This is a genomic window from Chelatococcus asaccharovorans (assembly GCF_003201475.1).
GTDB classification, from domain to species: Bacteria; Pseudomonadota; Alphaproteobacteria; order Rhizobiales; family Beijerinckiaceae; genus Chelatococcus; species Chelatococcus asaccharovorans.
This window is the reverse complement of sequence record NZ_QJJK01000013.1, coordinates 1-56,563: the sequence shown is the minus strand read 5'-3', so window position 1 is coordinate 56,563 and position 56,563 is coordinate 1. Positions and strand designations below refer to the sequence as shown.

Genomic DNA, 56,563 nt, shown 5'->3' with positions numbered 1-56,563 from the left:
GAGGCCAAGGTCGTCCAGCTCGCGGTCAGCGAAACCTATGTCCAGACACCCGGTTCGCTGGCCGGCATGCTCGCCGGCACGAGGTTGTCATGAGGCTCCGCCTTTCGGATCTTTCCGCCTGCTTCGAGGGCGTCATCCCCTCGATCATCGCCACCGCCTCGGCCGATGGCATGCCTAACATCTCCTATCTCTCCCATGTGGTGCGCGTCGACGATGACCATGTCGCGCTCTCGAACCAGTTCTTCGCCAAGACGGCAGCGAATGTACGCGCCAATCCCCACGTCACGCTGATCCTCGTCGATGGCTTCACGGGCGACCAGTTCCTGCTCGACATCGGGTTCGTCCGTTCAGTCGATACCGGCCCCCTGTTCGAGAAGATCGCGCGCCAGCTCAAGGCGAGCAGCGCGCAGGTCGGCATGGCGGACATCATGCGGCTGCGCAGCGCCGATATCTTTCGCGTGCATGGAATAGAGAAGGTTCCTTGCCCCGTGGAAACGGCGCCGGCCGCGGCCGCCCGCGATCCCGTCAGTCTTCCCGCTTTGTCGGAGGCGATCAAGGCCATTGAGCGGCAGGCAGAGGCGGAAGACATCATCGACAGTCTGCTCGGCGGCGTGCAGCGCGTGCTCGGCTACGACCACGCGCTCGTTCTTATCTACGACAGGCATCGCGGCTGTCTCATCACGACCGGCAGCATCGGCTACCCGCAATCGGGATTGGGATCGGAGGTTGCCGGCAGCGATGGGCTGATCGGCGCGTCGGTGACGAGCGGCCAGACGATCAAAGTCAATGACATGAGCCGGGTGCGCCGGTTCGGCGAGGCGATCGGCCGTGAGGCGGAGGCCACGGAAGACATGACGCGTCGTGTGGCCTTCCCGCAGTTGGCTACGGCGCTGAGCCAGATCGCCGTTCCCATGACAGCCCACGGCACGGTCTCAGGTGTCCTGTTCATCGAAAGCCAGGAGAGGCTGGCCTTCCGTGAAGACGACGAGGCGGTTCTCGAAATCCTGGCCGGCCAAGCCGCCAGCGCGCTGCGCGCAAACGAGTTGGAGGCCGCTGCGGCCGAACCACGACGTGCGCCAGAGCAATCCGTCCCTGCCGCAGCCGGGCGGGAGATCCACATCGTCCATCACCGCTTCGACGACAGCATATTCGTCGACGGCACCTATATCGTGAAGGGCGTTGCCGGCACGCTGCTGCGCCTGATGCTTGAATGGCACCTGAGCGAGGGCCGAAGCGAGTTCACGAACCGGGAGATGCGGCTCGCGGCGGGCGCCCGGATGCCGGAGATCAAGGACAATCTGGAAACCCGCCTCTTGCTGCTGCGGCGCCGGCTCGCGGAAAAGAAGGCCCCCGTCCAGATCGTTCGCATCGGGAGAGGCCGCGTGCGCCTGGAGGCGGTCGGACCGATCGTTCTCGACGCCGCAGGGGAATAGGTGCGCCGAGCCCGCATTGCGCCCGTTGCCTGTGCGGGCGGCCTCTGACCCGTTGATCCAATGGTTCTTTCCGTAAGGGTTCCCCCCGCATGCCCTCCCGCATGATGGGTTACGGCGTCCGCGTGGCCTGAGAGTGAATGAAAATTTTCATGTTGAATTTATAATAATAATCCAATACATTGCGCGGTAAGAGAAGCCTTCCAGCAAGGGGAACACGATGGGAAAGTTTCTGGCAGCCATGGCCATTGCGCTGGCCACGACCCTGTCCGCGCAGGCCCAAACAAAAGAGCTCGTGGTCGCTGCCTTCGGCGGCGCCTATACGGACGCCTTGAAGAAGAACATCGCCCGGTTCGAAAAGGATAATGATGTCAAGGTGACATTCGTTCCCGCGTCTGGTGCCGATGGTCTTGCGAAGGCGATGGCCAAGGAAATTGACGTTGTTCACGCCGATATGGCCTGGGCATACCGCGGCGAAGCGCAGGGTGCATTCGAGAAGCTCGATCCTAATATTGTCACCAATCTCGATAAGCTTTATCCGAAGGCGCGCTTTTCAGAGTATGGCGTCATTACGAATTTCGGAGAATATGGCATCGCCTATAATCCGAAGGAGGTGTCACCCGCGCCGTCATCCTGGCTCGATCTGTGGGACGCAAAATACGACGGTGCGGTGAGTACGGCGGGCTTTGATGCGGCGAATATCGAGCTTCTGGTGCTGATGGCCAAGCTCAATGGCGGTAACGAAGACAATATTGATCCCGGCTTCAAGAAGATGGCCGAACTCGGCAAGCACATCACCGTCTTCTACAGCCAACACCCGCAGTTGCTCGACCTCTTCCGCAATAATGAGGTCGTCATCGCGCGTTGGCTGCGCGGGCGGGTCGACTGGGCCAACAAGCAGGGTGTCAGTCTTGGCTTCGCGGTCCCCAAGGAAGGCGCCATCGGGCTCGTCTCGACGGTGCATGTCGTCAAAGGGCGCCCGAATACGGAGCTCGCGCAGAAATTCGTCAACCATCTTCTCAGCGTGGACAGCCAGACGGCCTACGCATCGGATCTCGGCTATACACCCGCGCGCGCCGGGCTCGATCTCAAGGGCGTCAAGGTTCCGTACGGGGAGGAGGTGGTCGGGTCGCTTCTGATCGCCGACTGGAAGAAGATCGTTCCCAAGATGGACGCCTGGAAAGAGCGTTGGGAAAAGGAAGTCGTCGCGCGCTGACGACCGGATCGATGCGCCCGGCATAAGCGCCCGTGCCGGGTCTGGATGAGTAGCAAGGAACCGTCGCCGATGGGGCAGATTAGCGTCAACCGCGTCTCGAAGAGCTGGGGGAGCTTCGTCGCCCTCGACAGCATCGATCTTGACGTACGCGAAGGAGAATTTCTCTCCGTTCTCGGTCCGAGCGGCTGTGGCAAGAGCACGCTTCTGCGGATCATTGCCGGGCTCGAGGCGCCCAGCGGCGGAGAGATCCACCTCGCCGGGCGCAACGTCACGCGGGATCCGGTCTGGAAACGGCGGATCGGCTTCGTCTTCCAGAATTTCGCATTGTGGCCCCATCTCAGCGTCTTCCGCAATGTCTCGATGGGGCTCGAGTTGCGGCGCACGCCGGCCGCCGAGCTGCGCAAGCGGGTCAACGACGCACTCGCCATGGTTCAACTCGAAGCGCTCGCCGATCGCCTGCCCTCCCAGCTTTCGGGCGGGCAGCAACAGCGCGTGGCGCTGGCACGCGCCATCGTGCTGAAGCCTGAGGTGCTGTTGCTGGACGAACCGCTCAGTGCGCTCGACAAGAATTTGCGTCAGGATATGCAGGTGGAGCTCAAGACCCTGCAGCAGACGCTGGGGCTGACAACAGTCTTCGTGACGCATGATCAGGAAGAGGCGCTGTCGCTGTCTGATCGTGTTGTCGTGATGAACAAGGGCGTCATCGAGCAACTCGATACGCCCGACGCCATCTACAACCGTCCCGTTTCCGAATATGTCGCGCGTTTTGTCGGCGAGGCGTTCTTTTTCCGCGGACGGGTCGAGGAACGCGGGGCGACCCAGGGCATGCGCCTGGCTGAGGATATGGTGATCCCGGTCGAAGGCGCCGGGCAGCGTGCGGGCCGGGACGGCGTGGCCTTCGTGCGCCCGGAATGGGTCACGCTCGATACACCCCAGCCGCATGGCGACGTTGAGCTCCCGCGCGGCGTCGTCGACCGCCTGATGTTCTTCGGCCAGTCGAGCGACTATCTCGTTACGCTCGGCAACCGCCAGATGCGCGTGAAGCGGCGCCCGGACGCGCCGAAGTTCCGGGCCGGCGACACGGTGATCCTGCGTTGCCAGGCCCGCCTGCTGCCAAACGCGGCATCTGCGCCATGAAGACATCCGCCCTTGTCCTTCCGGCGGTCGTCATTCTCGGCGCCTTTTTCGTCGTCCCACTGATCTGGGTGGTCATTCTGAGTTTTCTCGGCGCAGGGCCGACCGGCGAGGTGCAGCACGCCTTCACGCTGGGCAACTACGTCCGCTTTCTCACCGACAGTTATTACGTCAACGATCTTCTTCTGCGCACCATCCGGCTCGCGGCGATTGCGACCGTGTTTTCGGTGGTGATCGGCTATCTCGGCGCCTTCGTGATCGCACGGGCCGCGCCGACGACGCAGACCTGGATGATCCTGCTCGTCATGCTGCCGCTCTGGGTGAACCTCGTGGTGCGCACGCTGAGCCTGATGGTGGTTCTCGGCCGCAACGGTCCGGTCAACCAGATCCTGGTCGGGCTCGGTATCACCGCGCGTCCGCTGCCGCTCCTCTACAACGAGACGGCCGTCGTCATCGGCATGGTGCAGGTGGCGGTGCCGTTCGTCGTTCTGTCGGTATTCGGTGTCCTCCAGGCCATCCCGCGTCAGCTCGAACAGGCGGCGATGACGGTGGGTGCCACGCCGCTTGCCGCCTTCCGCCGTGTGACCTTGCCGCTCAGCGTGCCGGGGATTCTCGCCGGCAGCGTGCTGGCCTTCGGCATCAACGTGGAATCCTTCGTCGTGCCGATCCTGCTCGGCGGCGGCCGGGTGCGCTTCATGAGCGTAGCCGCCTACGAGACGGCGACGGTGTCGAACAATCTGCCCTTTGCCGCGACCATCGGCGTCATCCTCCTGATCGTCACCATGGTGATGCTGGGAGTCTATCAATGGGCGGTGCGATCCGCGGGCCGTCCGGCGACGGCCATTCAAGCCGCTTGAGGAGAGCGCCATGCAGAAAACGCTTCTCGGCAGCAGTCTCTGGTATGGGGGGGCCGCGCTGTTCTTCGCCTTTCTCTTGGCGCCGCTGGCCATCCTGATTGTCGTCTCCTTCAATCCTGTCGCGATGGTCTTTCCGCCGCAAGGCTTTACGCTGAAATGGTATGCGACGATTCTCGACAAACCGGATTTCCTGCAGGCCGCCTGGGCCAGCACCATCCTCGGAGTCGCCACCGCGCTTCTCAGCACCGGCCTCGGCGTTCTCGCCGCCATCGGCTTGCAGCGTCAGCGTGGCGCGGCGAGAGCCTTTGTCTCATCGCTCCTGATGTCGCCCCTGTTCATTCCCGCTGTCATCGTGGCGCTCGCCCTGTTCCAGATCATCTTCATGATGGGGCTGGTGAACACCATCTGGACGCTGCTCGCGGCGCATGTGGTGGTCACGCTGCCCTATCCTTTGCGCAATGTGATGGCGCAAATGGAAGGCTTCGACGTGCGGCTCGAGGAAGCGGCCCTCACTGTCGGCGCGACGCCCCGGCAGGCGCTCTGGCGCGTCACACTGCCCCTGCTCAAGGCCAGCATCATTCCGTCGCTGATCATCGTTTTCGTGTTGTCCTGGAACAACTATACGGTATCGATCTTCCTTGCGAACAAGAACTGGACGACGCTGCCGCTGCAGTTGCGCGCCTATCTGCAATACGAATACGAGCCGTTCGTTGCGGCGATGTCGACGATATTGATCGTGGCCTCGATCGTGCTGCTGCTCATCGTCGACAGGACGGTCGGATTAGGGGCCGTGCGCAAGCGCGATTGATCAACTCATGAAGACCTTGCGCCGTTTCGAGGAACGATCGACCGCGTCGAGCCGCTTCTGGGCATCGCCCTTCATGCTGGTGCAAAGGGCATCGAGCAGTACGGAGACGAGTATCGCCGAGCCGGCGTAGGAATCGAACAGCAGGCGGTTGCTGACCCGCGATGTGAGCAGGATGTCGGCGAGGCCATCGTGGTTGTTGAAGCTCGCGTCCGTGACGAGCGCGATGCGCATGCCGGCGTGGCGCGCGCATTCGATCGCGCGGATCGTCTCGCGCGGATGGAGCGGCATCATGAAGACGAGCATGGTTCGCCCACCGGCCGCGGCGCATTGCTCGACCTGGTCCTCGACGAAGGATCCGCCGCCGGCGAGCAGCCTGACATCTGGATGCACCTTCGCGGCGAAATAGGCGAACTGGGTGGCAAGGCCCGCCGAAGCGCGCAGGCCGAGCACGGCGAGCGGCTTTGATTTCGCCAGAGCCTCGCCGAAACGCTCAATGAGGCCAGTGTCGGCCAGGGATTGTGCGAGTTCGGTCAGATTGCTGGCCTCGGCCAGCACGGCCGTCTGGTAGCGGTTGGCTTCGCACGGCTCCGGGGCGGTACCTTCTCCGGAATGATTGGCGCGCAGGAAACGCCGCATTTCCAGATAGCCGTCGAAGCCGAGCGCAACAGCGAAGCGCGTCACCGACGGTTGGCTGACATCGGCCAGTTCAGCCAGTTCCATGCTTGAGAGAAAACCGAGCTGGGCGCTGTTCTCGATCATGCACTGGGCGATGCGGCGCTGGCCGGGCGTCAGCCTTTGGCCGGCCGTGCGCCGATCAAGCTCCGCCCGCAAAGACTGTCGATCCGCCGGCTGGGCGTTGGCGCCCAAGGCCGCGCCGTCTTCTGTTGTCTTGCTCGCCGCCACGTCTGTCACCCCGATGCGCACTGGCCAATCTCAAGTCTGTATTATTATATTCAGGCAACGGGTGCGCGCATAAATTTTTGCGCATGGGAAAGGCCAGAGCCGGCGATGCCGGACCCTGGCCTGCGAAGGTGAGGGCAGCGCGTTGTCTCAGGCCGCCGCGACGACCTTGGAGAACGCCTGGATTTCAGCCGGTTTGCGGTGCGGAAAGGCGACGCCGAGGTTCCACGGAAAGATGAAATGGATCCAGCGATGCATGCGGACAACGTATGTCATCATCGCGCCGGTCAGCTCGACATAGTCATCCTTTGTCGTCAGCCTATCCAGTGCGTCCGAATACATCTGTCCGACCTGATGCATATTCGTGAGGCCGAGATCGGTCATGAACTCGAATACGTTGAAGGTACCGGTCAGGAATTCGCGGGTCATGCGGTTCAGCGTCGCGAGCTCCATATCCTCATATTGCGAGATCTTCAGGAAGCGGTACATCACATCGGCGCCGACGAGCATCATATAGGCTTCGAGATGGACCAGAACCGAGAAGGACTGCTCGCCGCTTCCTGCCCCGCTGTCGATCACGCCCCAGCGGATCTTCTGGATCTCCTCGGGCTCATCGAACCAGACGCGGTCGATCTCCTTCTCGATGATGGCCTTGGCCTCCCGCCAGTCTCCGGTGAACCTCGTGATCGCGGACATTATGCGGCCCTCCGGACATTGATCTCGACGATGTTGCGACGCGGCTGGGCCACGGTCTGCTCATACACCTGCGTGCCGAGCTCATGGAGTTTCGGCAGGTCCTCGCCGAATACTTCGGCAAATTTGTTGACGTTGGCGCTTTCGGTGATCTTGCCGTAGGTCAGGCAGATCGACTGGCCGGGCGCATAGAGGTAGACCGCGCCGGGATGGCGCTGGACCATGTTGTTGCGGCCGAGATGGACGATGCGTGTCGGCATCCAGATCGCTTCGCCGGAGACGACGACATGGCCGAGCACGCTCTTCAAGGGCAACTGGGCCAGCACCTGCGCGACGACATCGGGGTTCTCTTCGGCAAGAAGTCTGGCCCGGAAGGACAGGCCGACGCTGGGCGCGTCGAATTGCAGGATTGCGGATGACGACATTGAGCCTCCTCGGATGGTCTGAATAGGAATATCGGAGTCTCGCTTTTATGTATAAAACCATTCATTATGTCAATGAATGAAAATTAACATTCCAGATGGTCGCCGCACAGGGTCGACGGGCAGGGCGCTGCAGACGGGCCTCCGGCAAGGCGCGGGGGGGCGTGATGGATGATTATGGTGCTCGGGCGGCCCTCGCCAGACGGGCGCCCGTTCGGGGGCAACAGGTGCTGGAGGACGTCGTTGCGGCGCAGGCGCCTGCGTCAAGTCCGTCTGTTGCGGACGCGCTCGCTCAAGCGGGGACGAGCCAATTCCATCGCCGTGACGCGCTTCCGACGATGTTCATCATGCAGGATGTGCTCTACCGAACGGACGTTGAGGTAAACCGGACCGTGCCGGCGTCGACGACGCAGGCCAGGTCTCCGCGATGGATCATGTAATTGACATGGGCATGGGCCTCGCTGAACGCGAAGCTCCACTGGTGAGGATCGAGCGGACGCGTGAACAGGACCGGAACGAGATCGGCCACCGAACAGGGTTTGATCGCGCAGGCGGCTGCAATGAGCGCGCATCGCTCGGCGTGATGGTCCACGATTTGCTCGCCACGCGTCCCGAGCCCGACGAAGGGCAGCTCATGGCCCGGCAGCACGAGCGTTTCCGGATGGATATCCGCGCCGAGTGTGCGCAACGTCCTGATATAGAGACCTAATGGATCTCCGTCCGGATCGAGCGCGGACACGCTGACATTCGGTGTGATCCGCGCGATGACCTGGTCGGCCGCCAGCAGGAGACGCTCGTCGCGGCAGTACAGCATCAGCTGCTCGGGGGCATGACCTTCGCCGCCGAGCACCTCGAACATGCGGCTCCCGATGTGCAGGACATCTCCCGCGACATGGCGACGGAAGGCCGGCGGCAGGCTTTCGACCATCCTGAGATAGGAATGACCTTGTGTCACGACCAGATCGACCACATCGCGATCCATCCCATGGCGCAGATAGAAGTCGCGGTAGAATTGCGCATCGAGCGAAAGCGGATCGAGCGCGATGTTGCGCGCCATGAGATAGGTCGTCTGGCTGCACAGCAGCGGTATGTCGAAACGCTCCACCAGCCAGCCGGCCAGACCGATATGGTCGGGATGGAAATGCGTGACGAAGAGCCGGGTCAGTTTTTGCCCGGCGAGCGGCCCGGCCATCAAGGCTTCCCAGGCTTGGCGCGAGACAGCGTCTGCAATGCCGGCGTCGATGACCGCCCACCCGTCTCCATCGTGGATCAGGTAAATATTGACGTGGTTCAGGCGAAAGGGCAGCGGCAGGCGCAGCCACAAGACGCCCGGTGCGATCTCGATCATTTCCCCCGGGGCGGGTGGCACCGGAAACGGAACGGCGAGGCCTTCGTATGGGGAGGAATGGGTCAAAGCTATTGCTCAAACGCTGTTATCGGGATCGCGGTCTGAGGTCAGATACTCCTTTGTTATCACCGGCCGCAACAGGTTCCCGCGCCGGCGGTCATCCTTCGGCGTCAGAGGAAGGGTCAGTCAATTCCAGCTTCGGGAATTCATTTTCATTGCGTTTTCGAACCTCTGCCCCATGATCCTGGCTTGTCTGCAGCGGACTTGCTTCGCTCCCATGGAGAGGAGTCAAGTCATCTGGAGAGGAGCCAAGTCATCGGCCTGGAGGGGATCACACGATTCCAGCCTCGCCGGATTGGCTCAAGCGTCTGGAGACCGTGCATGCTGTATCTGCTTGCCCTTTTGATCGGCGTCATCGCCGGGCTCCGGGCCATGACCGCCCCGGCCGCGATCGCCTGGGCCGCCTATCTCGGCTGGCTGAACCTCTCCACCACCCCGCTGGCCTTCATGGGCTACGCCTGGACGCCGTGGATCTTCACGGTGCTCGCCCTCCTCGAGCTCGTCGCAGACCAGTTGCCCACCACCCCCAGCCGCACCGTACCGGTGCAGTTCGGTACGCGCATTATCAGCGGCGCCCTGTGCGGTGCCTGCCTCGGCGTGGCCGGTGGCAATCTCGCCATCGGTGCCATCTGCGGCGCTGTTGGCGCCGTGGTCGGCACGCTCGGCGGACGATCAGTCCGCGGCAGTCTTGCGGCCTCCTTTGGCAAGGACCCGCCGGCCGCCCTCATCGAGGATGCCGTTGCGATCATCGGCGCCCTCGTCATCGTCATGGTGCTGTGATGGCGCGCGCGTTCGACGCCATCATCATCGGCGCCGGCCAGGCTGGCCCGTCCATGGCCGGGCGGCTCACCGCCGCCGGCATGACGGTGGCCGTGATCGAGCGGCTGCATTTCGGCGGCACCTGCGTGAACACCGGCTGCAAACCGACCAAGACGCTGGTGGCCAGCGCTTATGCCGCGCGCATGGCGCAGCGCGCCGCCGACTATGGCGTGGTGCTGAAAGGCGAACCCGGCATCGACATGGTGCGGGTGCAGGCGCGCGCGGAGACGATCATCCAGGATGGGCGGGCCGGCATCGCGCGCTGGCTTGCGGGCATGGACGGCTGCTCCGTCTTCCGCGGCCATGCGCGCTTCACCGGTCCGCACGCCGTGGAGGTCAACGGCGAGATCCTGACTGCCGATCGCATCTTCATCAATGTCGGCGGGCGCGCTGCGATACCCGACATGCCGGGCATCGACGCGGTGCCCTATCTCACCAACAGCGATATGGTCGCGCTGAAAGCCGTGCCCGAGCATCTGGTGATTGTCGGCGGCTCCTATATCGGTCTCGAATTCGCGCAGATGTTCCGGCGTTTCGGCGCCGACGTCACCGTGGTCGAGAAGGGACCGCGGCTTGTCGGCCGGGAGGATGAGGACGTCTCGGCCACCATCCGCGAGATACTGGAGGCGGAAGGCGTCCATATCCGCACGGATGCCGAATGCATTCGCTTCGCCAGCCATGCGCGCGGCGTTGCCGTGGGTGTCGACTGCACAGAGGGCGCGCCCGAGGTCATCGGCTCGCATGTCCTGGTTGCCGTGGGGCGGCAGCCGAACACCGATGATCTTGGCCTGGAACAGGCGACGATCAAGACCGACCCGCGCGGCTACATCACGGTCGACGACCATCTCGAGACCAGCGTGCCGGGCGTCTATGCGCTGGGCGACTGCAACGGTCGCGGTGCCTTCACCCACACCGCCTACAACGATTTCGAGATCGTCGCCGCCAACCTGCTCGACGGGCAGGATTGGAAAGTGAGCGAGCGCGTGCCCGCCTATGCGCTCTATGTCGATCCGCCGCTCGGCCGCGTGGGCATGACGGAGGGCCAGGCCCGCGCCACCGGCCGGCCGCTGCTGATCGGCAAGCGACCGATGACGCGGGTCGGACGTGCGGTGGAAAAGGGTGAGACCTTCGGCTTCATGAAGGCCATCGTCGACGCCGAGAGCAAGCGCATCCTGGGCGCCGCAATCCTCGGCACCGGGGGCGACGAGGCGATCCACGGCCTCATCGACATCGTCAATGCGGACGTGCCCTACACCGTCTTCCAGCGCGCCGTGCCGATTCACCCGACGGTATCGGAATTGATTCCGACCCTTCTCGCGGAGATGCAGCCGGCGACGTGAGGGATCGCCTATAACGCTGGCGAACGTGGGGCGGGCAGGTTGCCGCGCCGCCGCAGCATGGCGCGCAGCGTCAGGGCCAGCAGGCCCGCAGCGCAGACGACGCCCGCCAGCACCTCGAAGCCGGCCGTGAATCGGTCCGTATGCTGCTTGATGAAGCCGACCGTATAGGGTCCGACGAAGCCGCCCAGATTGCCGATGGAGTTGATCAGGGCGATGCCTCCCGCGGCCGCCGTGCCGCGCAGGAAAAGCGGGGGCACCGCCCAGAACGGTCCGAGTGCCGCATAGATGCCGACCGAGGCACAGGTCACCGCCGCGATGGCGAGGACATGCGAGGGGGCGTGCACGCTTGCCACCAATCCCACGGCGCCGAGAAAGGCCGCTCCTGCCACATGCAACACCCGCTCGCCGCTGTGGTCGCTGTGGCGGCCCCAGACGAGCATGGCGAGCGCGCTGAGCGCATAGGGCAGGATGAGGATGAGCCCGACCTGGCGGGTCTCGTAGCCCATGGCGTGGATGATCTGCGGCAGCCACAGGCCGATGCCGTAGAGCCCCACAACCAACCCGAAATAGATGAGACTGAGCATCAGCACGCGCGCGTCACCCAGCGCCGGCCACAGGCTGTGACGGGTCGTTCTGCCGCTGCCCGCGTGGTCGGCGGTGAGCCGCGCCGCGATGATCCGCCGTTCATCCGCGTCCAGCCAGCGCGCATCGGCAGGGCCGTTCGGCAGCAGGATCAGCACCACGAGGCCGAGCAGGGTAGCGGGCAGCCCCTCCAGGATGAACAGCCACTGCCAGCCGGCCAATCCGAAAAGGCCGTGGGTCTCCATGATCAGCGCCGAGAGCGGCGAGCCGACCGCGCTGGCGATGGGCACCGCCGCCATGAACAGGGCGATGTAACGCGCCCGCATGGCGAGCGGGAACCAGTAGCCGAGATAAAGGATCATCCCCGGCAGGAAGCCGGCTTCGGCCGCGCCCAGCAGGAAGCGCAGGATAAAAAAGGAGGTGGGGCCGGTCGCGAAGGCCGTCGCGGCGGAGATGAGGCCCCAGGTGATCATGATGCGGCAGATCCACAGCCGCGCGCCCACCTTTTCCAGCACCAGATTGGATGGCACCTCGAACAGGAAATAGCCGATGAAGAAGATTCCGGCGCCCCAGCCATAGATCTCCGGGGAAAAGCCGAGATCGGCATTCATGGTGAGGGCGGCGAATCCCACATTCACCCGGTCAAGGAAGCTGACCAGATAAAGCAGCATCATGAAGGGGATGAGCCGGCGCGCCACCTTCGCGAAAGTTCGCCGTTCTTTCGCGGTCATTCCCGTTGTTGCGTCCATGATCCGCCCTCCCGGCCCCCCAAAGTCCTTCGCCCCGAATCCTTCGCTTCCGAGAATTTCGCCTCGAGTCCACTGCGACGTTCATGGCTGCGGCGTGCGGGGCCGTCAACGCTCCGCGGCAAGCGCTGCGAGCCTGGTCCTGGCAGCCGGGAACGCTGAATGTCGAGAGAACCTAAGGCTTTGCCTTGCCCTTGTGCTTGCGGGCAGGGGCCTGATCTGCGGGTGCCGCCTTGCCGCGGTGCGCCGGCTTCCTTGGCGGCTTTCCGCCTTTTCCGCCTGTGCCGTCCCTGCCACCCATATCGCCCTTGCCGCCCATCCCGCCCTTGCCGCCCATCCCGCCCTTGCCGCCCTTGCCGAACTTCGGCTGGCCCGGCCGCGCAATGTCCCGCGATCCTCTGGCCGACGACGATCCGCCGGCCGGCGTGATGACGACACCTTTCTCGATCGTGCCCGCACGCGCGATCTGCTCCGCGAAGCCGGCCGCCTTCTCGGAAGAGATTTCGAAGCGCGTTTCCAGGTCGTCGATCCTGATCGAGCCGACGTCACGCTTCGTCACGCCGCCGGCTCGGCAGATCATCGGCAGCAGCCACTTGGGGTCGGCCCGCTGCCTGCGGCCGAGGGAGAGCGTGAACCAGACGCCGCCCTCCATGTCCGGTCCGCGCGGCTCGCGCGCCGGCATCGGGCCGCGCCTGTCCTCACTCCCCCTGTCGCGCCTCGGCTTTCCGGCCTGCATGTCGGCGACCGGCAGCGGAGAGAGGTCCTCCGGCACGGGGCGGGCTGCGCGTTGCTGGCGCAGGAAGGCGGCCGCGATGCGTTCCGGGGGCACCTCCGCGAGCAATTCCGCCACGAACGCCGCTTCGCTTTCGTCAGGCGGCGCGGCGGAGAGCGCAGCGTCGAGGATTTGCCGGTGGTAGCGGGCCTCGATCTCGGCAATGCCCGGCGCGGCGCGTAGGGTGGCGGTCAGCCTGGCCAGAGCCAGAACGCGCAGGGCAGCGCTGCGTCGGTTTTCGGGAACGATGAGGACGCAGACCCCCTTGCGCCCGGCGCGGCCCGTCCGGCCGGAGCGGTGGAGCAAGGTCGCGGGGTTGCTCGGCACATCCGCGTGAATCACGAGGTCGAGGTTCGGCAGATCGATGCCGCGCGCCGCGACGTCGGTCGCCACGCAGACATGGGCGCGCCCGTCGCGCATCGACTGCAGCGCGTTGGAACGCTCTGATTGCGCCATCTCGCCAGACAGCGAGACGACCGAGAAGCCGCGATTGGCGAGCCGCGCGGTCAGATGGCGCACCGCCTCGCGCGTGTGGCAGAACACCAGCGCGCTTGCGCTTTCGGATTCGAGCAGCGTGTTGATGACGGCATGCTCGCGCTCGTCGCGCCGCACCAGCACCAATTGGTAGTCGATGTCGGCGTGCTGCTCGGTGGCGGCGGTCGCCGCGATGCGCACGGCGTCCTTCTGGAAGGTCTTGGCCAGTTCAGCGATGCCGCGCGGCACCGTCGCCGAGAACAGCAGCGTCCGGCGCTGCTCCGGCGCTGCGCCCAGGATGAATTCGAGGTCGTCGCGGAAGCCGAGGTCGAGCATTTCGTCGGCCTCGTCGAGCACGACCACGCGGAGCGCGCTGAGGTCCAGCACGCCCTTCGTGATGTGGTCGCGCAGGCGCCCCGGCGTGCCGACGACGAGATGGGCGCCGCGCTCCAGCGCGCGGCGTTCCATGCGCATATCCATGCCGCCGACGCAGGTGGCGGTGCGCATCCGCGTCGTGCCGTAAAGCCAGTCGAGTTCACGCTGCACCTGAATCGCGAGTTCGCGCGTCGGCGCGATGATCAGGCCGAGAGGCTGCCCCGCGGGCGCGAAATGGTCCGCCTGTCCAAGCAACGTCGATGCGATCGCAATGCCGAAGGCCACGGTTTTCCCGGATCCGGTCTGCGCCGACACCAGGAGATCGGCATGGCCGTGGCCCCCCGTCGCCATCTCCAGCTGGACCGGCGTCAGCTGGCTGTAGCCGCGCGCCGCGAGGGCGGAGGCCAGGGCAGGATGGATGGTATCCGGCAAGGATGCCTGATCGTCGATAGTCGTCATGATAGCGGCCTTTCAGTCGACGCCGCATAGCACGGCAACCTCACAGGCACCTAATGCCCGCTGATGGGCGCGACGACGACAGCCGGTCGTCGGCTGGACAAACGTCTCTCGAAGGCGGCCAAGGCGACGCCCCACATTGGCCAAGGTATCCGCCGGGTTCAGCCCATGGCGAATTCCTGCTTGCGGTTTGCCCAGCCGCAGATGCGCTGCTCGATGACGGCGAAAACCGCGTAGAGAAGGATGCCGAGAAGCGCGAGCGCGAGGAGCCCGGCAAAGGCCAGCGGCACGTCGAAGCTCGCCGTCGCCATCATCATCACCGTGCCGATGCCGCGATTGGCGGCGACGGTCTCGGACAGCACCGTTCCCACGAAGGCGAGGGTCACCGCGACTTTCAGCGACGCAAAGAAGTAGGGCATGGTGCGCGGCAGGCTCACGTTCCAGAACACCTGCGAGCGGTTGGCTCCCAGGGCCTTCAGCACGTCCTCCATCTCCGGTTCGGTCGTGGCCAGGCCGGTCGCGACATTCACGACGATCGGGAAGATGCAGGTGGTGAGCGCGGTGAGGATGGCCGGCAGCGTGCCGGAACCGAACCAGAGAACGAAGATCGGCACCACCGCCACTTTCGGAATGGAGGAAAACCCCACCAGCAAGGGATAGGCCACGTTATAGGCGGTGCGCGAGACGCCGACGATGGCGCCGAGCGCCACGCCGATCACCATGCCCAGGAGGAAGCCGACCATCGTGGTGAGAAGCGTCTGCAGGATATGCGGCCAGAGCGCCGGCATCTGTACGATAAGGGTCGAGATAACCGTGCTCGGCGGTGGAAGCACGATCGGGCTGATCCCGAACAGAACGCAGGATACCTCCCAGGCGAGGAAGAGAAGAACGATAAAGCTTGCGGATTTGACGTGATCCAAAGAGCGTTGGGACAGCGTCATTGAGCCGGCTCCTTCGCTTGTCGCGCTTCGACGATCAGTCGCCGGAGATCATTCGTCAGATCGGTAAATTCAGGCTGGAACGTCGTTTCCAGGGTCCTTGGGCGAGCGAGATCGACCTGCCTGTCCTCGGTCACACGCCCCGGGCGGGCGCTCATCACGAGAATGCGGCTGGCGAGAAACGCAGCCTCCCGCAAGTCGTGGGTCACCAGGAACACCGTGGGCCGGGTCTCCATCCAGAGCTCCTGGAGGATCGACCACAACTCCTCCCGGGTGAACTGGTCGAGCGCGCCGAAGGGTTCGTCGAGCATCAGCAGTTTCGGAGAATGCACGAGCGCGCGGCACAGATTGGCCCGCTGCAGCATGCCGCCTGACAATTCCCATGGCCGCCGGTCGCCGAAGCCGGTGAGGCCGACCTTTGCGAGCAGGCCCTCCGCGCGGTCATAGAAGACCGTGCGCTTGTCCCGCCGGAAGGTGGCGGCGTAAGGCTGCACGATCTTGAGCGGCAGCATGATGTTCTCGCGGATCGTCAGCCAGGGCAGCATGGTCGGGTTCTGGAAAGCCATGCCGATGCCGATGCGCTCGGCGCCCACCTCGCGGCCGGCGACGAAGACATGGCCTTCCGTCGGCCGCAGCAGGCCGGCGACAAGCTTCAGGATCGTCGACTTCCCGCAGCCGGACGGTCCCACCATGGCGACGAAATCGCCGGGATGGACGGTGAGGTTGGTTCGGTCGAGCGCCAGGAACGCATTGCTGCCTTTGCCGAAGCGCACATTCACGTTCTCGAGTTGGGCGATCCGGCTCGTCGGCATGGCTGACGTGAGGCCCGCTTCCATCACGCCACGTCCATGTTGCCGATGTGGCGTGCAAAAGCGGCGACCGCCGCCCTTGCGACCTCGAGATCCTGCTCGCCGGTTCCTGACCCCACGCCTATGCCGCCGACGATCTGGCCGTCCACCTTGAGAGGCAGGCCGCCAAGCAGATTGGTCATCCGCCCGCTCGTCGCGGCAGCGAGGGCCGACGCCTTCTCGGGAGGCATGTGTCCCGTTGGTTCGCCCGTGGTGGCGGCGGTCATTGCCTTGCGCGTCGCGCTCTCGACCGAGAGGACACGGGCGCCGTCCATGCGCACGAAGGCGAGCAGGTTGCACCCCTCGTCGACGATCGCGATACATTGCGGCGCGCCCATCGCGGTCGCAGTGGCAAGCGCAGCCTGCATCACCGCCAGGGCGCCGTCATGGGTCAGTTTGAGCGCGGGACGAACAATATTCACCGGTGAAACTCCTTCTCCAGGCTGGTCGCGAGCGTCAGACATGGCGCACATACCCCCCATCCACACGATAGATGCTGCCCGTGACGTAGGACGCCGCCTGGCTGCAGAGGAAAGCCGCGACGGCCGCCACCTCCTCCGGCGTGCCATATCGGCCCATGGGAATCTGCGCCCAGGAGCGCTGCCGGATCGTCTCGACATCCACCTGTTCGCGTTCGGCCGTGGCCGCGTCTGTCAGGTGCACGCGCTCCGTGCCGATGCGGCCGGGCATCAGGATGTTCACGGTCACACCGTCGCCGGCGACCTCCGGCGCGAGGGATTTGGACCAGGCGATCAACCCGGCGCGCAGGGTATTGGAGATGCCGAGCACGGGGATCGGCTGCACCGCGCCGGTGCTGACCACGGTGATGATGCGGCCCCAGCGGTTTTGGCGCATGGCCGGCAGGAAGAGATCGGTCAGGCGGATCACTGCCAAAGACATGCTTCGGAAGCTCTCCTCCCAGTCAGCCGGATCGCGGCCGAGCGCGCTGCCATAGGGAGGGCCGCCGGTGTTGTTCACCAGGATGTCGATCTCGCCGACGGCCGCGGCGAAGGCGGGAAGAGATGCCGTATCGGACAGGTCGAGACGGACCTGAGCCGCCCCGAGTTCCACCGCCGCATTGGCCAATGCCGTCTCGTCCCGCGCCGCGATGGCGAGCTTTGCCCCCTCCGCCGCAAGGGCCCGGGCGATCGACAGTCCCATGCCGCGATTGCCGCCGAGGACCAGCGCACGCTTCCCCGTAATCCCTAGATCCATGCCCTGATCTCCCGTGTGTTCCAGGCGGAGGAGGTCTGCTGCGTCAGGAACCGTCCCCTTCCGGGCGTGCCAGTCAACGTTCCGCCCTGGACGATGACTTCGCCGCGACTGATCACCGTCTCTGGCCAACCCTCGATAGCGAGGCCTTCGAACGGCGTGTAGTCGACGTTGTGGTGCAGCAGGTCGTTGGTGATGGTCGTGCGCCGCTCCGGATCCCACACCACGATGTCCGCATCGCTGCCGATCGCGATCGTTCCCTTGCGCGGATAGAGCCCGTAAAGCTTGGCATTGTTGGTCGCGGTCAGCGCCACGAAGCGGGGCAGATCGATCCGCCCCTTCACAACCCCTTCGCTGAACAGGATCGGCAGGCGCGTCTCGAGCCCCGGGATGCCGTTGGCGATACCCCTGAAGGAGGGATTGGGCCCGGCCTTCAGCTTTCCCTCCGCATCGAAGCGATAGGGCGCGTGGTCCGAATTGACGATGTCGACGGTTCCGTCCTCGATGCCGCGCCACAGCGCGGCCTGCGCCGCCGTGTCCCGTGGCGGCGGGCTGCACATCACCTTTGCCCCCAGCATATCCGGCTGATCGAGGTCCTGCGCGGTCAGGAGGAGATATTGCGGACAGGTCTCGGCCAGGACGGTGTGACCGCGCGTTCTTGCGCGGCGGATTTCCTCCAGCGGATCGCCGCCGCTGACATGGACGACGACAAGCGGGACGCCGGCGATCTCCGCGAGCGTCACGGCCCTGTGCGTCGCTTCCCGCTCCACCGGCAGCGGACGGGACTGGGCGTGGGCCACCGGGGTTGTGCGCCCGGAGCGTTCCAGCCGGTCCGCGAGCCAGCCGATGATCTCGTGATTTTCGGCATGGATCAGCATGATCGCTTTCTCCTGCCGGGCGATCTCGAAGACGTCGAGGATCTGCCGGTCGCTGAGCTGCATGGCCTCATAGGTCATGTAGACCTTGAGGCTCGTGTGCCCGCGGCGGATCAGCGCCGGCAGTTCCTGTCCGAGCACCGCAGGCGTCGGGTCGCTGATGATGAGATGGAAGGCGTAGTCGCCGACAGTCTGTCCTGCCGCCCGTTCGTGATAGTCGGCGACGGCGGCCGTGAGCGACTGGCCGCGATGCTGCACGCAGAACGGCACGATGGTGGTGGTCCCGCCGAAAGCCGCGCTGATGCTGCCCGAGCGGAAACCGTCGGCCATCCGCGCGCCCTTGGAGGCAAGGCCCGGCGCCTGTGACTGGTCGAGATGGCAATGGGCATCGATGCCGCCGGGAAGCACGATCTTTCCCGTGGCATCGATGACCCGGCGGCCATCGACGATCCTGTCCGCAATCGCGACGACGCGTTCGTTGCGGATGCCGATATCCGCCTTGAACACGTCGGCTCCCGTGGCGACTGTGCCGCCCCGGATGACGAGATCGAAGCTCATGCGGGCAGCTTCCGGACGGCCGCGGCGGGGAGGAAGGACGGATCGAACACCTCGTCCGGCTTGGGCACGGAGGACAGGCCGAACCCGGCGGCCACGGCTTCGAGGCTCTTCGCCAGCCGGCCGGCATCGACTGTGCCGAGGCCGTTGGCGCGCGATTCCGCGGTCGTCATCTGGTTCTTGATGAGCCAGAGGAGCTTCTGTTCCTCCAGATCGGCATTGATCAGCGGAGCATGGGCTTTGAGCGCGGCGATCGCCGCCTTGGGATCCTTGGCGGCGGCCTGCCAGCCCCGTGCGCTCGCCTCCACAAGCGCCCGGGCGGCCGGCGCATTCTGCGTGCGGAACTTGTCGGACAGGATGATGCCGTTGCCATAAAGGTCAAGCCCGGCATCGGAATAATACAGGAAGCGGATATCTCCAGGTTTGATACCCGCCTTCATCAGTCCGAAATACATGGTGGAATCGAAGCCCAGAATGGCGTCGGCGTCGCCGCCGGCAAGAACGGCTTCACGCAACTGCAGGCCGACCATGTTCCATTTCACGGCCGCGGGATCGATCTCCACGGCCTTGGCGTAGGTTTTGAACAGCCGATACGCGCCGTCGGGTGCGGCCGCGCCGATGGTCTTGCCGACGAGATCGGCGGGTTTGGCGATGCCGGATTTGGTGAGCGTCGCGACGCAGAGCGGGCTGCGGAAATAGACCATATAGACGTTGCGGATGGCGGCGCTGGCGTTCCTGGCATTGAACTCCGCCATCGTATTGATGTCGGCGATACCGGCGTCATAGACGCCAGAGCCGACCCGCGACACCGCCTCGCCGGAGCCGGCGCCGGTGTCGAACTGGCAATCGAGCCCCGCTTCCTTGTACCAGCCGTTCTGCTGGGCGAGAAAAAAGGCGGCGTTGGAGCCGTCAAACGGTGCCGCAAGAGAGAATTTGACAGGAGCGGCGGCGCTCGAAGACCCCGCTTTCAGCACGAGGGGTGCAGCAATGGCCGTCGTGATGAAGCCGCGCCGGCTCATGGTCAGGTTTGTCATGATCGTCCTCTTGCGTTGATGCCTGAGGAGGAGAGAGCAACCCGCGTGCCAATCTGCGAACTTGAATGAAAACAATGATGTGCTATGGATTGCGCACAATTCGTTGTGCAAGGTTTGGACGAGGGTGAGCAACAATGCAGCGGGACAAGCGCCTTGTCGGCGTGATGAACGACCGCAACCGCCCGCAGGTCGAAGATGCCGAGGATGCCTATGAGCACCTGTTTTCGGCGATCGTGGACCAGCGCCTGCTGCCCGGCACCAAGTTGACGGAAATGGCCCTCGTCGAGGCGTTCGGCGTCGGCCGACGTACAGTTGCGACGGCGTTGCAACGCCTGACCTGGGAGAAGCTGGTCGTCTTTTTCCCGAAGCGGGGCGCGTTTGTTGCGGCACCGGATGCGGAGGAGGCGCGGCAGGTGTTTGCCGCCCGCATCGCCGTGGAGGCGGGGACAACGGAAGCCGTGGCCCGGGCGGCCGATCCCGCGGCGATCGCGCAGCTACAGGAGAATATCGACCAGGAGAACCGGCTGCGCGAGCAGGGCCACATCCGTGAAGCCATCCACCTCTCAGGAGGATTTCATGTGCTGATGGCGGAACTGTCGGGAAACCGGATCCTGGCCGAGCAGGTGCGCCTGCTGGTTGCTCGCACCAGCCTCATCGTCAACCTGTTCGACAATCAGGCGGGCCTGGCGGGCTGGCATGACCACCATGATGATCTCATTCGCCATTGCGCCAACGGCGACGTTGCGGCTGCCGTCAGTCTGATGCGCGACCATATCATCGAGCTCCAGGATTCCCTGATACTCGATCGGCGGCGGCCTGTTGCCTTCGACATGCTCGGCGTGTTTGGAAAACCGGAGTTCCCACTTTAGCTCTGCATTCGTCAGATCGACGTCGACGCCATCGGGCGGTCGCCATCGGGCAGTCGCCATCGGGCAGTCGCTAGGGGTGAGGCGGATTGCCGGTCGATGGCGCGTTGAACGCGCGCGGCGAATGGATCGTTAGGGGAATACTGAAGGCAATACTCGCCCGTCGCACGGTTTTCGCTCCATGCATCCCGTCGTTGCGGCGATGACACGGGCCATGACACGGGCCAGCACGTCGCGCCGGCTGCATCTCCGCTGCCGAGCGTCTGCCGGCCGGATCGCGATGGACGATCGGATCGGCGCAAAAGCGACAGTCGGCGCAAAGACCGGAACGTCGCCTTCATAGGCGACGGGGTCGGGGACCTCGGCCGTTGGTGTGGACGCGTCCGGCCGAGCCGCCGCCGATGAGATCGTCGAACGGCATGGGGCAATCCAAGATACAACTCCTCCCGGACAAGGGGCCGATTTATTACATCATTGATCATTAATTTACAACGTTGACATTTTCGCCGTTCAGCGCATCATGTGCGGAGAGGGTCCTTGCCGGGCCAATGGAGCCGATCCCTGTGACAGACTTTGCCAACGACGCGACAACCGGAGACGCGGTCGCCCTCAGCGGTCGTCTTGCGATAGCCGTCTATGAGCAGATCGAGCGGCTCATCCGTCGCGGCGAGTTTCCCAAGGGGGTCAAGCTGCCGCCGGAATCCGAGCTCGCACGGCGCTTTGGGGTATCCAGGCCCGTCGTCAGGGAGGCCTTGGCGCGGCTGCGGGAGGAGGGGATCGTCAGATCCCAGCAGGGCTCCGGGACTTTCGTCATCCGGGGGATGCTTCCAAGCGCGGCTGCTCTGCCGCAGATCAAAACGCTTGCCGATCTGTTGCGCTATTACGAATACCGCATCGATGTCGAGGCCGCGACGGCCGGGCTCGCCGCCGAGCGGCGCACGGCCGACGATATCGCGGAGATCAGCAAGGTCCTGGCTGGTGCGGAAGAGATGCTGCGACAGGGCGAGCATCAGCTGCTGGCCGACGCGAATTTCGCATTTCACCGGGCCGTCGCGCAGGCGACGCGCAATCCTTTCTACGTCCGCACCCTGGAAATGATGCCGAATTTCATCGGTCGCAATCAACTCGATCTCGTGGTCTCCCGCCAGAACAGCAGCGACTCCTATCTCTGGCGCATCTATCACGAGCACATCGCGATCTTCGAGGCGATCGCGGCGGCGGACGGCGTGCGTGCGCGCGCGGAAATGCAGCGACACATCCTTGCCGCGCGCGATGTGGTGCTGAACCGGCAGTCATTGCTCGCCAACGTCGAGATCGACGACCGGACGACATGACGATCACGGCACGGCAACAGCCGGCCCGACAAGAACCACGCATGGGAGGAAGATAGCATGCTGACACGACGCGCAGCCTTGGCCGGGCTTGCGGGCAGTTCGATGGCAAAGGCGGTGCCAGCCTTTGCGCAGGACAAAAAGCTCACCATTGTCGCCCATGCCGTTCACAAGGCTGCGGCGACGACGGGCAAGGGGGGCGACATCACGGCCGCTTGGCGTGAGAAAAACGGCGCGACCATCGATTGGCTGACCTTCGGCGTCGAAGCCACCAATGAAAGGGCACTGCGCGAGGCCAGTCTCAGCCAGGGCGGCGTCGATGTGGCCTTCGTCCTGAACGGGCTGGTTGGGCCGCAATATGCGCAGCTCTTCGAGGATCTGCGCGAATGGCAAGCCAAGGACCCCATACCGGCCTTCGACGAGATCCCCGACGCGATGCTCGAGACACATCGTTACAGCGGCAAAGTCACCGCTATTCCTTATCGTCACGCGACGACCGGGCTCCATTACAATAGCGATCTCTTCGCCGAACGCGGATTTTCCAGCCCGCCGGCTACGATCAACGACATGATCGCGATGGCCGAAAAGCTGACCTACGACCGTCAGGATGGCACGAAAGTCTACGGGTTGATCGTGTCTATGGAAGATCTCGCCTGCACGCTCGACATCGTTCGCGCTTTTGGCGGCGATTTCATCACGCCCGATCTCAAAGTCATCATCGACCAGCCAGCGGCAGTTGAGGCGATCACGACGATGCGCGAGCTCGTCAAGACGAACGTGATGCCGCGCAACATCATGAATTTCAAGAACGAGGACGTGATCAACTATATGCAGCAGGGCCGCGCGGCGATGACCAACAGTCCATTCGGCCGCTATTTCACCTTCAACGATCCGAAGGCCAGCAAATTCCCGGGCAAGGTTCAGGCTGTGGCCCTGCCCGTCGGGGCCGATGGCAAACCGTCTCCCGCCAAGACCTCGGTCTGGGCGATGGCTATTCCGCGTAGTGGCCGCAACAAGGAACTGGCCTGGAGCCTGATCCGGCATCTGAGTACACCGGAAGCAACAATCCTCGCCACGCTCAACGGCAACGGGCCGGTGCGACCTTCCGCCTACAACGACGCCCGGGTGCAGCAGCTCCTGCCCTACGCGGCCGCCGACAAGACGGCACTCGCCACGGCAAGACTCATCACGCCGAGCTTCCCCAATGCCCAGCAGGCCATGAGCGTGCTGATGGAAGAAGTGGGCCTTGCTCTGCTCGGCCGCAAGGATCCTCAGGCCGCGATGAGCGACGCGAAGGCGCGGGTTGTGCCGTTGGTCGCGGCCTGACGCCTGATCCGATGAATGTGAGCCTGCCGGGATGCGTCTCCCGGCAGGCTTTTCTATAGGTCGAAGTGACTGGAAATGCTCTTGAAACAGGCGTCAACGAGCGCCTCGAAGCCCTCGATGGCCGCCCCGCCGATATGCGGCGTGGCCAATATCCCCGGCGTGTGACCGATCTGGTCGGCGGGCAGCGGCTCGATCGCGAAATTGTCGAAGCTCGCCGCTGCCAGATGGCCTTCTGCCACGGCAAGGCGCGCGGCCGCCTCATCGACGACCCCGGCCCGCGAGACCGAAATGAGGATTGCCGAACGCTTCATCACGGCGATTTCCGGCGCCCCGATCTCGCAAAGGGTCGATGGGGTCAACGGGAGTTGCACGGTCACGATGTCCGAACGTGCGAGGAGTTCCTCCTTCGCGACGTAGCGGGCGGAGACACCCGCAACCTCCGCCGCAGTTACATCATGGTAGAGAATGTCGACGTCGAGGGAATGCAGAAGCCTGGTGAGATCGCGCCCTATTGCGCCGTATCCCAGGAGGCCCACGGTCTTGCCCTGAAGCCTTCGTGAGACCATCCCGGGCCGGCCTGTTTCCCACCGACCGCGCGACCATGACACGGTGACATCGGGTAGCTGCCGCAGAAGCGCGAGCATGGCAAGCAGGATGAATTCCGAGACGCTGCGGGCGTTGACGCCGGGCAGCTCGGCCGTGGCGATGCCACGGCCTGCCACATAGTCTCTGTCGATATTGTCGAGCCCCGTACCCCAGCGCTGGACGAGTTTCAGCCGGGGACAGGCGGCAAGGAGCGCGTTTGAAACGGGCTCCGTGCCGACGACGAGCACATCCAGTCTCGCGAGTTTGAGGCGATCCGTTGGTGCGGGACCGAGAAATGTCGGCTCGATCCCAGGAGGGCAGCCGCGCCGGACATGTTGGCCCTGCTTGGATGCCCACTCCATCGCGAAGCCGACGGCAAGGCGTCGCGATGGATCCGCGCAGGATGTGTCGACAAGGGCCGTCAGAGCTGGGCTCCCTGGTCTTTGAGCGCCTGCTGGAGGAGGCCGATGGGGAGGTGACGGGCTTCAACGCCCTGATCAGTCGCCAAGGCGGCGGCCACCCCCGCCGCCTGGCCGGTCACGATACAGCCAGCCTGCTGGCGGATGGAGCCGCAGGCCACGCGATCCGCCGAGACGCAACGTCCCGCGACCAGCAGACCGTCAATCGCCTCGGGGACGAGAATGCGGTACGGGATCTGATAGAGCCGGCCGCCGCGAATAGCGGTCATGCGCGTGCTCTCGCTGCCATCGATGTTGTGGACGTCGACCGTCGCGCCGCAATAGCCGATGCTGTCGGGAAACGAACGGGCTTCAAGCACGTCTTCACCCGTCAACATATACGCACCGACCACACGCCGCGTCTCGCGAATGCCGATGTTGTCGGCGATCTGCAGGACATAGGCGTTTTCATAGCCGGGGACATATTTGCGGTAGAACTCGCCGATCTTCAGCGTGAAGTCCCGCATCGATCCGATGGCCTCGCTGAGCGTCTTGTTGTCCGTGGCATCGACGCGATAGGCCATGTCCACATTGTGCATGGTGATATCGTAGACGACTCTCCCATTGCGAAAGATCGGGCGCAAAATATTGTTGTGTGCCCGTGGGTTAAGGGTCGTTGAGCCAAATGCGCCGGGATAGTCGCCCGCCTGCGCAGCCACCTCCCGCAGGCGCGGGAGCCCCGGGATCGTGAGCGGTTTGCCCTCCTCGTAGAGCTTGCGCAGCTTCCTCAGATAGCCCTCCGAGAAGTCCTCCCGTCCGCTGCACGCGTAGTCGATCGTCTTGTCGAGCGCGACGCCACCCATCAGGAAATACATCGAGATGGGCTGGACATAGGTCGGGTCTCCCTTCTCGCCCTGTTCATAGCGAGCGCCGGCAAGCCAGGCCACATGGCCGTCGCCGGTGGTGTCGATCACATGGTCTGCAACGATCTCGTCGCCGAAATTGGCCTTCACCCCGACGACGCGCCCGTTCTCCCGCAGCACCGCCGTGACCTTCGTGTGGTATTCGACGGCAACACCCGCCTCGCGGCACATCTTGTCGATGACCACCTTCATGATCTCGGGGTCGAAGCTCACGCGGATCGTCGCTTGACCCGGGATGCCGTAAGCGCCGCCGGCGTCGATCAGCCGATCGATCATCTCCTGGGCAATCCCTTGCACCACCTGGTCGCCGGCATGCGAGGTCTCCATCTCGACGAGGGTTTCCTGATCCCGCCAGGGCTGGTGCCGCAAGGAGACGATGCCCGGGACAAGGCCGCCCGTCATGGTGCCGCCGAGATAGCTCGATTGCTCGAGAAGCGTGACATCCGCCCCCGCCCGCGCTGCAGCAATAGCCGCGGCGAAGCCGCTCGTTCCGCCGCCGACCACAACCACTTTCGCCATAACGTCGCTCCCTTGCCTGCGCTCGAGCTGCGCCCGAGGTTCGTTCGTTGAAATTACAAATATGTAATTCAATCTTACATCCTTGACAGAAACGCAAGGGCCCCCTAGACGTTTTCGTGGCTGCTTTCGCAGTCAAGACCCGATCAAGAGGGCGGAATTGGAGGGAGAATGCGCAATGCGGCACGCCCGGTGTCCTGATTCAGGCCATGACGCCATAGGGGAAAAGCGACCATGATCGCGCAGATCGCCCGACGGATCGACATCAGGCCGCTGCGGCGCGATGCGTCAGCGCGGGATCGCCAGCATCGTCCTCAGACGCGCCACGGCTTCTATATCCTGCTGCTTCTGCCGGCCATGCTGCTTCTTGTCGGCCTGCTGGCAACGCCCGCCGTCTACATCGTCTGGCTGAGTTTTCAGAAATCGACGCTTGGCCAGGATCCGGCCTTCGTGGGCCTTGCCAATTACGCGGCGCTTGTCACCGACGGCGCTTTCTGGCGGGCGGCTTGGAACACCTTCGCGGTCGTGAATGTGATCGTCTATGGCGAACTCGCCTTCGGATTGGCGGTGGCCGTTCTCTTGAGGCGCGTCGAGACGGGTCGCAAGCTGATCATTGCCGCGATCATCGCGCCCTATGCCATCACAGAGAGCAGCGGCATCGTGATGTGGCGGTTCATGATGGAACCCGACGTCGGCGTTGCGTCACGCCTTCTCGACGGGCTCGGCCTGGTGCTGCCATGGGATTCCGAGCCGTGGGCGGGGCTCGCGCTGGCCTGCATCATCGCCATCTGGCACCACATGCCCTTCACCTTCCTCATTCTCTATGCGGCGCTCCTGAGCGTGCCAAAAGAGACCCAGGAAGCGGCAGCCATCGATGGCGCCACGGCGTGGCAGCGGTTCTGGAAGGTCGAGGTGCCGATCATCATGCCCGCCATCCTGGTCGCCATCCTGTTTCGCTATATCTTCGCCATCAGGCTCTTCGGCGAGGTCTGGCTCTTGACGCGCGGCGGTCCGGCACGGCTCACCGAAGTATTGGCGATCTATCTCTATCGCGAAACCTTCCAGTTTCGGAACTTCGGCTTGGCCTCAGCTTCCGGTGTCTGTATGCTGTTGTTGTCGCTCCTGATAGCGCTACCCTATCTCTACAGGATGGCCAAGGAGGTGCGCCGTGATGCATGACGACCGCCCGCTGACACGTCTGTTGCGCGCGGCTGCCGTCATGGCCGTGCTGGCCTGGAGCCTGGTGCCCATCCTGCTCGTCGTGACATCGTCCTTCAAGGAGCCGCGCCAGATCTTCGAGGTTCCCTTTCGGATGTTCTTCATCCCAACCGCTGAGAATTTCACAACTCTCGCGCGGCTCAACCCTGAATTCTTCTCAAGCCTGCGCAACAGTATCATCGTCACGCTTTTTACAGTGCTTCTGACACTTTGTGCGTCTTTTGCCGCGGGTTATGTCTACGCGCGGACGAAGGAGACTGCTTACAAGGTTTCAGCGGTCTTCATGCTGGTCGTCAGGATGTTACCGCCGATCGTTGTGACGGTCCCGCTGTTTCCGGTGGTCAACTGGCTCGCGCTGAATGACAGTCATCTTATTCTCATCCTGCTCTACGCAGCATTCTACGTCAGTCTCGGGTCCTGGATGATGCGCTCCTTCGTGGCGCAGATCCCGATCGAGCTTGAAGAGGCGGCTGCGCTCGACGGGGCGTCCCTCTGGCAGATCCTGCGGCTGGTCATCCTGCCTCTCGCGGCTCAAGGGCTCGTCGCGCTGACGCTGTTCGTCGTCGTCTTCGCCTGGAACGAATATGTCTTCGCCATGATTTTCACCACGAGCAACGCCCGCACCGCGCCTGTCGTTATCGGTGAGATGTTGAGCACCGCCGAGGGCGTGCAGTGGGGCGCCGTCTTCGCGGCGGCGACGATCCAACTTGTGCCCGTCGTGTTGATCGTGCTGGCTCTCCAGCGCTTTCTGATCGCTGGCCTCACCGCCGGTGCCGTCAAGAGCTGATCCGGGCCGGACCGTCGTTCGGCCCCGTTTCGGCTCATAAAGTCGTTGCACCGACGCGGGCAGGACGGCCGCTAGTGGTTCGACTAGCAAGCTATTGGTTCTAGTGGAGCTTTTGAATCTGACATTTGATCTGGAGCTTGATGTCAGGCGGGACTCAAATGTCAAATTCGCTCCACTAGAGGGGGAGGAGGCTCATGAGAAAGCGGGCGCTCACCAATAGCAGGAAAAGGCCGAAAGCGATCTCCAGCCGGCGTTTGGGCATGGCGTGGGCAAGTCTGACGCCGAGCGGTGCGGTGAGCACGCTGGTCGGAATGAACAGGATGAGGCCGACGAGCGACACATAGCCGAGGGCCAGTGGTGGCTGGAGCGCGGCGACCTGCGGGAATTCCGCAGCGCGCGGCCAGCCGGCGTAGATATAGCCGAGCGTGCCCGGTATCGAGATGAGGACGCCCAGACCCGATGACGTCGCCACGGCCTGGTGGATCGGCCGGCCGTAGAACGTCATGAAGAGATTGGACAACTGTCCCCCGCCGATGCCCATGAGGCTCGACAGCACGCCGATGAGCCAGCCATAGACCGTCATGACGGCCTTGCGCGGCATCTCGAGGCCGAGATTCCACGAGTCCTTGCCGAACAGCAGGCGGACGGCAGAGACACCGGCGACCACGACGAAGACCGATTTGAAGAGGGCCTCCGGCGCATAACGCGCCACGAGACTGCCCATGCAGACACCGACGACGACGGGTATGGCCCATTGCCGCAGGATCGTCATGTCGACGGCGCCGCGCGCCCTATGCGCGTTGAAGGAGCGGATGGACGTCGGGATAATGATGGCCAGCGAGGTGCCGATACAGAGCGGCATGCGCACCTCCTCCGGCACGCCCGTCACACGGAAAAGCTCGTAGAGGACGGGCACTGCCACCGCGCCGCCGCCGACGCCGAATACGCCGGCAAGGAGACCCGTGACAGCGCCCGCGCACAGCAGCGAGACCACCAACCAGGCGAGGTCGTTCAACGGTATTCCATACATGCGGGTGATCCACGAGAGCGATGTGTTGGAAGCGGTTGGAGTTTCCGCCATGTCGGTGCTGAAGTAGCCTGCCGCGGGGGCGAAGCAAAGACCCGGGATGGATTATTCCGCCGGGTTCGGCAGGAGCACCGCGATCCGGTCGATGGCTGGAGCCTATCCAGTGAACTCCAGTTCACCGGATAGGCTCCAGGTCCTTATTTCCAAGCATTGTCTTCACGCGAAGCGGTGTCCATTTCGCCCGAAGATGCGCTAATAGCCTATGGCTGCGCCGTCGCTGCGCGGATCACTTGCACCCTCGAGCAGGCCGTTGGCATGGCGGACGATCGCACCGGCGTGCCCCATCGTGCTCGTGAAGGCGTCGACCAATGCAACGTCATGGCCGGCGCCGCGCAAGTCTGCGATCAGACTGTCCGAGAACCGGTTCTCGACTTTGAGCGTGACGCTGTCTTCGCCCCAGGTCTTGCCGAGGAGCCAGCGCGGCGCTGTGATTGCCGACTGGAGATCCTGGCCATAGATCCCGTAGCGCGTGAAGATGGCGGCCTGCGTCTGCGGTTGCCCCTCTCCCCCCATGGTTCCGTAAACCATGACCCGACCGTCCGGAAAAGAGGCGGCTGCCGGATTGAGCGTGTGAAACGGCTTTCGGCCCGGGCCGAGTTGGCGAATGCCATCCGACAACGAGAAGCTAGAGCCTCGGTTCTGCCAGAGCACACCTGTTTCCGGCAGCACGCATCCCGATCCGAACTCAAAGAAAATGCTTTGGATGAAGCTCACGGCGACGCCGTTTGCGTCGATGGCGCCAAGCCAGACCGTATCTCCGCCGGAGGGCTCTGCCGGCCAAGGCATCGCTTGGCGCATATCGATGGCGGCGGCGAGGCTGTCGAGCCGCTCCGGCTGCAACTGATCCTGTGCCGTCTCCGCCATGCTGGCGGGATCTCCGACAAGCCTGTCGCGGAGGACGAACGCCCGCTTGGTCGCCTCCACCAGGCCGTGCACGTGACCGAAGGTCTCGGCATCCGCCGTTACCTGCAAACGATCGAAGATCGCCAGGATCATGAGCGACGCCACCCCCTGCGTGGGCGGCGGACAATTCACCAGCCGAATGCCTCCGCGCAGCGTCGTGGCCAACGGCGAGGCCGTTATGGCGTGATGGTCCGCGAGGTCGAGCTGTGTCAGCGGCGCCCCGATGGCGGCAAGGTCGGATGCAAGCCGGCGGCCGAGTTCACCGCGATAGAGGTCATCGAAGCCTGCCGCCGCCAGGCGGCGAAGGGTTGCGGCCAAGGCGGGCAGGCGCATGAATTCGCCGGTCGTTGGCAGCCGCCCGTCCGGGAGAAAGGTCGCGGCGAATCCCGGAGCGTTGCGGAGCTCAGCAAGCTTGGCCTGCGTGAGTTCGGCCTGGCTTGCCGACACCGGGAAGCCGTTCTCGGCGTACCAGATCGCATCTTCCAGGATGCGCCCAAGCGGCAGACCGCCGCCGAGCGTCGTGCTCAACTGCTGCGCCTCACGCCAGCCAGACACGGTCCCCGCGACCGTATTGGCGGCAAGAGGACCGCGCGTCGGGACGAGCGACAGTCCCGCATCATTATACAGATCGGGCGTGGCGGCACGGGCTGCGCGGCCGCACGCATCGATCGCGATGGGATCACCACCGGGAGGGGCGATGATCCAGAAGCCGTCCCCGCCGATCCCCGTCATATGCGGATAGACGACGGCGAGGGTGGCTGCCATGGCAATTGCTGCCTCGATCGCGTTCCCGCCGTCGCGCAGGACACGCAACCCTGCCTCGCTGGCAAGATGATGCGGCGCCGTGACCATTCCGCGTTGCGACCTGACCGTATTCAGCATTGCATCACCTGTTGGCCGGGGGGGCGTATGAAACCCACCCGGCTGGCTCCGCAATCGCCATGCCAGACGCCGGCCGCATCAGCGTGCTGGAGATGCGCGCCACCAACGGGCCTGCCTGCTCCGTATGGGCTTTCGCGGCCAGCCAACGCGGGTCCTGCGCGAAAGTCTGCCATTTGGCGTCGCGATCGGCGAGGCTCTGCCAGACCAGGATATAGTGAAGCATCTCATCGCTCGGCTCGACCATCGTCGTCCAAAAGCCCAGGCAGTGGATCTCCATTTCCTGCCAAAGCGGGACGACATCCCGTTGAAAGCGTTCGACGACACCAGCCAGTTTTCCTGGCAGGCACTCGTATTGTCTGAGTTCATAGATCATGGCAGCAAGGTTCCAGCGAGGAGGCGTCAATGTTTGCGTTGATCGGGAGCCGCTCCGGATAACGTTCCTCGGCAGCGGCCATTGCTGCCGGGAAATGCTCGATGCAGTGCTTGAACAGGGCGCGCACGCCAGGAAGGACGCCTTCCCGCGACGGCAAAAGAACGCTGATGGTCGTCGAACCGGCCGTCCATTCAGGGAGAACATGCACGAGCCGTCCTGCGCGGATGTCTTCAGCGCAGGCAGAGGCGGGAAGGGCCGCAATCCCGGCTCCCTCACGGGCCGCCGCGGCAAGTGCAAGCACGTCACTGCTGGCCAGTTGCGCATCGAGCGTGACAGCCACCTGTTCGCCAGTCCGTCGATGCAAGATCTCCCATCGCGGCTTTGCACAGGGCTCCGCGAGGCCAAGCAAGCTGTGGGCGGAGAGTTCGGCGGGCGCCGCGATCGCGGGTCTGCCAGCGAGATAGGGGCGGCTCGCGACCATCAGCGACGGTTCCACCGCGATCCTCCGCTGGATCATGCTGGAGTCGCCGAGTTCCCTGTCATGGGCGACGAGAAAGAGATCGGACATGCGATGTGTCAGATCGGTGGGGCCATTCAGAACGTCGAGCTGAACCTGAATCTGCGGGAAGCGCTGTAAGAAGTGCGGCAAGACCTTGGCAAGACAGGCCCGCGCGATCTGGGCCGAACTCATCACCCGGATCGTTCCGCTCTCATCGCACAAGCGGGCTTTTATGACACGTTCGGCAGCACGCGCCTCCGCAAGCATTTTCTTCGCATGCGTATAGACTTCTTCACCGAGATCAGTCACGGCGAATTGGCGCGACGTTCTCTGAATGAGCCGGACGCCAAGGCGTCTCTCCAATTCAGATATTCTTTTACTGAGCTTTGATTTTGGTTGATTGAGGCATTTGCTGGCCTGTGTGATCCCCCCGCTCTCCACCACATGGGCAAAGTAGTAGTATTCATTGAAGTCGATCAATGAATTTCCCCTTTTGATTGTTCTATGACGCGAGCAGGCGGGCTCCTGAGCTGGCGGCGCCACCTGGCTTGGCCCTACGCAACCGGTCATGCAAAATTGTGCAGTTTTTTTCATAAAACGCAATAGCCATGCGGAATGTTTTCCGATTGCAAGAAATGCGGACATGTGATCATATTGGAAACGTTATGTTTCGATTTTTCGAACTGTTGGTGCGCCGTCACGCCTGTACCCTGACAGCCTGAAGTGCTCGCGGTCAGGCTCTGCCGGCCCGGGTATCCGAACCCTTCACAACCTTTACGCGGGCAAAGGCATGTCTCATTCGCAGCCTCATGACGACGTCGAACATGTGCGCTTCTTTCGGGCGCCGGATGATAATCGCACGATTGCCATTCATATCGGTGCGCAGTTTTCTGCATTCGAGCGCTTTCCTCCGTTCATGGAGAGTGAGGAAGAGGTGCGCCACGTGCAGGCGGCCTACCGCGTCGCCGACCCAACTCTGGAGCGCACGACAAAGGCCCATGTGACGGACAACGGGTGGCCGCTCCAGATCATCATGCTCGAGCGTCAGCCAGGGGCCACCACCCTGCCGCATTATCATGTGCCGCGCGAAGAGCTTCCGGCTTGGCCAACGCGGCATCAAATCCTCATTTGCCAAAGCGGACGGGCGCGCGTCGCGATCTATACACGTCAAGGCGTGTGGCTCGGCGACGTCCAACTCGTGCAAAACGATCTGCTCCTGATGATCGAAGGACACGAGGTCGAATTTCTCGAGCCGAAAACCCGACTGATCGAGATAAAGCAAGGGCCATTTCCCGGGACAGATGCGGACGACAAGGTCGATATTGCAGAGGTGACACGATGAAACTCGCAACCTTCCGCATCAATACGCCGCTCGGCCCTGTCGATCGCTTCGGCATCATCTGGGCGGGCACCGATGCACAGGCCGACGCGGTGACGGTCGCACGGACCGGCGGCGGCTGGGTGGTCGATGTCAATGCTGCCTTTGCGGCGCTTTCCGCGCAGCAACGCAAGCCCGCGCCCACGCTGCGCGCCAATGCATTCGCGCCGGCAGACCTCAACGCTTGCGCTGCCCTCTACGGGCCGGCGCTCGATCCCGTGCAGGAGGTCTCCGCCTGGCTCGTCGAGCAAGGGGAGGCTGTCGCGAGCGGACAGCTTCGCGGTCCCCAGGGGGAGGTTCTCGCCCACCGGCTCGGCGACGTGCAGCTCAGGCCGCCGGTGCGCGTGCCCGTGTTGCGGGATTTTGCGGCATTCGAGGACCATCTGCTGTCGACCTTCGGCAAGATGGGCCTGACATTGCCGGCCGAATGGTATGAGCGCCCGTTCGCTTTCAAGGCCAATCCGACCTCCATGGTCGGGCATGACCAGGATGTGCAGTGGCCCGCATACACGCGCAAACTCGATTTCGAGCTTGAAATCGCCGCCGTGGTGGGGTTGCCGGCGCGCAACGTGGACGTGACTGAGGCCGGCGCGCATATCCTCGGCTACACGCTTCTTAATGATTTCTCGGCGCGCGACACCCAGCGCGGCGAGATGGCGAACAACACCGGACCGTTCAAGGGCAAGGATTTCGCCTGGGGGCTCGGACCGTGGATCGTGACACCGGACGAACTGCCGGATGTGGCACGGACGCCGATGCGCGTGCTGATCAACGGGGAGGTCTGGGCCGAATCGACCCCGGGCGAGATGCAATGGAGCTTTGAGGAAATGATTTCCTATACCTCCCAGGATGAAACGCTCAACGTCGGTGACGTGCTCGGCTCCGGCACCGTGAACCACGGATGCGGCTTCGAGCTCGATCGATGGATTTCTGCCGGTGATGTGGTTGAACTGGAGGCTGCCGGGCTCGGCGTGCTCCGCAATCGCATAACGCCGCCACGTGACGCCACGGTCGCGTGGCGCAGGCATCGCAGCGCAGCCTGATCCAACACAGGTGGGAGGCCATGATGACTATTCAGCCCGTTCATCCACGCCCTGAGGAAGCCGCCAACATGCCCTATGCGCCGGCCGTCGAGGTCTCCGGCATGGGCAGTCTCCTGTTCATCGCAGGCGCCACGGCGTCGCCGCTCTATCACAGACACCCGCATGTCGCGGAGGAGCATGTGCTGCCCCACGACATGCGCGAGCAGACGCGGCTGGCTCTGGCCAATATCAAGTTGGTCCTGGACGCGCGCGGTTTGACCTGGCGCAACGTGGTCAAGCTCACGAAATACATCACGGACATGCGCGACATGGACGACATGTATGCCGTGCTTTCCGAACATTTCGGCGATTGGCGTCCGGCGGGAACGCTTGTCGCGGTCAACAACCTGAGTGCGCCGGGTGCACGGGTCGAGCTCGACATGATTGCAGCGATCCCGTCCAACCCTGCGTCACTGCCACCCTCAGGCGACGCGTGATGATCGCGACGCATTCTGCGGGTGAAGACAACGCAATTCTCGCCACCGAGGCCATCGGCAAGGACTACCCGGGCGTGCGGGCGCTGAGCAATCTCAGCATGGTCATCCGGCGGGGAGAAGTGCATGCCCTTGTCGGCGAGAACGGCGCGGGCAAGTCGACCCTCATCCGCATCTTATCAGGGGATGCACGGCCCTCGGCGGGCCGCGTATTGCTTGAGGGCAAGCCGATCATGCTCGACACGCCGGGCGCGGCGCGGCGCAACGGCATTGTCACGATCTTCCAGGAGCTCATGATCGTTCCCGGGATGACGGTCGCCGAGAACATCGTACTCGGCAACGAGCCCGCCTCGAGAGCCGGACGCCACATCGTCAGCTGCCGTCAGGCGAAAGCGATCGCTTCCGACATGCTCGAGGCTCTTGATTGCGCGGATGAGATCGATCCGGGCGCGCGGGCGTCGTCCTTGTCGACCGGCCACAAGCAGATCGTCGAGATCGCGCGTGCCTTGGCGCTGAAGGCGCCGATCATCATTCTGGACGAGCCGACCGCCTCCCTTTCCGACAAGGAGGCGGATGCCCTGCTTCGCATTCTGCGGCGCCTGCGCGCCGAAGGTACGACGATCCTTTACGTGTCGCATCGGCTGACGGAGGTCATGGGCCTTGCCGATCGCATTACGGTCCTGCGTGGCGGCCGTCATATCGAGACACTTGAAACCTCGAGCCTGCGCGGAACCGGGGAGCTCATCGAGCTCATGGTCGGGCGGCCGCTGACCGAGCTGTTTCCTCCGCGCAATCGTACGATCGGCGATATCCGCCTGTCGGTGTCCGGGCTGACGCGCAAGGATGTCTTCGAAGACATCAGTTTCGACGTGAGGGCCGGGGAAGTCCTTGGATTCGCGGGGCTTGTGGGCGCGGGCCGCACGGAAATCATGCGCAGCGTCTTTGGGGCGGATCCCCGGGATGGTGGCGAGATCCGCAAAGATGGACGTCGCTTGACCATCAAGGCGCCCGCCGATGCCATCCGCAGCGGCCTTGCCTATATTCCCGAAGACCGGAAGGATCAGGGGCTCGTCACGGGCCTTTCCGGCTATGAAAATTTATTAATGGCCTCTCTCGCCGACCATTGCCGCGGCGGACTGATCGCGTGGCGGCACGCGTGCCAGGCAGCGACGACCATGGCGCAGAAGCTGCAGTTCCGGGGGCAACTTTCAAGGCCAGCCCGTACGAACTCCGGCGGCAATCAGCAAAAGATCGTCATCGGCAAATGGATGCTCACGAACGCGGATGTTTATATCTTCGATGAACCGACGCGCGGCATAGATGTCGGCGCCAAGGCGGAAATATACAGGCTGATACAGGATCTCGCCGCGCGCGGAGCGGCCGTCATCGTCGTTTCATCGGAGAACGCGGAACTGCTTCATCTCTGCCATCGCATCCTGGTGGTCTCGGCAGGCACGATCCAGGACGAAATTCCTGAAGAGCAGTTCGACGAACACCGTATCCTGGCCGCGGCTTTCAAGGGACACGACAGGTCAGCGGTGGGTCCGGCGCAAGAGCGCCGCAATAATGAATAGGGGAACATTCCATGCAGTCTTATGGTGAAAGGCTTCACGTCTTTGACAGGGAGGAATGGAAAGCAGGATTTGGACGCATCGTGCGCGAACGCGCCATGGAAATCGCGTTGCCCGTGGTGACACTCGGTCTCGTCATCGTGTTTTCATTGTTGTCCGACGTCTTCCTGACGGGTTCGAACTTCCGGAACATCGGCATCGCCGCAGCTGCGCTCGCCGCGGTCGCATTCGGCCAGACATTTGTCATTCTGACCGCTGGCCTCGATTTGTCCGTCGGCTCGACCGTGGCCCTGGTCAGCGTGGTGCTTGCCTTCGTCATGCGCGAATTTGGCCTTGTGCCGGGAATTGTCGCCGGGCTCCTATGCGGCGCCGTGGTCGGTATCGTGAACGGCCTGATCATAACCCGATTTCGCATCTCGGCCTTTATCACCACACTCGCCATGTTGTCGGTGACCGCCGGGCTCGCGCTTAATCTTGCTGGTGGCGTTCCGATACTGGGCCTGCCGCCGGCATTTGGCCGGGTTGCCTATCAATACTGGCTTGGCCTGCCCATTCCAGTGCTCGTTGCCGGCGTGACACTCGTCATCGCCGAACTGACGCTGCGCTATACGCGATTGGGTCGGCATATCTGCGCCGTCGGCGGGAATGAGGAAGCGGCCAGACTGTCCGGGATCCATGTCGAGCGGGTGCGCGTGATTGCCTACGCCATCTGCGGGGTGACCGCCGCCATCGGCGCGATCATTCTGACCGCGCGTGTCTCGTCGGGGCAACCGACCCTGGGGGCGACACTGCCGCTCGAGTCGATTGCCGCCGTGGTCCTCGGAGGCGTTTCACTCGCCGGCGGGCGCGGCTCCATCGTGAATGTGGCCTTCGGGGTCGCCTTCATCAGCATCCTCGCGAACGGCCTCAACCTTCTCAACATTTCATCCTATACGCAGATGATGATCATAGGACTGTCCTTGATCGCCGCTGTCGCGCTCGACCAGGCCAATATCCGGAGAAAGCAAGGCCATTGAATCCACGCTTTGGCTAAACACACAAATCAATAATCCAGAATGGGGTTGAAAATGATAGGTCATACTATTCGTACATCTATAGCCGGAATCGCATCGGTCCTTGCCTTATATACGCTCTATGTCCCCGCAGTTCAGGCGCAACAACCCAAGAAAGTCATCGGGCTGTCAAAGCCCAACCTGAAGGGGCCCTATCCGACCGCTGAGCTATACGGAATTCTTGACGAGGCCAAAGCACGCGGCTTTACGGTTATTGTGCAGGATGCGGGTGGATATGCCAATATCGACAAGCAACTCGACCAGATCTCAAATCTGGCCATCAAGAAAGTTTCGGCGATCTTGATCGATCCGAGTGATCCTGCAGCGTTAAACGGTGTTGTGCAGCAGGCGCGGGACGCCGGAATCTTGCTCGTTGGTGCTGGCGTCAATGTGGTCGCAAGTGCCGTGGAGCCGGATGCGGCCGTGTCGTCGAGCCACTGCAATATCGGCCGCGAACTTGCCAAGGGGGCCAAGGCCTTGTTGCCGGATGGCGGAAGCCTCGGCGTCCTCGCCGGCCCGCCGGGATCATTCTGGGCGACGGAGCGGCTTCGCTGCTTCAAGGAGGACATCGCCGGGACGAATATCAAGATCGTTGCGGAGACAACGAGCGAGCAGGACGCCGCGACCTCGCTGACACGGGCCAGCGAGATCCTGCAACGGCACCCGAAGCTGGACATGATATATGGCGCGGATGACGTCTATGGCGTAGGCGCGGCGCGAGCTGCGCAGGCCGCGGATCGTTGCGGGAGAACACGCATCATCTTTTCCGTGCTGGGCGAAGAGGCCGAGGACATGATGAATGCTGGCTGCGCGGATTATGTGGTCGCACAGCAACCCGTGTTGATCGGTCGCACTGAGGTTCGTGTGGTCTCGGATCTTCTGGAGGGGAAGAAGCCTGAACCCAAGGTCATTAATGTCCCACTGATCGCCATTACGCCCGATAACTTGAAGACGGTGGATAAGGCTCATCTCCGGCCGCCGGCTGGATGGCGCCCATAAACATCGGCATCCTGATCTGATATTTGGAGTGTCATGAAAAATAGGTCAAAAGCGACGGCTCAGGTGTCTCTTACCCCGGCGGGAAGACGCGTGGACGCGACAGCATCGGAGCTCGGCGTGAAACGCAAGGCGCCGGCCTCCGTGGAGCCCATCAGTTCCAACGGCATCGCGTCTCAAGCAGCCGTTGAACCCACGCTGGAGGCTGCACGGATTGGTCGGCGCCTGCAGACGATGCGCAGAGCGCAAGGGTTCACGCTGGTCGAACTGGCGGCAAAGGCGGGATGTTCCGCGAGCCTGGTCTCGCGCATCGAGAACGGGCGCCTCCTGCCGTCACTCTCGGTCCTTCACAAGCTCGTGGCGGGCTTGGGAACAAGTATGGCATCGTTCTTATCGGGATCTGAAACTGAGAGTTGCATGGTGGTGAGAGCCAGTGATCGGAAGGAAGTGACCCTCGATTACCTGGGGGCCTTGCAACAGGGATTGCGCATCGAGCAGATTATTCCGCATTCACCTGACCGGATGCTGCAAGGAAACCTCATTTCCATAGCGGCCGGGCACGGATCAGCTGGCGATTATTCTCATATAGGGGAGGAGGCGGGCTTCGTAATCGAGGGTTTTGTGGAACTTACGATCGACAAGCAGACGCACGTGCTGGGGCGTGGCGATTCCTTTTGCTTCCGGTCCGAGGCCCCCCATTCGTTCTTCAACCCGGGCCCGGACGAAGCCGTGATCGTGTGGATCAATACCCCGCCGACATTCTGAATCCTATCGTTCCTCAGCGCAGGGCAGTTTGCGGGTCAGTTGTCCGGCCGGCAGGCTTCAGCATCGGTGCGTCTTCGACGTTCACCTCGCGACCGCCCTTGTCTGGGCACGCTCCAGGGGCGATCGGCTGGTGAGGACCGCTGCAACCGTCGAGTCCCAGGCGTCCCCGACCGGACAGGCGATCCCGCGGGAGGAGACGGATGCCATGCTCGCTTCGCTCGAGCCCGCTAAACGCGCGCGCCCGCTGGTCGCGGTCATCGGCATCGACGACGCCAAGGAAACCACCGGCCACCTGGTGCCGACGGATGTTCTGCGCCGCGCCCTCTGGAAGCGGGAAGAACTCGGCGCGCGTCTCGAGCCGGGCATGGGCGAGGGATCACTCGCGCTGGTCGCCGATGCGTGCTCGCGAACCTACCGGTTGCATGTGACAAGCGCGACCACCTCGATGGAGGCGGTGAAGAGCGGCAACGGCGTGCGCATCATTCCCGACCTGCCGGAGAGGGAATGGCCGGAGGACCGGTGCGTTTTGACCTTTCCTGACCACAAGCCCGCCGGGGCTCTCGATCTCGCGCTCGACGCGATCACGGTCCGCTACGGTGAGCGGACTACCGACGTCGTCGCCCTGCAGCTCGTGTATCCGAGGCGATAGCGAACCGGTGCCGGGTCGGGCCGGTGCTGCGGATTTATTCGAGCGCGATATCGGCTTCCTGCACGCCCGTTCGTCGTTACTATGTCGGAGGCAGGGGGGCCGGGTTAGAGCGCAACAACCTCTATGACACAGAGCCAAAGGGAGAAATCCATGCCCAGCACGATCCGTCTTCATCGCGTCATCGCCGCCAAGCCCGAAAAAGTCTATCGCGCCTTCGTCGAACCCGATGCAATGGCCAGCTGGCTTCCACCCTACGGTTTTACCTGCACCATCCATGAGCTGGACGCGAAGGTTGGTGGCCATCACAGGATGTCATTCCGGAATTTCACAACCGGTGACAGTCACTCCTTTGGCGGTACCTATCTGGAGCTCGTTCCCGGCGAGCGCCTCGTCTACACGGACAGGTTTGATGATCCGAACCTGCCGGGTGAGATGAAGGTCACGGTCCATCTGAAGGCCGTGTCCGTCGGCACGGACGTCAATATCGAGCAGGAGGGCGTGCCGGACGTGATTCCCGCCGAGGCCTGCTATCTTGGCTGGCAGGAATCCCTCCGCAAGCTCGCGAAACTCGTCGAGCCCGAAATCAACCCGTAAGGCTGAGATTCCGGAACGGCTCGGGTGGGGGGCTCGACCGACAGGAGGAAGGAGCGCGGCCATGCCACTCGCTCGGCGCCCGCGCCAAGACGAGAGCGGGTCCGTCTTTTGCAGATCGGCTCATTCGAATAATGACGTGCAAATTCTGCGATTTGGACGGCGCCAGACGAGTCCGTTCAGGTCGGATTTGCTCGAGGAGCGCACCCATGACCCCCACGATTACCGCGTTTGAACGGTCGCCAGATCGCGGCAAGGGACATGCGCGCGACATGCGCGTTCGCTGGGCGCTCGAGGAAGTAGGCCAGCCTTACGACGTTCGCCTTGTCACGTTCAAAGCGATGAAGGAGCCCGAGCATCGCGCACTTCAGCCTTTCGGGCAGATCCCGAGCTATGAGGAAGGCGACCTCGTCCTGTTCGAGTCCGGGGCGATCGTGCTTCATATCGCGGAGCGCCATGCCGGCCTGCTCCCGAGCGATGCGAATGCCCGGGCGCGTGCCATCACATGGATGTTTGCGGCGCTCAACACGGTGGAGCCGCCGATCTTCGATCGTAACCTCGTCCAGATTCTCGAGCGCGATGAGCCCTGGTACGAGCAGCGTCTCAAGTCCCTCGACGACAGCATCCGGCGCCGTCTACGCGACCTTTCCAGTCGCCTGAGCGATGCCGACTGGCTCGATGGCGCATTCAGTGCGGGTGACCTCCTGATGGTCACGGTGCTCCGAAGGTTGCACGGCTCGGGTTTGCTGGAGGAATATCCGAACCTCGCGGCCTATGTCGCACGCGGCGAAGCCCGACCCGCCTTCAAGCGCGCTTTCGCCGCGCAGCTGGCGGTTTTCACCGCCGCATCGGCCGGTTGACCCCGGAACGACAACCGACATTCCGCATCTCGTTAGAGCACGGGACGCTGGCAAGGCGGTGGGAGGGGGGGGGGAACCCTACTCGGCTGCGTCGCGTTCGGTCTCGTCCGGTGCGTCGGGATGGCCGGGGGCGGTCTCGCAGCCGAGGTCCGGGAAGGCGAGCACGCGTCTCCCGTGGAAGTCGGTGCGCGCCACAATGAGGCCGCGCTCCTCGAAATAGGCGATGAGGCGCCGTACCCGCCGCGGCGAGTGGCTCCCATAGGCGCGCGCCAAAGTGGCGTCGGACGGACAGGGATCCTTGTTCAAGGCGGCGCGGGCGATCATCAGGAACATGCCCTGGAGATCGTCGGGCAATCCCTCCGAGAGCGACAGCGCGGTAACCCAGGCTTCGCCACCGGTGCTTTCATCGACCCCGGCGCGAGCGACAGCCAGCCGCCGGCGAAAGGCGGACAGCGGCAGCGGCTCTCCGGGCACGCGGCGAATGCGGCTGCGTACCAGGAAGTCCTGGTAGAGCACGGCGTCGGAGCGGAAGGCCGCATCGGGGTCTTCGAGAATCTCCCGCAGCACCGCGTCGATGCCCGCCTCGCGCTCGGCCTCGTCGATGACGGCGAAGACCGGCTCGGCCGGCTGGTCCGGGGCAGGCCTCGGCCGCGACAGTTGCGCCAGAATGTCGGCGGTCGGAACCGGTTTGGGGGGCGGTCTGCGCACCACCGGAGAGGCTTCCTCGGGCCCGGGTGTGAAGATCAGGTCGCGGGCATCCTCCGGCGCCTCCGGCAACGGCATGAGCTTCGGGCTCGCGGAGCGCGCGGCGGTTTCAACGGGGCCGATGGTGATCGCCAGGGGGCGGCGCGACAGAGCCGGACCCAGTGCGACGAAGTTTCCGCGCGAAAGATCGCGGAACATTTCAGCCTGGCGACGGTCCATGCCGAGCAGGTCGGACGCGCGTGCCATGTCGATGTCCAGAAAGGTGCGGCCCATCAGGAAATTGGAGGCTTCCGCCGCGACGTTCTTCGCCAGCTTGGCCAGGCGCTGGGTGGCGATGACGCCGGCCAGGCCGCGCTTGCGGCCGCGGCACATCAGATTGGTCATGGCGCCGAGCGAGAGCTTTCGGGCATCGTCCGAGACCTCGCCGGCAACGGCGGGAGCGAAAAGCTGCGCTTCGTCGACGACGACGAGCACCGGATACCAATGGTCGCGCTCCGCATCGAACATGCCGCCGAGGAAAGCGGCGGCCGCACGCATCTGCTGCTCGACGTCGAGCCCTTCGAGATTGAGCACGACGGAGACGCGGTGCTGGCGCACCCGGCCGGCGATGCGCGTGAGTTCCGCCTCGGTGCGGGCAGCGTCGACCACCTGGTGGCCGAATTTTTCTGCCAGCGTGACGAAATCACCTTCGGGATCGACGATGCATTGTTGGACCCAGGGCGCGCTCTGTTCCAGCAGACGGCGCAGCAGATGCGACTTGCCGGACCCGGAATTGCCCTGCACCAGCAGGCGGGTCGCGAGCAGCTCTTCGAGATCCATGGCCGCCACGGCGCCGTTGGTCGCAGCGCCCATGTCGATGTTGACCTTCATCGGATACCCTTTCAGCCATCGCCTTAGCATCCGCCGCCGCGCAACGCTAAGCATTGTGGCAGGGATTCCCACAGATGATGGCTCGGATGAGGGGGGCGGCGGAGCGCAGGCCGCCACCCAAACCGGTTCCAGGCGCCGATGCGGCTGGCCGCCGCCCGCGCCATGCAGTTTCCGGGCGGTGTCATTCCCGGCCAAGCGCCGCAAGGCCCGAGGGGTAGGGAATCCAGAGAAATGCGTTAAGTTTTTGATCCTGCTGGATCCCCTTCCCGCGATTGGCTTCGCCGATCTCGCCGGGGATGACGGGTGCGGATGATGCTGTCCGCCCTCGGATCAGAAGTGGACCCCGAGACTCAGGAACGGGCCATGCATGGTCGTGTCATAGCGGAAGGTGCCGGTGCGCACGCCGCTGCCCTTGTAATCCGTATAAAGCGCGCGATAGCCGATGGCCGTGGATATCGTCTCCGTCCAATTGTAGCCGACCGACACGACGCCCTGCGACGTCAGTTGAGAGCCGACGCCGAAACCACCGATATCGGCGAGCGCATTGAAGAACCAACGCTCGTTGATGCGGTATTGCAGGACCAGGCCGACGACGGGATCGAGCCAGGCTTTGGTCTGATTGCTCTTCAGGTCGATGAAGGGCAAGGTCCCGGGGGTAAGCGTCGCATCCAAGGTGAGCCGCTGGTAGCGCAGGCCGGCCGTGACACTGAGATCGAGATCGGGATTGCCGAGCGGCAGGCGGTAGCCGGCGATGGCGGAAGCAATCAGAAGGCGCTGCTTGACCTTGAGCGCCGGGTCGTTGGCGATCTTCAGTTTGGCATCGTCGGTGAGCTGTGCCCAGACGAGATCGGTCAGGATCATCCAGTCGCCGTTCTTGGCGAGCAAAGCGCCCATCAAGGCGCCGTCGAAATGCTCCAGGATATCGCCGAAGGATGCATCCACCTTCACTGGCGGGAGGTTGCGCACCCCCACCGTGCCGTTAAGGGCCGTGGCCCAGCCATAGAATGTCGCCTGGAAGGTCCAGCCTGCAGGAATCGACGGTGGCGCAGTGGGCGCTGGACTAGGGCGTGCTGGATCGGCCGCGGAAGCCGGTTGTGCCAACAACGCCAGGCCGAGGATGCCGACCAGCCCACGCAAATATCCTGCCACGGGATGAATCCTTCCGACCGGAGGTCATGTATAATATTCGAAACCACAGTCATCCTTCAAGAATCACAAGTAGCCATGAATGCATCTTTTTGTAAAGGCAGGTGCGGTTTGCGGCGCGTCGTCTGTCTTTATATTCACAGAATGTCGCCGCATGCTGCGGGGAGGAGAAACCAGCATCCCGCATAGAATACTCAATTTTGAACCGCAGCACGTTCGCCAGTTGCGCAAGGCCGCTTCTGCAGCCACACGATAGGGACAGCCGGCGGGAGGATGTCGCCTGTATCACGCGCATCTCAACGCACGCCATTCCGACAGGCGAAACGGTATGATCATAAAAGTGCGCGGGTCGCGTATGGCTGCCACTATTCCAGATAATGTGATTCAAGCATGCTTCGGGAGGGGCGCAATGAACCTAATTCTCAGGACCTGTGGCACAGTTGTCGGGTCCGCTCTGATGGTTGCGGCTATGGTCGCGACGCCGTCAGCGAAGGACGCCTATCCGGCGGACACGGTGACCTTGATCGTGCCCTATGCAGCAGGCGGCGCGGGCGACACCGTCGGACGCATTGTCGCAAGCGAGCTTGGAAAGCGTTTCGCGGCCACGTTCGTGGTCGAGAATGTCGGCGGCGGCGGCGGTTCCATCGGGGCGGAGCGCGCCGCGCGGGCGGCCGCAGATGGGTCGACGCTGCTCCTGGCAGGCAATGCCATCATTACCACGGCGCCGCATCTCGCCTCGGTCGGCTTCGATCCCCTTCGCGATCTCACTGCCGTGGCCAATGTCAGCGAGGCGCCGCGCGTTCTGGTGGCATCGAAGACGCTTCCGGTGAAGACCTTCGAAGAGTTCGTCGCCTATGGCAAGAAGCATCCCGGGGAACTGAACTACGGCACGGTTGGCGTGGGGTCGACCGGGCATATCGCGACCGTCGACATGCTGCGCGCCATCGGCGTCGATGCCAACCACATTCCCTATCCAGGCGCGGCGCAGGTTGTGCAGGCCGTGCTTTCGGGGGACATCGAGTTCATGCTCGACGCAGCCGCCATCGCACAGGTCAAGCAGGACGCGGTCACGCCGCTGGCGGTCCCCGGCAACGAGCGCCTGAGCGAATTGCCCGACGTCCCGACGCTTGCCGAACTCGGTTACGCCTCGATCCGCGGAACCGGGCTGCAGATGGTCATGGCGCCCGCGGCGACGCCGGCTGACGTGCTTGGCGCCCTTGAAGCTGCGCTGAAAAATGCGAGCGAGTCCGCTGAATTCAACGATCTCCTGTCTCGCGCCGGTGTCAAGGCGCGGTTCATGGGTCGCAATGAACTGAACCAGGCATTGAGCCAGGAATACCAGCACTACGAAACACTTCTGGCCGACATGGGGCTGAAGAAATAGGCCGGGCTATCGAACCCATCGCCCCCGCAGGCAGGGATGCCTGCCGGGTCGTCATGTCCAGGGGCTGTGGCCTCGCATTGTTGTTTTCCGACGAGGTATGAATGGGCGGTCTCAGCGCGCATCTGGCTGAATGGGCCGAGGGCTTCACGTTGGACGACGCACCGCAGGAGGTGGTCGCCGACGCCCGGCTCCGGATACTCGACATCATGGGCGTCATGATCGCCTCCGCCGCGCATGAGACCGTCGCGGCGGCGCGGCGTGCGCAGGCCGAGGCCGATGGTGGACGGGGCGTCCGGCCGCTTCTCGACGGGGATGAAACCTCCATCGCGGGGGCTGCCTTCATCAACGGCGTCGCCTCCGCGGTGCTCGAATTCGACGATACGCATATCGCCACCAACATTCACCCGACGGGCGTGATCGTGGCCGCGACGCTGCCCATTGCCCAGGCGCGCGGCCTCACCGGCCGGCAATGGCTGGAATCGGTGATCGTGGGCTCGGAGATCCTGTGCCGGCTCGGGCTGGTCTCGCCCGTGCGCATGCATGAGGTGGGCCTGCATCCGACAAGCGTTTATGGCGTCTTCGGTGCGGCCTACGCGGTGGCGAAGCTGCGGCAACTCGATGCGCAGACAATGGCCGATGCGGTCGGAACGGCTGCGAGCCTTTCGGCCGGCTCCATCGCATCCTTCGAGGACGGAACCGCGACCAAGACCTTGCATGTCGGATTCGCCGCTGCGTCCGCGGTGCGGGCTGTTGCGCTCGCCGCAGAGGGCATATCCGGCCCGGCGCGCGTGTTCGAGGGCAAATTCGGCTGGTATGGCAGCTATATCCAATCGCGGCCCGATTTCCGCTTTGCGGCGCTGACCGACGGCCTGGGTGAACACTGGCATTCCCTCGATATCGCCACGAAGCTTTATCCTTGCGCCTATACGCTGATGCCGTTCATCACGGCCGCGCTCGCGCTGCGCAAGCAATGTGCGATCGATCCGGCTGAGATCCGCGAGATACGATGCGCGATCATGCCGCGCTCCTTCCGCACGGTATGCGAGCCGCTGGAGGAAAAGCGCCGGCCGCTGACATCCTGGCATGGCCGCATCAGCCTCCAGCACACGGTGGCCGAGGCCTTGGCCTTGGGGCGCTTCGACAAGAACAGCTATGCGGAGGAGAGCCTGCGCAACCCCCTCATCAATGCGCTGGCCGACAAGGTCGTCCATGTCGCCGATCCGATCGCCGCGGGGGATCTGAGCCGATCGCGCGGGGAGGTCACCATCGTCTTCAACGATGGCCGGGAGTTGTGCCACACGGTCGAGGACATGATCGGAACCGCACGAAACCCGGCGACCGAAGCGGTCTACGTCGACAAGTTCCGGGCCAATGTCGATGGCGTCATCCCGGTCGGTATGGCGGAAGACATCATGGGCTCGATCCTCGCATTGGAACGGCTCGATGATGTCGGCGGCATGGTCGCCCGGCTGAGACGGGAGGCGGCATCGACGCGATAGCAGCCGTCCCGGAGGGGAGGAGAGAGGATCTGCAAGATCCCCTGTTACCAGGTGGCCCCGGCAGGAATGACGGGGCCATCCGGGCTTAATCGGCCGTGGCCTCCTCGCGTCCGCGCCGGATGAAGGAGGTCGTGGCGAGCAGCACGACCGCGAGACCGAGCAGGATGAAGATCAGGCTGATCGGGCGTTCCACGAAGACCATCGCGTTGCCGCGTGAAATCGCCATCGCCCGCCGGAAGTTCTCCTCGAACATCGGGCCGAGGATGAACCCTAGGATGAACAGGGCGGGGCTTAGACCTGCGGCCCTGAGCAGGTAGCCGAGCACGCCGAAGAAGACGAGCGCGTAGACCTGGAAGGGCGAGGAGCCCATCGTGAACACGCCGACACAGGCGAAAGCGAGCACGAATACGTACAGCCAGTGGTAAGGCACCTTGAGCAGCCGCACCCAGAGGCCGATCAACGGCAGGTTGAGGATGACGAGGAAAAGATTGCCGATCCACATCGAGACGATGAGGCCCCAGAACAGCGGCGCGTGCTCGCCCATCATGCGTGGGCCCGGCTGTACACCGTGGATCATGAAGGCGCCCAGCATCAGCGCCATCACCGGACTGCCGGGAATACCCAGAAGCAGCGTCGGGATGAAGCTGGTTTGAGACGCGGCGTTGTTGGCGGCCTCCGGCGCTGCCACACCTTCGACGGCACCCGTGCCGAAACGCTCGGGCTCCTTGGCGATGCTTTTCTCGACCATATAGGCCGAAAACGAACTCATCGCCATGCCCGCGCCGGGCAGGACACCGAGCAATGAACCGACACCGGTGCCGCGCAGAACGGCAGGCCAGGACCGGCGAAAATCATCGCGGGTCGGCCAGAGGCTGCCGATCTTGCTGGTCGTCACCGTTCCCTGATCACCAGAGGCGATGTTGCCGACGATCTCGGCGATCGCGAACAGCCCGACGGCGAGGACGGCGAAGTCGATGCCGTCCCGCAACTCACGGACGCCGAATGTGAAACGGAAGGTGCCGGTCAGGATGTCCGATCCCGCCAGCCCGAAGATGATGCCGAGGAGAGCAACCCCGATGCCCTTGATGACGCCGCCGCGCGTCATGGCAGCGACCATCAGCAGCGCGGCGAACACGAGCGCGGCATATTCGGCGGCACCGAAGCGCTTGGCGATGGCCGCAAGCGGCGGTCCGGCCAGCGCGATCAGCATGGTGCCCACGGTGCCGGCGAAGAACGAGCCGAGCGCCGCCACGGCAAGCGCGGCTCCCGCGCGACCCTGCTTGGCCATCTGGTGGCCGTCGATGCAGGTCACCGCCGAGGAGGCCTCGCCCGGCAGATTGACGAGAATCGAGGTGGTCGAACCGCCATAGGCGGCCCCATAGTAGATGCCCGCGAGCAGGATGATTGACGCTTCGGGGGGCAGGCCGAAGCTGAGCGGCAGCAATAGGGCGATGGTGATGATGGGGCCGACGCCCGGCAGCACGCCGATGGCGGTGCCGAGGGTGACGCCCATGAGGCAGTAAAGGAGGTTCACCGGGTTGAGGGCGACCTGCATCCCGAGGGCGAGAAGCGAAAAGAAATCCACGGCTTAAAACCCTGCGGGGAAGAGCCTGATCGGAAGACCAAGGCCAAGCTTGAAGATGGCGATGATGAGGGCAATCACGGTGACCATGGCACCCGCGATCTCCCACCTCTGTCCGCCGCTTTGGGCGGACCAGGCGATGGCGATCAGGACAACCAAGGCTGGGATGAGGCCCGCCGGGATCACGAGCGCGGCGAAGGCCAGCACCGCGCCCAGCACGAGCAGCAGCGGCCGGACCTCCGCGCGCGAGAAGGCCCTGGGGAGTCGCTGGCGGGCGCGGGCGGCCTTCGTGGCGTTGGCGAATTGGGCGATACCGAGAACACACAGCACGCCGCCGACCAGCACCGGCATCGCACCGGTGCCCAGCCGCGAGGGGGTTCCGAGCCCATACCCCCATCCCAGCAGCACGGCGGCCGCGCCGAAGACGAGAAACAGCAGAGCTGCCAGCAGTTCCGAGTTGATCGTCATGCCGCCGGCCTGTCTTCAAACTGGTGGTTCAAGATTTATCCTCCCGATCTTGTTTTACGACCTGTGGCGAAATCCCTCGCCGAAACCAATGTCTGACCGTTGCCGGAATGCATAGTCGTGAGCCGGGCCATCCTGCAAGACAGACGCCGGCGGTGTGATCTTACCGGCGAGCGGCCTCACCGTGCTATTCCGCAGACTGGCTCTTTCCCGCGTCCGCTACGCGCGTCGCCATAGGAAAGACGATGGGCGAAGACGTTGGACGAGGGCCCTGCGTCAGGGGCCGCGATCGCTCAAGGATCCTTGCCCGATCGGCGGATCCCGCAATCCTCTTCCCGTCGCTGTCAGCCACGCCCACGGACCGGCTTGAAGGGATGGCGGATAAGTCGATTTCGATCAAACCCTGTTGTGTCTTCGTTCCGCCAACCGGAACGGATGCGGTCAGTCGCTTGCGCGCGGTCCGCGCGGCCGTTCAACCTCCACTTTGGAAAGCCGACACGGTGGATGGGCCGGCGGGGAGGGGAATGACGGTCACCCGGCCCTTCATTCCAGGACAAAGGAGAGACAACAGCGTGCGACGCTATTTCGAGGATTTCGCAATCGGCGAAACCTGGGCGAGCGAGCCGTTCACGCTCAGCCAGGACGCAATCATCGGTTATGCGCGGGACTACGATCCGCAGCCGATCCATATCGATCCGGAAAAGGCCGCAGACGGGCCTTTCGGCTCCGTCATCGCCAGCGGTTGGCAGATTGCCGCGCTGAGCATGCGCGTTTTCGTCGAGGCCGGCGGCTACGGCGAAACGCCCGTGGTGGGCATGGGCATCGATGAGCTGCGCTGGCGTCGCCCGGTCCGGCCGGGCGACAGGTTGCGCGTGGTCCGCACCGTCGTGGAGACCGATCGCAGCAAGACGCGGCCAGGGTTTGGCGTCGTGCGCACGCAGGTCAGCGTGACCAACCAGGATGACGAGGTGGTCATGACGATGGTCTCCCTCGGCCGGGTACCCCGCCGCCCGGTGCCGGCCCGCGTCTAAATGAATGAATTTCTGATCCGGGTGAGATCCCGCGTGATCTCCGCGGAGGTGGACTTGAGAACCGCCACGTAGCGCTCGCACGCCTCTGCTTCGGAGAAGGCGGCGGTGAAATAGGTCAGCCCGAGGCTTGCGACGACACGGCCAGCATCGTTCATGATCGGCACGGCGATGGTGTTGGAGTTCCTCGGCTCCACATGCCGGACCCGCGAGGCATAACCACGCTGCCTCACCTTTTCGATCAGCTGGTTCAGCCTCGCCGGATTATGCGCCAGGCTGTCCTCCGGATCCTGCGAACGGCGCAGGATCTCGATGATAAGGTCGAACTCCTCCTTTGGCGTGAAGGCCAGATAGGCCAGTCCCATGCCGCGCGTCAGCAGGGCAAGCCGCATGTTCACCGTCTTGTGGAAGGGCGACATCGAACTGTCGGGCACGGTGCTGAAGCGGACCACGACGGCATCGCGGTCGAGAAGCGAGATCGAAACGGGCCACTGATACTTGCGCGTGATCGCCACCGCCCACGGCCGGCCCGCCTCGACGACCATCGGCTCCTTGTGGAAACCCGAGCTGAGCGACCCCACCAGCGCGCTGACCTGATAGCCGCCGAGCCGGGGATCGTTTTCAACATAGCCCAGTCCCTCCAGCGTCTGCAGGATGCGCACCAACGTCGCCTTGGGCAGTCCCGTGCGCGCGTGCAGATGGGCGATCGACGTGTAGGGCTGCATGTTCATTTCCTGCAGCACCGTCATGGCGCGCTCTATCGATCGGATTGCCAAATTACTCCCCCATTCCGCTGCACGGAACGCGGCCGATCCTCACGTTGTGGCCGCGAAGTGTCAACCTCTATGGTTTTGCACGACACAGGGAGGACAAGAATGGCTTCGGGGACTTATCGGGATGAGGCACGCGCGTTGATCGAGACGATTGACGATGCGGCTGCGGATGCCCTGCTCAAAGGCGCGGTGGACCTGCATGTGCATTCCGGACCGTCGACCATGCCCCGCCAGGTAGACCACTTTCAGGCGACGGAAGAGGCGGCCGCCGCCGGCATGCGCGGCATTCTCTTCAAGGATCATCACTATTCCGTCGCGCCCTTCATTCCGATCATGGACCGGATGATCGGCCATCTCGGCGTCGCGATGTACAGCGGCCTTGTCCTCAACAACTCGGTCGGCGGGCTGAACCCTTTCGTCGTGGACGCTCAGCTCAAGATGGGCGCAAAGCTGATCTGGATGCCGACGGCGCAGTCGGCCAATCATATCCGCAGCTCGCGCCGCAAGTCGCGGCTCGCGTCGAATGTGGCGCTGAAGCCCTCGCCCGGGCTATCCGTCGTGGACGCCTATGGCGAACTCCTGGACGAGGTGAAAGAGATCCTCGATTCCGTCGCCGAATTCGATGCCATTCTGTCCTCCGGCCATCTCCATATTTCGGAGATCTGGACGCTGTTCGAGGAAGCCAAGCGACGCGGTGTGAAGCGGCTTCTCGTCAACCACCCCATGTACGGGCTTCATTTTACCTATGAGGACATCACGCAGCTTGCCGAGCTCGGTGCGCTGATCGAACAGTCGGCCTGCCTCTATATCGATTCCCGCTTCAACGTGTTTTCGCCGCAGGAACTGAAGGAGCACGTCCTCGCTGCCGGCGTGAAGCATTCCTCGATCGGTTCGGATCTCGGCCAGGTGGATAATCCGACGCCTGTCGAGGGCATGCGGCAGGCGATCAAGCTGTGTCTGGCGCTCGGCTTCTCGGAAGACGATGTCCGAACCATGGTCAAGGACAATCCCGCCAGATTGGTCGGGTTGGAGAGCTGATCGCGTCGCAGGCGCGCTGACAGCGGCAGACCGAGCAAATTCGGGCCGCCTGCAAACGCGCCCCGCGCGCGGGAGGCCTTGGCCCAACCGCGTCGGCCGCCGGCGCCCGTCAAAACCGGAACTCAGGAGACACCCGTGAAGTTTGGCACCATCAACCATGAGAACAAGCCGACGCTTGTCACGCTGACCGGGGCGGGCGTGGTTCCTCTCGCGGAGCTCTATGCCAGCGCCGATCTCGGCGAGGCGCCAGCGTCGCTCAACGCGCTGATCGAAGGCGGAGAGGAGGAGCTTGAGCGCGCGCGCACGGCCCTTGCGAAGGGATCCGCCGCCGCTCTCGATGAGGCGTCAATCGATTGGCTGCCGGCCCAGCCGCGTCCCACGAAGGTTCTCGGCGTTGCCTTCAACAATATGGGCATTCGCAAGGCAGCGCATCGCGACCCCGGCGTTCCCAACTTCTTCCTGAAGGCGCCGTCCTGCCTGACGGGGCACAACAAGCCGGTGATCATCGAAGAGCATTACGGCGAAACCATACCGGAATTGGAACTGGCGGCCGTCATCGGCCGCCGTGCGCGCAAGATCAGCGTCGAGGAGGCGCGCTCGGCGATCTTCGGCTACACGATCGTCAACGACGTGACCTCGCATGGCCTGAAGTTCGGGCTGGATTCGATCGCCACCACGCGGGAGCCGGACCTTATCCGCCCGCACCACCTCGGCTGGCGCAACCGCCACGGCGACGACGATCGCGATGTCTATTTCGTCTATCACACGCGCTCGAAGGCGAGCGACACCTTCGGCCCGATGGGACCCTGGCTGACGACGGCCGATGAGGTCGCCGATCCGAACAACCTGACCGTCAAGGGCTGGCTGGACGGAGAGCCCTTCGCGGTCGATTCGACGGCCAGCTACCGCTTCAAGGTCGAGGAGGTGGTGGCCGAGGCGAGCGCCTATTTCACGCTGGAGCCCGGAGACGTGATCTGCTTCGGCACATCCGCCAAAGGTGTCGGCAAGTTCCCCAACGGGCATCGTTCCGTCAACATGCATAAGCTGACGGGCGTCATGGACGTGGAAATCGATGGACTTGGCCGGCTATCCAATCCCATCGTCCACGATTGGGTACGCTGAAGCGATTGGCGGGAGGAGGCCGAGGCATGATGAAGGCGATCGAGATCGAGCGTCCGGGCGGCCCCGAGGTGTTGCGGATGATCGCTCTTCCGCGCCCGCGGGCCGCGGCGGGCGAGGTGGTCGTCCGGGTCATTGCCGCCGGCGTCAACCGCCCGGATATCCAGCAACGGCGCGGCCTCTATCCACCGCCGCCCGGGGCCTCGCCGCTTCCCGGATTGGACATTGCCGGGATCGTGGAAGAGGTGGGGGAGGGCGTCGACAGGCTGGAGCCGGGCGACAGCGTGTGCGCACTCGCGAACGGCGGTGGCTATGCCGAATATTGCGCGGTTCCGGCTCTCCAATGCCTGCCCGTCCCGCGTGGCCTGACATTCGTCGAGGCTGCGTCGTTGCCGGAGGTCTACTTCACCGCCTGGAACAACATCATATGGCTGGCCCGGCTCGCCAGAGGCGAGACCCTCCTCATCCAGGGAGGGACGAGTGGTGTCGGCCTCGCCGGCATCCAGATCGCCCGCCACCTCCGTGACGCCACCGTCATCGCCACGGCGGGGACGGAGGAGAAGCGCCGGGTCTGCGTGGAGACGGGCGCGCACCACGCCATCGACTATCGCGGCGACTGGGAGGGTGACGTCAGGCGGCTGACGGAGGGCGAGGGCGTCGATGTCGTGCTGGACGCGCAGGCCGGTCCCTATACCCAAAAGCAGCTCGACCTTCTCAGGCCCGATGGGCGGCTCGTGTTCATAGCGAGCCACCTCGGCGAGACCGCGGAGGTCAATATTCGTGCCGTCGTCCGGCGCCGGCTGACGCTGACCGGATCGACGCTGCGGCCGCGGCCTGCTTCCTACAAGGGCGCCATCGCCGAGGAACTCGTGCGGCATGTCTGGCCGCTTCTGGAACAGGGACGCATGGTGACGCGCATCCATGCCGTCTTTCCCTGGCAGGAGGTGCGCGCCGCGCATGCGCTGCTCGATCGCAACGAGCAGATCGGCAAGGTGGTCCTCGCGGTCGATCCACAATCGGCTGAAGCGATCCCTCATGGCCAGGAAGCCGTCCCGTGCTGACGGTCGACCACGCGATGGATTTCAACGCGCATGCCGGCCGGCCGATCGGGTCGTCCCAGTGGTTCGCCATCACGCAGAAGAACATCGACGATTTCGCGCGGCTGTCGGGTGACGACAACTGGATGCATACGGACCCTGTGCGGGCCGGGCGCGATATGCCCGGCGGCAGGACCATCGCGCATGGCGTCTACATCCTGTCGCTCATTCCATGGCTGCAACGCGAGATTTTTGAGATCCGCAGGCGCGGACGCGGCTTCAACTATGGCTACGAGCGGGTGCGCTTCCTTGCGCCGGTTCCGGTGGGCAGTCGCGTCCGCCTGACGATGACACCCGTTCAGGCGACCAGCCAGGCATCGGGCACGCGCATCGAGATCGATTCGACGGTCGAGATCGAAGGATCGGACAAGCCCGCGCTCGTGGCACGCAGCATCATCCTGATCGAGGACGAGAGATGACCGCAGCCGGACATGAAGGCAGCCTCGTCGCGACCGTGCTCGCCCATGCGTTGCAGCGTCCTCACGACGAGGCCCTGCGCTGCGACGGGACGGGGGTGAGCTGGGGAGACCTGCGGGAGAGGGTGCTCGCCACCGCCGCAAGTCTGGCGCCGGCGCTCAAGGACGGAAGCGGGCGCATCGGCCTTCTGGGAGGCGCCAGCGTCGAACTCGTGATCGCCTATCTCGCCACCATCGCGGCCGGCGGATGCGCGGTGCCGCTGCCGGTTTCGGCCCATCGTGATGCGCTTGCCGGCATGATCGCCGACAGTACCCCCGACCTCATTGTTGCGCATCGTGACAGCCTGCCGATGCTGCATGATCTCGATGCCATGCCGATCGTTGCGGTCGACCCCGGTGAGGGCCTGCCGGATGCTCTGCGGGGCAAGTTTCCTCTGGAGGAGGCCGAAGTCGCCGATCCCGCGGCCGCCTTCAACATCATCTACAGTTCGGGGACGACGGGCCGCGCCAAGGGCATCGTCCATGCGCATGCGATGCGCTACCGCCAGGCGGCGCGGAGCCTGTTCGGCATCGATCCCCGTTCCACCATGCTGCTCGCCACGCCGCTCTATTCAAACACGACGCTGATGCCCTTGCTGGCCACGCTGTTTCATGGCGGCCGGGTCATCTTGATGGCGAAGTTCGACGCCGAGCACTACCTCGATCTCGCTGAATCGGAGCGCGCGACGCATACGATGCTGGTGCCCGTGCAGTATCAGCGCATCGCGGACGCGGCCAGTTTCCGGACGCGCGACCTCACCTCCTTCCGGATGAAGCAAAGCACCGGCGCGCCGCTGTCTCCGACAGTCAAGCGGGCGGTGGTGGAGACGTGGCCGGGGGGCTTCCTGGAGATCTATGGCCTCACCGAGGGCGGGTGCACCTCTATCCTCGACGTCGTCGCGTTCCCGCACAAGGCGCACACGGTCGGCCGGCCAGCCGCCGGCAACGACATCAGGATCATCGATGAGGACGGGCGGTTCCTTCCCGCCGGCGCGCGCGGCGAGATCGTCGGGCGCTCGCCGACCATGATGTCGGGCTACTTCCGCAACAAGGCGGCAAACGACGCCTTCTACTGGACGGATGCGGAGGGCACCACGTTCCACCGCACCGGTGATATCGGCATGTTCGACGCGGATGGCTTCCTCGTCCTTCTCGACCGCAAGAAAGACATGATCATCTCCGGCGGGTTCAACATCTACGCGGCCGATCTGGAAGAAAAGCTGCTCGAGCATCCCGGCATCGCCGACGCGGCCGTCATCGCGGTGCCGAGCGAACGCTGGGGAGAGATGCCTCTGGGCCTGGTGGTGGCGCGGGCGGGGGCCGCCCTCGACCCGGCCGAGGTGCTGGCATGGACGAATGCGCGCCTCGGCAAGATGCAGCGGATCGCTGCGGTGGAACTGAGGCAAGACCTGCCGCGGTCGAGCGTCGGCAAGGTCCTCAAGCAGGTGCTTCGCCAGCCCTATTGGGAGACGCAGAGATGAACGTGGGAGGGGTTCCTCCGTTGGCGGTGCCGAAGGTCAGCCTCGTGACCGGCGCCAGCAGCGGCATCGGCATGGCGACGGCGATGCGCCTTGCGGCCATGGGATCGGCTGTGGTGGTTGGCTACAACAGCCGTGCCGCGGCAGCCGAAGCTGTTGTGCGCAGCCTCCATGGCGACGGGCACCGCGCCTTGCGCATCGCCATCGACGATACCGCTTCCATCGATGCGGCCGCGACCGCGGTTGAGAGAGAATACGGTCGGCTCGATGCGCTGGTGAACTGCGGCGGCGCAACGACGCCGGTTCCAGCAAACGACCTTGCCGGCCTCACCGATGAAATCTTCAGCCGGACGGTCACCGTCAATCTTCGTGGGCCGTTTGCGATGGTCCGTGCATTCCGGCCGCTTCTGGAGCGCGGTTCAGGCGCGTCCATCGTCAACATCTCCTCCATCGCAGCGCGGACGGGGCTGGGCAGCAGTCTCGCCTATCTGGCTGCGAAGGCAGGGGTCGATGCTTTGACCGTTGCGCTGGCGAAGGTGCTTGCCCCCGACATCCGCGTGTTCTCGGTGTCTCCCGCAGGCGTCGATACGGATTTCGTGCCGGGACGAACGCGCGAGCAATTGCAGAAGACGGCGGAGAAGCTGCCGCTCGCCCATATCACCGGGCCCGACGACGTGGCGAGGGCGGTTGTCGCCTGCATCGTCAATCTGACCAGTTCGACAGGGATTGTCGTGCCGGTGGATGAGGGCAGGCACCTTTAGAGATGCTGACTTTATAGGGAACCACGGTGTCATTCCGGGCTCGTTGCTGCGCAACGCCCCGGAATGACCGTGGGATTCCATCCAAACGCAACGTGCTCTAGGTGTCGTTTCCAAGAAGGTTGTTCAGCCTCTGGAATGGCGGGATGCCGTTGAGGGCCGAGTGGGGTCGTCGGGTGTTGTAGGCGTCGATCCAGGAG

General features: G+C 63.9%; 56 protein-coding genes (1 of these 56 cut by a window edge). 32 read left to right on the top strand and 24 right to left on the bottom strand.

Features of this window, described 5'->3' with window-relative positions:
* From C7450_RS26705 to C7450_RS26680, 6 genes are all read left to right on the top strand, one after another.
* A protein-coding gene (locus C7450_RS26705; RefSeq protein WP_110377653.1) for a pyridoxamine 5'-phosphate oxidase family protein crosses the window boundary here: on the top strand, positions 1 to 93 show its 3' portion. The gene continues 381 nt to the left of window position 1, outside the view; only the last 93 of its 474 coding nucleotides appear in the window; the start codon falls outside the window, past its left edge; it ends in the stop codon at positions 91 to 93.
* Positions 90 to 1,433: a GAF domain-containing protein gene (locus C7450_RS26700; RefSeq protein ID WP_110377537.1), complete on the top strand. Its 1,344-nt coding sequence runs from the start codon at positions 90 to 92 to the stop codon at positions 1,431 to 1,433. The genes C7450_RS26705 and C7450_RS26700 overlap by 4 nt, the downstream gene beginning before the upstream one ends.
* A gap of 217 nt (positions 1,434 to 1,650) precedes the next feature.
* Entirely contained in the window at positions 1,651 to 2,646 is a 996-nt protein-coding gene (locus C7450_RS26695) for an ABC transporter substrate-binding protein (protein ID WP_110377536.1), read from the top strand.
* A 69-nt stretch (positions 2,647 to 2,715) separates the two neighbouring features.
* Positions 2,716 to 3,783 carry an ABC transporter ATP-binding protein gene (locus tag C7450_RS26690; protein ID WP_170147457.1) on the top strand — a complete coding sequence of 356 codons (1,068 nt, stop codon included), beginning with the start codon at positions 2,716 to 2,718 and terminating at the stop codon, positions 3,781 to 3,783.
* Complete coding sequence (locus C7450_RS26685) at positions 3,780 to 4,637, top strand: ABC transporter permease (protein ID WP_110377534.1); 858 nt, start codon at positions 3,780 to 3,782, stop codon at positions 4,635 to 4,637. Before C7450_RS26690 ends, C7450_RS26685 begins: the two co-directional genes overlap by 4 nt.
* Positions 4,638 to 4,647: 10 nt before the next feature.
* Positions 4,648 to 5,445, top strand: a complete 798-nt coding sequence (locus tag C7450_RS26680) for an ABC transporter permease (protein WP_110377533.1) — start codon at positions 4,648 to 4,650, stop codon at positions 5,443 to 5,445.
* On the opposite strand, the gene C7450_RS26675 is transcribed toward C7450_RS26680, so the two are convergent.
* The 4 genes from C7450_RS26675 to C7450_RS26660 form a co-directional block, all read right to left on the bottom strand.
* Positions 5,446 to 6,348 (bottom strand): MurR/RpiR family transcriptional regulator, encoded by a 903-nt coding sequence (locus C7450_RS26675; RefSeq protein WP_210206550.1) that lies wholly within the window; start codon positions 6,346 to 6,348, stop codon positions 5,446 to 5,448.
* A 147-nt stretch (positions 6,349 to 6,495) separates the two neighbouring features.
* A complete protein-coding gene (locus C7450_RS26670; RefSeq protein WP_110377532.1) occupies positions 6,496 to 7,041 on the bottom strand; it encodes a cucumopine synthase-related protein in 546 nt (181 codons plus the stop codon).
* Positions 7,041 to 7,463: a DUF3830 family protein gene (locus tag C7450_RS26665; protein ID WP_110377531.1), complete on the bottom strand. Its 423-nt coding sequence runs from the start codon at positions 7,461 to 7,463 to the stop codon at positions 7,041 to 7,043. The genes C7450_RS26670 and C7450_RS26665 overlap by 1 nt, the downstream gene beginning before the upstream one ends.
* A 358-nt stretch (positions 7,464 to 7,821) precedes the next feature.
* Positions 7,822 to 8,874, bottom strand: coding sequence for an MBL fold metallo-hydrolase (locus tag C7450_RS26660; protein ID WP_245450133.1), 1,053 nt, complete (start codon positions 8,872 to 8,874; stop codon positions 7,822 to 7,824).
* A 315-nt stretch (positions 8,875 to 9,189) separates the two neighbouring features.
* Between C7450_RS26660 and C7450_RS26655 the strand changes: the two genes are divergently transcribed.
* Positions 9,190 to 9,648: a DUF4126 family protein gene (locus C7450_RS26655; protein ID WP_110377530.1), complete on the top strand. Its 459-nt coding sequence runs from the start codon at positions 9,190 to 9,192 to the stop codon at positions 9,646 to 9,648.
* Complete coding sequence (locus C7450_RS26650; protein ID WP_110377529.1) at positions 9,648 to 11,027, top strand: FAD-containing oxidoreductase; 1,380 nt, start codon at positions 9,648 to 9,650, stop codon at positions 11,025 to 11,027. The genes C7450_RS26655 and C7450_RS26650 overlap by 1 nt, the downstream gene beginning before the upstream one ends.
* An 8-nt stretch (positions 11,028 to 11,035) precedes the next feature.
* Here the strand turns inward: C7450_RS26650 and C7450_RS26645 are convergent, their stop codons facing one another.
* The 8 genes from C7450_RS26645 to C7450_RS26610 all read right to left on the bottom strand — a co-directional run bounded on the left by C7450_RS26645 (position 11,036) and on the right by C7450_RS26610 (position 19,894).
* Positions 11,036 to 12,358, bottom strand: a complete 1,323-nt coding sequence (locus C7450_RS26645) for an MFS transporter (RefSeq protein ID WP_210206549.1) — start codon at positions 12,356 to 12,358, stop codon at positions 11,036 to 11,038.
* A 172-nt stretch (positions 12,359 to 12,530) separates the two neighbouring features.
* Positions 12,531 to 14,435: a DEAD/DEAH box helicase gene (locus tag C7450_RS26640; RefSeq protein ID WP_110377527.1), complete on the bottom strand. Its 1,905-nt coding sequence runs from the start codon at positions 14,433 to 14,435 to the stop codon at positions 12,531 to 12,533.
* 158 nt (positions 14,436 to 14,593) lie between these two features.
* Positions 14,594 to 15,373, bottom strand: a complete 780-nt coding sequence (locus C7450_RS26635) for an ABC transporter permease (protein ID WP_110377526.1) — start codon at positions 15,371 to 15,373, stop codon at positions 14,594 to 14,596.
* Positions 15,370 to 16,206: an ABC transporter ATP-binding protein gene (locus tag C7450_RS26630; protein WP_110377525.1), complete on the bottom strand. Its 837-nt coding sequence runs from the start codon at positions 16,204 to 16,206 to the stop codon at positions 15,370 to 15,372. Before C7450_RS26630 ends, C7450_RS26635 begins: the two co-directional genes overlap by 4 nt.
* The gene (locus C7450_RS26625; protein ID WP_110377524.1) at positions 16,206 to 16,640 is read right to left on the bottom strand and encodes a GlcG/HbpS family heme-binding protein; all 435 of its coding nucleotides are present in this window, start codon (positions 16,638 to 16,640) and stop codon (positions 16,206 to 16,208) included. The genes C7450_RS26630 and C7450_RS26625 overlap by 1 nt, the downstream gene beginning before the upstream one ends.
* A 34-nt stretch (positions 16,641 to 16,674) precedes the next feature.
* Positions 16,675 to 17,433, bottom strand: coding sequence for an SDR family oxidoreductase (locus C7450_RS26620; protein WP_110377523.1), 759 nt, complete (start codon positions 17,431 to 17,433; stop codon positions 16,675 to 16,677).
* Positions 17,424 to 18,863, bottom strand: coding sequence for a dihydropyrimidinase (gene hydA / locus C7450_RS26615; protein WP_110377522.1), 1,440 nt, complete (start codon positions 18,861 to 18,863; stop codon positions 17,424 to 17,426). The genes C7450_RS26620 and hydA overlap by 10 nt, the downstream gene beginning before the upstream one ends.
* Positions 18,860 to 19,894 (bottom strand): ABC transporter substrate-binding protein, encoded by a 1,035-nt coding sequence (locus C7450_RS26610; protein WP_110377521.1) that lies wholly within the window; start codon positions 19,892 to 19,894, stop codon positions 18,860 to 18,862. The genes hydA and C7450_RS26610 overlap by 4 nt, the downstream gene beginning before the upstream one ends.
* 134 nt (positions 19,895 to 20,028) lie before the next feature.
* Between C7450_RS26610 and C7450_RS26605 the strand changes: the two genes are divergently transcribed.
* From C7450_RS26605 to C7450_RS26595, 3 genes are all read left to right on the top strand, one after another.
* Positions 20,029 to 20,763 carry a GntR family transcriptional regulator gene (locus C7450_RS26605; protein ID WP_110377520.1) on the top strand — a complete coding sequence of 245 codons (735 nt, stop codon included), beginning with the start codon at positions 20,029 to 20,031 and terminating at the stop codon, positions 20,761 to 20,763.
* Positions 20,764 to 21,323: 560 nt separating this feature from the next.
* Positions 21,324 to 22,094, top strand: coding sequence for a FadR/GntR family transcriptional regulator (locus C7450_RS26600; RefSeq protein WP_170147456.1), 771 nt, complete (start codon positions 21,324 to 21,326; stop codon positions 22,092 to 22,094).
* Between the two features lie 57 nt (positions 22,095 to 22,151).
* Positions 22,152 to 23,417 (top strand): extracellular solute-binding protein, encoded by a 1,266-nt coding sequence (locus C7450_RS26595; RefSeq protein ID WP_110377518.1) that lies wholly within the window; start codon positions 22,152 to 22,154, stop codon positions 23,415 to 23,417.
* Positions 23,418 to 23,470: 53 nt separating this feature from the next.
* Here the strand turns inward: C7450_RS26595 and C7450_RS26590 are convergent, their stop codons facing one another.
* Positions 23,471 to 24,364: an NAD(P)-dependent oxidoreductase gene (locus C7450_RS26590; protein ID WP_110377517.1), complete on the bottom strand. Its 894-nt coding sequence runs from the start codon at positions 24,362 to 24,364 to the stop codon at positions 23,471 to 23,473.
* A 59-nt stretch (positions 24,365 to 24,423) separates the two neighbouring features.
* Positions 24,424 to 25,842 (bottom strand): FAD-dependent oxidoreductase, encoded by a 1,419-nt coding sequence (locus tag C7450_RS26585; RefSeq protein ID WP_110377516.1) that lies wholly within the window; start codon positions 25,840 to 25,842, stop codon positions 24,424 to 24,426.
* 231 nt (positions 25,843 to 26,073) lie between these two features.
* Between C7450_RS26585 and C7450_RS26580 the strand changes: the two genes are divergently transcribed.
* Positions 26,074 to 27,018 (top strand): carbohydrate ABC transporter permease, encoded by a 945-nt coding sequence (locus tag C7450_RS26580; protein ID WP_110377515.1) that lies wholly within the window; start codon positions 26,074 to 26,076, stop codon positions 27,016 to 27,018.
* Entirely contained in the window at positions 27,011 to 27,844 is an 834-nt protein-coding gene (locus C7450_RS26575) for a carbohydrate ABC transporter permease (RefSeq protein ID WP_110377514.1), read from the top strand. The genes C7450_RS26580 and C7450_RS26575 overlap by 8 nt, the downstream gene beginning before the upstream one ends.
* Before the next feature lie 175 nt (positions 27,845 to 28,019).
* Here the strand turns inward: C7450_RS26575 and C7450_RS26570 are convergent, their stop codons facing one another.
* The 4 genes from C7450_RS26570 to C7450_RS26555 all read right to left on the bottom strand — a co-directional run bounded on the left by C7450_RS26570 (position 28,020) and on the right by C7450_RS26555 (position 32,068).
* A complete protein-coding gene (locus C7450_RS26570) occupies positions 28,020 to 28,874 on the bottom strand; it encodes a sulfite exporter TauE/SafE family protein (protein ID WP_110377513.1) in 855 nt (284 codons plus the stop codon).
* Positions 28,875 to 29,123: 249 nt separating this feature from the next.
* Complete coding sequence (locus C7450_RS26565) at positions 29,124 to 30,716, bottom strand: gamma-glutamyltransferase family protein (RefSeq protein ID WP_110377512.1); 1,593 nt, start codon at positions 30,714 to 30,716, stop codon at positions 29,124 to 29,126.
* 4 nt (positions 30,717 to 30,720) lie between these two features.
* Positions 30,721 to 31,089 carry an NIPSNAP family protein gene (locus C7450_RS34135; RefSeq protein ID WP_170147454.1) on the bottom strand — a complete coding sequence of 123 codons (369 nt, stop codon included), beginning with the start codon at positions 31,087 to 31,089 and terminating at the stop codon, positions 30,721 to 30,723.
* Complete coding sequence (locus C7450_RS26555) at positions 31,079 to 32,068, bottom strand: LysR substrate-binding domain-containing protein (protein WP_170147453.1); 990 nt, start codon at positions 32,066 to 32,068, stop codon at positions 31,079 to 31,081. Before C7450_RS26555 ends, C7450_RS34135 begins: the two co-directional genes overlap by 11 nt.
* A 310-nt stretch (positions 32,069 to 32,378) precedes the next feature.
* On the opposite strand from C7450_RS26555, the gene C7450_RS26550 reads away from it, so the two are divergent.
* The 10 genes from C7450_RS26550 (at position 32,379) to C7450_RS26505 (ending at position 40,966) form a co-directional block, all read left to right on the top strand.
* Positions 32,379 to 32,930: a cupin domain-containing protein gene (locus tag C7450_RS26550; RefSeq protein WP_110377509.1), complete on the top strand. Its 552-nt coding sequence runs from the start codon at positions 32,379 to 32,381 to the stop codon at positions 32,928 to 32,930.
* Entirely contained in the window at positions 32,927 to 34,009 is a 1,083-nt protein-coding gene (locus C7450_RS26545; protein WP_110377508.1) for a fumarylacetoacetate hydrolase family protein, read from the top strand. Before C7450_RS26550 ends, C7450_RS26545 begins: the two co-directional genes overlap by 4 nt.
* Positions 34,010 to 34,032: 23 nt before the next feature.
* Positions 34,033 to 34,485, top strand: coding sequence for a RidA family protein (locus C7450_RS26540; protein WP_170147452.1), 453 nt, complete (start codon positions 34,033 to 34,035; stop codon positions 34,483 to 34,485).
* Positions 34,485 to 36,056, top strand: coding sequence for a sugar ABC transporter ATP-binding protein (locus C7450_RS26535; RefSeq protein ID WP_110377506.1), 1,572 nt, complete (start codon positions 34,485 to 34,487; stop codon positions 36,054 to 36,056). Before C7450_RS26540 ends, C7450_RS26535 begins: the two co-directional genes overlap by 1 nt.
* Before the next feature lie 11 nt (positions 36,057 to 36,067).
* Positions 36,068 to 37,069 (top strand): ABC transporter permease, encoded by a 1,002-nt coding sequence (locus C7450_RS26530; RefSeq protein ID WP_110377505.1) that lies wholly within the window; start codon positions 36,068 to 36,070, stop codon positions 37,067 to 37,069.
* Between the two features lie 39 nt (positions 37,070 to 37,108).
* Positions 37,109 to 38,104 carry a sugar ABC transporter substrate-binding protein gene (locus tag C7450_RS26525; protein ID WP_110377504.1) on the top strand — a complete coding sequence of 332 codons (996 nt, stop codon included), beginning with the start codon at positions 37,109 to 37,111 and terminating at the stop codon, positions 38,102 to 38,104.
* Between the two features lie 90 nt (positions 38,105 to 38,194).
* Complete coding sequence (locus tag C7450_RS26520; RefSeq protein WP_170147451.1) at positions 38,195 to 38,866, top strand: cupin domain-containing protein; 672 nt, start codon at positions 38,195 to 38,197, stop codon at positions 38,864 to 38,866.
* A 130-nt stretch (positions 38,867 to 38,996) separates the two neighbouring features.
* The gene (locus C7450_RS26515; protein WP_146227547.1) at positions 38,997 to 39,515 is read left to right on the top strand and encodes a hypothetical protein; all 519 of its coding nucleotides are present in this window, start codon (positions 38,997 to 38,999) and stop codon (positions 39,513 to 39,515) included.
* Between the two features lie 150 nt (positions 39,516 to 39,665).
* Positions 39,666 to 40,109, top strand: a complete 444-nt coding sequence (locus tag C7450_RS26510) for an SRPBCC family protein (RefSeq protein WP_110377501.1) — start codon at positions 39,666 to 39,668, stop codon at positions 40,107 to 40,109.
* Positions 40,110 to 40,315: 206 nt separating this feature from the next.
* Positions 40,316 to 40,966 carry a glutathione S-transferase family protein gene (locus C7450_RS26505; protein ID WP_110377500.1) on the top strand — a complete coding sequence of 217 codons (651 nt, stop codon included), beginning with the start codon at positions 40,316 to 40,318 and terminating at the stop codon, positions 40,964 to 40,966.
* Between the two features lie 78 nt (positions 40,967 to 41,044).
* Here C7450_RS26505 and C7450_RS26500 read toward each other — a convergent pair whose 3' ends face one another.
* Together C7450_RS26500 and C7450_RS26495 are read right to left on the bottom strand one after the other, a co-directional pair.
* Positions 41,045 to 42,541 carry a helicase HerA domain-containing protein gene (locus C7450_RS26500; protein ID WP_110377499.1) on the bottom strand — a complete coding sequence of 499 codons (1,497 nt, stop codon included), beginning with the start codon at positions 42,539 to 42,541 and terminating at the stop codon, positions 41,045 to 41,047.
* A gap of 330 nt (positions 42,542 to 42,871) precedes the next feature.
* A complete protein-coding gene (locus C7450_RS26495; RefSeq protein WP_146227545.1) occupies positions 42,872 to 43,690 on the bottom strand; it encodes a hypothetical protein in 819 nt (272 codons plus the stop codon).
* Positions 43,691 to 44,096: 406 nt separating this feature from the next.
* Between C7450_RS26495 and C7450_RS26490 the strand changes: the two genes are divergently transcribed.
* On the top strand, positions 44,097 to 45,071 hold the full coding sequence (locus C7450_RS26490) for a Bug family tripartite tricarboxylate transporter substrate binding protein (protein WP_170147450.1): 975 nt from the start codon (positions 44,097 to 44,099) through the stop codon (positions 45,069 to 45,071).
* Positions 45,072 to 45,172: 101 nt separating this feature from the next.
* Positions 45,173 to 46,570, top strand: a complete 1,398-nt coding sequence (locus C7450_RS26485; RefSeq protein WP_110377496.1) for an MmgE/PrpD family protein — start codon at positions 45,173 to 45,175, stop codon at positions 46,568 to 46,570.
* Positions 46,571 to 46,655: 85 nt separating this feature from the next.
* Here the strand turns inward: C7450_RS26485 and C7450_RS26480 are convergent, their stop codons facing one another.
* Together C7450_RS26480 and C7450_RS26475 are read right to left on the bottom strand one after the other, a co-directional pair.
* Positions 46,656 to 48,155 carry a tripartite tricarboxylate transporter permease gene (locus tag C7450_RS26480; protein WP_110377495.1) on the bottom strand — a complete coding sequence of 500 codons (1,500 nt, stop codon included), beginning with the start codon at positions 48,153 to 48,155 and terminating at the stop codon, positions 46,656 to 46,658.
* A gap of 3 nt (positions 48,156 to 48,158) precedes the next feature.
* Positions 48,159 to 48,620: a tripartite tricarboxylate transporter TctB family protein gene (locus C7450_RS26475; RefSeq protein WP_110377494.1), complete on the bottom strand. Its 462-nt coding sequence runs from the start codon at positions 48,618 to 48,620 to the stop codon at positions 48,159 to 48,161.
* 569 nt (positions 48,621 to 49,189) lie between these two features.
* Between C7450_RS26475 and C7450_RS26470 the strand changes: the two genes are divergently transcribed.
* Positions 49,190 to 49,648, top strand: coding sequence for a MaoC family dehydratase (locus tag C7450_RS26470; protein ID WP_110377493.1), 459 nt, complete (start codon positions 49,190 to 49,192; stop codon positions 49,646 to 49,648).
* Here the strand turns inward: C7450_RS26470 and C7450_RS26465 are convergent.
* Positions 49,645 to 50,421, bottom strand: a complete 777-nt coding sequence (locus C7450_RS26465; RefSeq protein ID WP_110377492.1) for a DNA-binding transcriptional regulator — start codon at positions 50,419 to 50,421, stop codon at positions 49,645 to 49,647. The genes C7450_RS26470 and C7450_RS26465 overlap by 4 nt on opposite strands.
* A 99-nt stretch (positions 50,422 to 50,520) precedes the next feature.
* Between C7450_RS26465 and C7450_RS26460 the strand changes: the two genes are divergently transcribed.
* The 6 genes from C7450_RS26460 (at position 50,521) to C7450_RS26435 (ending at position 56,366) form a co-directional block, all read left to right on the top strand.
* Positions 50,521 to 51,456 carry a DUF6282 family protein gene (locus C7450_RS26460; protein ID WP_110377491.1) on the top strand — a complete coding sequence of 312 codons (936 nt, stop codon included), beginning with the start codon at positions 50,521 to 50,523 and terminating at the stop codon, positions 51,454 to 51,456.
* Positions 51,457 to 51,591: 135 nt separating this feature from the next.
* Positions 51,592 to 52,578 (top strand): fumarylacetoacetate hydrolase family protein, encoded by a 987-nt coding sequence (locus C7450_RS26455; RefSeq protein ID WP_110377490.1) that lies wholly within the window; start codon positions 51,592 to 51,594, stop codon positions 52,576 to 52,578.
* A 26-nt stretch (positions 52,579 to 52,604) separates the two neighbouring features.
* A complete protein-coding gene (locus tag C7450_RS26450) occupies positions 52,605 to 53,636 on the top strand; it encodes an NAD(P)H-quinone oxidoreductase (RefSeq protein WP_425351262.1) in 1,032 nt (343 codons plus the stop codon).
* Positions 53,630 to 54,091 (top strand): MaoC family dehydratase, encoded by a 462-nt coding sequence (locus tag C7450_RS26445; RefSeq protein ID WP_110377489.1) that lies wholly within the window; start codon positions 53,630 to 53,632, stop codon positions 54,089 to 54,091. The genes C7450_RS26450 and C7450_RS26445 overlap by 7 nt, the downstream gene beginning before the upstream one ends.
* On the top strand, positions 54,088 to 55,608 hold the full coding sequence (locus tag C7450_RS26440; protein WP_110377488.1) for a class I adenylate-forming enzyme family protein: 1,521 nt from the start codon (positions 54,088 to 54,090) through the stop codon (positions 55,606 to 55,608). Before C7450_RS26445 ends, C7450_RS26440 begins: the two co-directional genes overlap by 4 nt.
* Positions 55,605 to 56,366 carry an SDR family NAD(P)-dependent oxidoreductase gene (locus C7450_RS26435; RefSeq protein ID WP_245450131.1) on the top strand — a complete coding sequence of 254 codons (762 nt, stop codon included), beginning with the start codon at positions 55,605 to 55,607 and terminating at the stop codon, positions 56,364 to 56,366. Before C7450_RS26440 ends, C7450_RS26435 begins: the two co-directional genes overlap by 4 nt.
* A gap of 97 nt (positions 56,367 to 56,463) precedes the next feature.
* On the opposite strand, the gene C7450_RS35215 is transcribed toward C7450_RS26435, so the two are convergent.
* Positions 56,464 to 56,563: integrase core domain-containing protein (locus tag C7450_RS35215; protein ID WP_146227543.1), on the bottom strand; the 100-nt coding region annotated here is incomplete at its 5' end.

Excerpts from the sequence above, each read along its gene's own strand:
- C7450_RS26700 (WP_110377537.1), top strand. The coding sequence starts at position 90 with ATGAGGCTCCGCCTTTCGGATCTTTCCGCCTGCTTCGAGGGCGTCATC.
- C7450_RS26695 (WP_110377536.1), top strand. The coding sequence starts at position 1,651 with ATGGGAAAGTTTCTGGCAGCCATGGCCATTGCGCTGGCCACGACCCTG.
- C7450_RS26690 (WP_170147457.1), top strand. The coding sequence starts at position 2,716 with ATGGGGCAGATTAGCGTCAACCGCGTCTCGAAGAGCTGGGGGAGCTTC.
- C7450_RS26685 (WP_110377534.1), top strand. The coding sequence starts at position 3,780 with ATGAAGACATCCGCCCTTGTCCTTCCGGCGGTCGTCATTCTCGGCGCC.
- C7450_RS26680 (WP_110377533.1), top strand. The coding sequence starts at position 4,648 with ATGCAGAAAACGCTTCTCGGCAGCAGTCTCTGGTATGGGGGGGCCGCG.
- C7450_RS26670 (WP_110377532.1), bottom strand. The coding sequence starts at position 7,041 with ATGTCCGCGATCACGAGGTTCACCGGAGACTGGCGGGAGGCCAAGGCC.
- C7450_RS26665 (WP_110377531.1), bottom strand. The coding sequence starts at position 7,463 with ATGTCGTCATCCGCAATCCTGCAATTCGACGCGCCCAGCGTCGGCCTG.
- C7450_RS26655 (WP_110377530.1), top strand. The coding sequence starts at position 9,190 with ATGCTGTATCTGCTTGCCCTTTTGATCGGCGTCATCGCCGGGCTCCGG.
- C7450_RS26650 (WP_110377529.1), top strand. The coding sequence starts at position 9,648 with ATGGCGCGCGCGTTCGACGCCATCATCATCGGCGCCGGCCAGGCTGGC.
- C7450_RS26645 (WP_210206549.1), bottom strand. The coding sequence starts at position 12,358 with ATGGACGCAACAACGGGAATGACCGCGAAAGAACGGCGAACTTTCGCG.
- C7450_RS26640 (WP_110377527.1), bottom strand. The coding sequence starts at position 14,435 with ATGACGACTATCGACGATCAGGCATCCTTGCCGGATACCATCCATCCT.
- C7450_RS26635 (WP_110377526.1), bottom strand. The coding sequence starts at position 15,373 with ATGACGCTGTCCCAACGCTCTTTGGATCACGTCAAATCCGCAAGCTTT.
- C7450_RS26630 (WP_110377525.1), bottom strand. The coding sequence starts at position 16,206 with ATGGAAGCGGGCCTCACGTCAGCCATGCCGACGAGCCGGATCGCCCAA.
- C7450_RS26620 (WP_110377523.1), bottom strand. The coding sequence starts at position 17,433 with ATGGATCTAGGGATTACGGGGAAGCGTGCGCTGGTCCTCGGCGGCAAT.
- hydA (WP_110377522.1), bottom strand. The coding sequence starts at position 18,863 with ATGAGCTTCGATCTCGTCATCCGGGGCGGCACAGTCGCCACGGGAGCC.
- C7450_RS26610 (WP_110377521.1), bottom strand. The coding sequence starts at position 19,894 with ATGACAAACCTGACCATGAGCCGGCGCGGCTTCATCACGACGGCCATT.
- C7450_RS26605 (WP_110377520.1), top strand. The coding sequence starts at position 20,029 with ATGCAGCGGGACAAGCGCCTTGTCGGCGTGATGAACGACCGCAACCGC.
- C7450_RS26595 (WP_110377518.1), top strand. The coding sequence starts at position 22,152 with ATGCTGACACGACGCGCAGCCTTGGCCGGGCTTGCGGGCAGTTCGATG.
- C7450_RS26590 (WP_110377517.1), bottom strand. The coding sequence starts at position 24,364 with ATGGAGTGGGCATCCAAGCAGGGCCAACATGTCCGGCGCGGCTGCCCT.
- C7450_RS26585 (WP_110377516.1), bottom strand. The coding sequence starts at position 25,842 with ATGGCGAAAGTGGTTGTGGTCGGCGGCGGAACGAGCGGCTTCGCCGCG.
- C7450_RS26580 (WP_110377515.1), top strand. The coding sequence starts at position 26,074 with ATGATCGCGCAGATCGCCCGACGGATCGACATCAGGCCGCTGCGGCGC.
- C7450_RS26575 (WP_110377514.1), top strand. The coding sequence starts at position 27,011 with ATGCATGACGACCGCCCGCTGACACGTCTGTTGCGCGCGGCTGCCGTC.
- C7450_RS26570 (WP_110377513.1), bottom strand. The coding sequence starts at position 28,874 with ATGTATGGAATACCGTTGAACGACCTCGCCTGGTTGGTGGTCTCGCTG.
- C7450_RS26565 (WP_110377512.1), bottom strand. The coding sequence starts at position 30,716 with ATGCTGAATACGGTCAGGTCGCAACGCGGAATGGTCACGGCGCCGCAT.
- C7450_RS34135 (WP_170147454.1), bottom strand. The coding sequence starts at position 31,089 with ATGATCTATGAACTCAGACAATACGAGTGCCTGCCAGGAAAACTGGCT.
- C7450_RS26550 (WP_110377509.1), top strand. The coding sequence starts at position 32,379 with ATGTCTCATTCGCAGCCTCATGACGACGTCGAACATGTGCGCTTCTTT.
- C7450_RS26545 (WP_110377508.1), top strand. The coding sequence starts at position 32,927 with ATGAAACTCGCAACCTTCCGCATCAATACGCCGCTCGGCCCTGTCGAT.
- C7450_RS26540 (WP_170147452.1), top strand. The coding sequence starts at position 34,033 with ATGACTATTCAGCCCGTTCATCCACGCCCTGAGGAAGCCGCCAACATG.
- C7450_RS26535 (WP_110377506.1), top strand. The coding sequence starts at position 34,485 with ATGATCGCGACGCATTCTGCGGGTGAAGACAACGCAATTCTCGCCACC.
- C7450_RS26530 (WP_110377505.1), top strand. The coding sequence starts at position 36,068 with ATGCAGTCTTATGGTGAAAGGCTTCACGTCTTTGACAGGGAGGAATGG.
- C7450_RS26525 (WP_110377504.1), top strand. The coding sequence starts at position 37,109 with ATGGGGTTGAAAATGATAGGTCATACTATTCGTACATCTATAGCCGGA.
- C7450_RS26510 (WP_110377501.1), top strand. The coding sequence starts at position 39,666 with ATGCCCAGCACGATCCGTCTTCATCGCGTCATCGCCGCCAAGCCCGAA.
- C7450_RS26505 (WP_110377500.1), top strand. The coding sequence starts at position 40,316 with ATGACCCCCACGATTACCGCGTTTGAACGGTCGCCAGATCGCGGCAAG.
- C7450_RS26500 (WP_110377499.1), bottom strand. The coding sequence starts at position 42,541 with ATGAAGGTCAACATCGACATGGGCGCTGCGACCAACGGCGCCGTGGCG.
- C7450_RS26490 (WP_170147450.1), top strand. The coding sequence starts at position 44,097 with ATGAACCTAATTCTCAGGACCTGTGGCACAGTTGTCGGGTCCGCTCTG.
- C7450_RS26485 (WP_110377496.1), top strand. The coding sequence starts at position 45,173 with ATGGGCGGTCTCAGCGCGCATCTGGCTGAATGGGCCGAGGGCTTCACG.
- C7450_RS26475 (WP_110377494.1), bottom strand. The coding sequence starts at position 48,620 with ATGACGATCAACTCGGAACTGCTGGCAGCTCTGCTGTTTCTCGTCTTC.
- C7450_RS26460 (WP_110377491.1), top strand. The coding sequence starts at position 50,521 with ATGGCTTCGGGGACTTATCGGGATGAGGCACGCGCGTTGATCGAGACG.
- C7450_RS26450 (WP_425351262.1), top strand. The coding sequence starts at position 52,605 with ATGATGAAGGCGATCGAGATCGAGCGTCCGGGCGGCCCCGAGGTGTTG.
- C7450_RS26440 (WP_110377488.1), top strand. The coding sequence starts at position 54,088 with ATGACCGCAGCCGGACATGAAGGCAGCCTCGTCGCGACCGTGCTCGCC.
- C7450_RS26435 (WP_245450131.1), top strand. The coding sequence starts at position 55,605 with ATGAACGTGGGAGGGGTTCCTCCGTTGGCGGTGCCGAAGGTCAGCCTC.